Origin of the sequence: Lentzea sp. NPDC051838 (genome assembly GCF_040681245.1) — a bacterium.
Taxonomy (GTDB): Bacteria; Actinomycetota; Actinomycetes; order Mycobacteriales; family Pseudonocardiaceae; genus Lentzea.
Genome location: NZ_JBFAYI010000025.1, coordinates 55642 through 112702, shown reverse-complemented (window position 1 = coordinate 112702; position 57061 = coordinate 55642). Strand labels below are relative to the sequence as shown.

At 67.9% G+C, this 57061-nt stretch carries 50 protein-coding genes and 3 pseudogenes (2 of these 53 running past the window's edge); 26 read left to right on the top strand and 27 right to left on the bottom strand.

The genetic code is table 11. The features are described from left to right. A protein-coding gene (locus AB0M24_RS36405) for a hypothetical protein (protein WP_363778017.1) crosses the window boundary here: on the top strand, window positions 1-2684 show its 3' portion. It extends 19 nt beyond the left edge of the window; only the last 2684 of its 2703 coding nucleotides appear in the window; its start codon lies off the left edge, out of view; it ends in the stop codon at window positions 2682-2684. On the opposite strand, the gene AB0M24_RS36400 is transcribed toward AB0M24_RS36405, so the two are convergent. Next, on the bottom strand, window positions 2681-3568 hold the full coding sequence (locus AB0M24_RS36400) for a S41 family peptidase (RefSeq protein ID WP_363778016.1): 888 nt from the start codon (window positions 3566-3568) through the stop codon (window positions 2681-2683). The genes AB0M24_RS36405 and AB0M24_RS36400 overlap by 4 nt on opposite strands. Window positions 3569-3627: 59 nt before the next feature. Here AB0M24_RS36400 and AB0M24_RS36395 point away from each other — a divergent pair, with 59 nt between their 5' ends. Then, a complete protein-coding gene (locus AB0M24_RS36395) occupies window positions 3628-4767 on the top strand; it encodes a cytochrome P450 (RefSeq protein WP_363778015.1) in 1140 nt (379 codons plus the stop codon). Here the strand turns inward: AB0M24_RS36395 and AB0M24_RS36390 are convergent. From AB0M24_RS36390 to infC, 4 genes are all read right to left on the bottom strand, one after another. After that, entirely contained in the window at window positions 4755-5513 is a 759-nt protein-coding gene (locus AB0M24_RS36390; RefSeq protein ID WP_363778038.1) for an RNA methyltransferase, read from the bottom strand. The genes AB0M24_RS36395 and AB0M24_RS36390 overlap by 13 nt on opposite strands. A gap of 77 nt (window positions 5514-5590) precedes the next feature. Beyond that, window positions 5591-5980: a 50S ribosomal protein L20 gene (gene rplT / locus AB0M24_RS36385; RefSeq protein WP_045314707.1), complete on the bottom strand. Its 390-nt coding sequence runs from the start codon at window positions 5978-5980 to the stop codon at window positions 5591-5593. Between the two features lie 79 nt (window positions 5981-6059). Further along, the gene (gene rpmI, locus AB0M24_RS36380) at window positions 6060-6254 is read right to left on the bottom strand and encodes a 50S ribosomal protein L35 (RefSeq protein ID WP_086663968.1); all 195 of its coding nucleotides are present in this window, start codon (window positions 6252-6254) and stop codon (window positions 6060-6062) included. A 49-nt stretch (window positions 6255-6303) separates the two neighbouring features. After that, the gene (infC, locus tag AB0M24_RS36375) at window positions 6304-6915 is read right to left on the bottom strand and encodes a translation initiation factor IF-3 (RefSeq protein ID WP_285639322.1); all 612 of its coding nucleotides are present in this window, start codon (window positions 6913-6915) and stop codon (window positions 6304-6306) included. Between the two features lie 281 nt (window positions 6916-7196). On the opposite strand from infC, the gene AB0M24_RS36370 reads away from it, so the two are divergent. Further along, the gene (locus AB0M24_RS36370; RefSeq protein ID WP_363778014.1) at window positions 7197-7547 is read left to right on the top strand and encodes a DUF1844 domain-containing protein; all 351 of its coding nucleotides are present in this window, start codon (window positions 7197-7199) and stop codon (window positions 7545-7547) included. Here AB0M24_RS36370 and AB0M24_RS36365 read toward each other — a convergent pair. The 5 genes from AB0M24_RS36365 to AB0M24_RS36345 are packed head-to-tail and all read right to left on the bottom strand — an operon-like array spanning window position 7541 to window position 19293. After that, the gene (locus AB0M24_RS36365; RefSeq protein WP_363778013.1) at window positions 7541-7930 is read right to left on the bottom strand and encodes a hypothetical protein; all 390 of its coding nucleotides are present in this window, start codon (window positions 7928-7930) and stop codon (window positions 7541-7543) included. The two genes, AB0M24_RS36370 and AB0M24_RS36365, sit on opposite strands and share 7 nt — an antisense overlap. After that, window positions 7930-8565, bottom strand: a complete 636-nt coding sequence (locus AB0M24_RS36360) for a hypothetical protein (protein WP_363778012.1) — start codon at window positions 8563-8565, stop codon at window positions 7930-7932. Before AB0M24_RS36360 ends, AB0M24_RS36365 begins: the two co-directional genes overlap by 1 nt. Then, complete coding sequence (locus tag AB0M24_RS36355) at window positions 8562-9152, bottom strand: hypothetical protein (RefSeq protein ID WP_363778011.1); 591 nt, start codon at window positions 9150-9152, stop codon at window positions 8562-8564. The genes AB0M24_RS36360 and AB0M24_RS36355 overlap by 4 nt, the downstream gene beginning before the upstream one ends. 59 nt (window positions 9153-9211) lie before the next feature. Further along, window positions 9212-9523 carry a hypothetical protein gene (locus AB0M24_RS36350; protein WP_363778010.1) on the bottom strand — a complete coding sequence of 104 codons (312 nt, stop codon included), beginning with the start codon at window positions 9521-9523 and terminating at the stop codon, window positions 9212-9214. Continuing rightward, window positions 9520-19293, bottom strand: coding sequence for an RHS repeat-associated core domain-containing protein (locus AB0M24_RS36345; protein ID WP_363778009.1), 9774 nt, complete (start codon window positions 19291-19293; stop codon window positions 9520-9522). Before AB0M24_RS36345 ends, AB0M24_RS36350 begins: the two co-directional genes overlap by 4 nt. A 330-nt stretch (window positions 19294-19623) precedes the next feature. Between AB0M24_RS36345 and AB0M24_RS36340 the strand changes: the two genes are divergently transcribed. Further along, a complete protein-coding gene (locus tag AB0M24_RS36340; protein WP_363778008.1) occupies window positions 19624-21522 on the top strand; it encodes a tachylectin-related carbohydrate-binding protein in 1899 nt (632 codons plus the stop codon). 26 nt (window positions 21523-21548) lie between these two features. Further along, window positions 21549-23459, top strand: a complete 1911-nt coding sequence (locus AB0M24_RS36335) for a tachylectin-related carbohydrate-binding protein (protein ID WP_363778007.1) — start codon at window positions 21549-21551, stop codon at window positions 23457-23459. Here the strand turns inward: AB0M24_RS36335 and AB0M24_RS36330 are convergent, their stop codons facing one another. Then, the gene (locus tag AB0M24_RS36330; RefSeq protein WP_363778006.1) at window positions 23460-24011 is read right to left on the bottom strand and encodes a hypothetical protein; all 552 of its coding nucleotides are present in this window, start codon (window positions 24009-24011) and stop codon (window positions 23460-23462) included. A gap of 114 nt (window positions 24012-24125) precedes the next feature. Then, window positions 24126-24491, bottom strand: coding sequence for a Rid family detoxifying hydrolase (locus AB0M24_RS36325; RefSeq protein WP_363778037.1), 366 nt, complete (start codon window positions 24489-24491; stop codon window positions 24126-24128). A gap of 914 nt (window positions 24492-25405) precedes the next feature. On the opposite strand from AB0M24_RS36325, the gene AB0M24_RS36320 reads away from it, so the two are divergent. The 4 genes from AB0M24_RS36320 to AB0M24_RS36305 all read left to right on the top strand — a co-directional run bounded on the left by AB0M24_RS36320 (window position 25406) and on the right by AB0M24_RS36305 (window position 27630). Then, entirely contained in the window at window positions 25406-26275 is an 870-nt protein-coding gene (locus tag AB0M24_RS36320; RefSeq protein ID WP_363778005.1) for a helix-turn-helix transcriptional regulator, read from the top strand. Next, window positions 26272-26451, top strand: coding sequence for a DUF397 domain-containing protein (locus AB0M24_RS36315; RefSeq protein ID WP_363778004.1), 180 nt, complete (start codon window positions 26272-26274; stop codon window positions 26449-26451). The genes AB0M24_RS36320 and AB0M24_RS36315 overlap by 4 nt, the downstream gene beginning before the upstream one ends. Window positions 26452-26557: 106 nt before the next feature. Next, window positions 26558-27229, top strand: a complete 672-nt coding sequence (locus AB0M24_RS36310) for a DddA-like double-stranded DNA deaminase toxin (RefSeq protein WP_363778003.1) — start codon at window positions 26558-26560, stop codon at window positions 27227-27229. After that, the gene (locus AB0M24_RS36305) at window positions 27217-27630 is read left to right on the top strand and encodes an Imm1 family immunity protein (RefSeq protein ID WP_363778002.1); all 414 of its coding nucleotides are present in this window, start codon (window positions 27217-27219) and stop codon (window positions 27628-27630) included. Before AB0M24_RS36310 ends, AB0M24_RS36305 begins: the two co-directional genes overlap by 13 nt. A gap of 47 nt (window positions 27631-27677) precedes the next feature. Here the strand turns inward: AB0M24_RS36305 and AB0M24_RS36300 are convergent, their stop codons facing one another. Genes AB0M24_RS36300 through AB0M24_RS36290 form a run of 3 tightly spaced genes read right to left on the bottom strand, consistent with a single transcriptional unit; the run spans window position 27678 to window position 29782 of the window. After that, the gene (locus AB0M24_RS36300) at window positions 27678-28058 is read right to left on the bottom strand and encodes a Rid family detoxifying hydrolase (protein WP_355570094.1); all 381 of its coding nucleotides are present in this window, start codon (window positions 28056-28058) and stop codon (window positions 27678-27680) included. Between the two features lie 12 nt (window positions 28059-28070). After that, the gene (locus AB0M24_RS36295) at window positions 28071-28817 is read right to left on the bottom strand and encodes an IclR family transcriptional regulator (protein ID WP_363778001.1); all 747 of its coding nucleotides are present in this window, start codon (window positions 28815-28817) and stop codon (window positions 28071-28073) included. Next, window positions 28817-29782 (bottom strand): sugar kinase, encoded by a 966-nt coding sequence (locus AB0M24_RS36290; protein WP_363778000.1) that lies wholly within the window; start codon window positions 29780-29782, stop codon window positions 28817-28819. The genes AB0M24_RS36295 and AB0M24_RS36290 overlap by 1 nt, the downstream gene beginning before the upstream one ends. Window positions 29783-29879: 97 nt before the next feature. On the opposite strand from AB0M24_RS36290, the gene AB0M24_RS36285 reads away from it, so the two are divergent. The 4 genes from AB0M24_RS36285 (at window position 29880) to AB0M24_RS36270 (ending at window position 36340) form a co-directional block, all read left to right on the top strand. Further along, complete coding sequence (locus AB0M24_RS36285; RefSeq protein WP_363777999.1) at window positions 29880-31160, top strand: amino acid deaminase; 1281 nt, start codon at window positions 29880-29882, stop codon at window positions 31158-31160. 13 nt (window positions 31161-31173) lie between these two features. Then, window positions 31174-32757, top strand: a complete 1584-nt coding sequence (locus tag AB0M24_RS36280) for a D-aminoacylase (protein WP_363777998.1) — start codon at window positions 31174-31176, stop codon at window positions 32755-32757. After that, entirely contained in the window at window positions 32754-34151 is a 1398-nt protein-coding gene (locus AB0M24_RS36275) for a gluconate:H+ symporter (RefSeq protein WP_363777997.1), read from the top strand. The genes AB0M24_RS36280 and AB0M24_RS36275 overlap by 4 nt, the downstream gene beginning before the upstream one ends. A gap of 98 nt (window positions 34152-34249) precedes the next feature. Beyond that, the gene (locus AB0M24_RS36270) at window positions 34250-36340 is read left to right on the top strand and encodes an alpha-galactosidase (RefSeq protein WP_363777996.1); all 2091 of its coding nucleotides are present in this window, start codon (window positions 34250-34252) and stop codon (window positions 36338-36340) included. 48 nt (window positions 36341-36388) lie between these two features. Here AB0M24_RS36270 and AB0M24_RS36265 read toward each other — a convergent pair whose 3' ends face one another. Together AB0M24_RS36265 and AB0M24_RS36260 are read right to left on the bottom strand one after the other, a co-directional pair. Continuing rightward, on the bottom strand, window positions 36389-37540 hold the full coding sequence (locus AB0M24_RS36265; protein ID WP_363777995.1) for a hypothetical protein: 1152 nt from the start codon (window positions 37538-37540) through the stop codon (window positions 36389-36391). A gap of 72 nt (window positions 37541-37612) precedes the next feature. Next, a complete protein-coding gene (locus AB0M24_RS36260; RefSeq protein ID WP_363777994.1) occupies window positions 37613-38770 on the bottom strand; it encodes an NAD(P)/FAD-dependent oxidoreductase in 1158 nt (385 codons plus the stop codon). Between the two features lie 75 nt (window positions 38771-38845). Here AB0M24_RS36260 and AB0M24_RS36255 point away from each other — a divergent pair, with 75 nt between their 5' ends. Genes AB0M24_RS36255 through AB0M24_RS36245 form a run of 3 tightly spaced genes read left to right on the top strand, consistent with a single transcriptional unit; the run spans window position 38846 to window position 41807 of the window. Then, a complete protein-coding gene (locus tag AB0M24_RS36255) occupies window positions 38846-39442 on the top strand; it encodes a TetR family transcriptional regulator (protein ID WP_363777993.1) in 597 nt (198 codons plus the stop codon). 35 nt (window positions 39443-39477) lie between these two features. After that, entirely contained in the window at window positions 39478-40614 is a 1137-nt protein-coding gene (locus AB0M24_RS36250) for a VWA domain-containing protein (protein WP_363777992.1), read from the top strand. Further along, window positions 40611-41807, top strand: coding sequence for a hypothetical protein (locus tag AB0M24_RS36245; RefSeq protein ID WP_363777991.1), 1197 nt, complete (start codon window positions 40611-40613; stop codon window positions 41805-41807). Before AB0M24_RS36250 ends, AB0M24_RS36245 begins: the two co-directional genes overlap by 4 nt. Here AB0M24_RS36245 and AB0M24_RS36240 read toward each other — a convergent pair. Continuing rightward, window positions 41804-42265 (bottom strand): SRPBCC family protein, encoded by a 462-nt coding sequence (locus AB0M24_RS36240; protein ID WP_363777990.1) that lies wholly within the window; start codon window positions 42263-42265, stop codon window positions 41804-41806. The genes AB0M24_RS36245 and AB0M24_RS36240 overlap by 4 nt on opposite strands. A gap of 323 nt (window positions 42266-42588) precedes the next feature. After that, window positions 42589-45468 carry an excinuclease ABC subunit UvrA gene (gene uvrA, locus AB0M24_RS36235; RefSeq protein WP_363777989.1) on the bottom strand — a complete coding sequence of 960 codons (2880 nt, stop codon included), beginning with the start codon at window positions 45466-45468 and terminating at the stop codon, window positions 42589-42591. A gap of 225 nt (window positions 45469-45693) precedes the next feature. Here uvrA and AB0M24_RS36230 point away from each other — a divergent pair, with 225 nt between their 5' ends. Then, window positions 45694-46446: a maleylpyruvate isomerase family mycothiol-dependent enzyme gene (locus AB0M24_RS36230; protein WP_363777988.1), complete on the top strand. Its 753-nt coding sequence runs from the start codon at window positions 45694-45696 to the stop codon at window positions 46444-46446. 47 nt (window positions 46447-46493) lie between these two features. Here AB0M24_RS36230 and AB0M24_RS36225 read toward each other — a convergent pair. Next, window positions 46494-47513: pseudogene (locus AB0M24_RS36225) on the bottom strand (acyltransferase); the annotation flags it as partial. Window positions 47514-47591: 78 nt separating this feature from the next. Between AB0M24_RS36225 and AB0M24_RS36220 the strand changes: the two are divergent. Next, window positions 47592-48269, top strand: coding sequence for an MBL fold metallo-hydrolase (locus AB0M24_RS36220; protein WP_363777987.1), 678 nt, complete (start codon window positions 47592-47594; stop codon window positions 48267-48269). 4 nt (window positions 48270-48273) lie between these two features. Here the strand turns inward: AB0M24_RS36220 and AB0M24_RS36215 are convergent, their stop codons facing one another. After that, window positions 48274-48849: a hypothetical protein gene (locus tag AB0M24_RS36215; protein ID WP_363777986.1), complete on the bottom strand. Its 576-nt coding sequence runs from the start codon at window positions 48847-48849 to the stop codon at window positions 48274-48276. 7 nt (window positions 48850-48856) lie between these two features. Next, on the bottom strand, window positions 48857-49261 hold the full coding sequence (locus AB0M24_RS36210) for a DUF4375 domain-containing protein (RefSeq protein WP_363777985.1): 405 nt from the start codon (window positions 49259-49261) through the stop codon (window positions 48857-48859). A gap of 197 nt (window positions 49262-49458) precedes the next feature. Between AB0M24_RS36210 and AB0M24_RS36205 the strand changes: the two are divergent. From AB0M24_RS36205 to AB0M24_RS36195, 3 genes and pseudogenes are all read left to right on the top strand, one after another. Next, window positions 49459-49740 (top strand): annotated as a pseudogene (locus AB0M24_RS36205) (amidase family protein); the annotation flags it as partial. A gap of 96 nt (window positions 49741-49836) precedes the next feature. After that, a complete protein-coding gene (locus AB0M24_RS36200; protein ID WP_363778036.1) occupies window positions 49837-50226 on the top strand; it encodes an amidase family protein in 390 nt (129 codons plus the stop codon). Between the two features lie 46 nt (window positions 50227-50272). Beyond that, a complete protein-coding gene (locus AB0M24_RS36195; RefSeq protein ID WP_363777984.1) occupies window positions 50273-50926 on the top strand; it encodes a hypothetical protein in 654 nt (217 codons plus the stop codon). Here AB0M24_RS36195 and AB0M24_RS36190 read toward each other — a convergent pair. Continuing rightward, window positions 50923-51465 (bottom strand): NADPH-dependent FMN reductase, encoded by a 543-nt coding sequence (locus tag AB0M24_RS36190; protein WP_363777983.1) that lies wholly within the window; start codon window positions 51463-51465, stop codon window positions 50923-50925. The two genes, AB0M24_RS36195 and AB0M24_RS36190, sit on opposite strands and share 4 nt — an antisense overlap. Before the next feature lie 61 nt (window positions 51466-51526). Between AB0M24_RS36190 and AB0M24_RS36185 the strand changes: the two genes are divergently transcribed. The 3 genes and pseudogenes from AB0M24_RS36185 to rnhA all read left to right on the top strand — a co-directional run. Further along, window positions 51527-52117: a TetR/AcrR family transcriptional regulator gene (locus AB0M24_RS36185; protein WP_363777982.1), complete on the top strand. Its 591-nt coding sequence runs from the start codon at window positions 51527-51529 to the stop codon at window positions 52115-52117. A gap of 4 nt (window positions 52118-52121) precedes the next feature. After that, entirely contained in the window at window positions 52122-52499 is a 378-nt protein-coding gene (locus AB0M24_RS36180; protein ID WP_363777981.1) for a DUF1801 domain-containing protein, read from the top strand. 11 nt (window positions 52500-52510) lie between these two features. After that, a pseudogene (rnhA, locus tag AB0M24_RS36175) lies at window positions 52511-52936 on the top strand (ribonuclease HI); the annotation flags it as partial. A gap of 262 nt (window positions 52937-53198) precedes the next feature. Here the strand turns inward: rnhA and AB0M24_RS36170 are convergent. Further along, window positions 53199-53990 (bottom strand): helix-turn-helix transcriptional regulator, encoded by a 792-nt coding sequence (locus AB0M24_RS36170; protein ID WP_363778035.1) that lies wholly within the window; start codon window positions 53988-53990, stop codon window positions 53199-53201. Beyond that, window positions 53990-54682, bottom strand: a complete 693-nt coding sequence (locus tag AB0M24_RS36165) for an SDR family oxidoreductase (RefSeq protein ID WP_363777980.1) — start codon at window positions 54680-54682, stop codon at window positions 53990-53992. The genes AB0M24_RS36170 and AB0M24_RS36165 overlap by 1 nt, the downstream gene beginning before the upstream one ends. 102 nt (window positions 54683-54784) lie before the next feature. On the opposite strand from AB0M24_RS36165, the gene AB0M24_RS36160 reads away from it, so the two are divergent. Continuing rightward, a complete protein-coding gene (locus AB0M24_RS36160; protein WP_363777979.1) occupies window positions 54785-55198 on the top strand; it encodes a PPOX class F420-dependent oxidoreductase in 414 nt (137 codons plus the stop codon). Here AB0M24_RS36160 and AB0M24_RS36155 read toward each other — a convergent pair. Both AB0M24_RS36155 and AB0M24_RS36150 read right to left on the bottom strand, forming a co-directional pair. Next, complete coding sequence (locus AB0M24_RS36155; protein WP_363777978.1) at window positions 55195-55815, bottom strand: class I SAM-dependent methyltransferase; 621 nt, start codon at window positions 55813-55815, stop codon at window positions 55195-55197. The two genes, AB0M24_RS36160 and AB0M24_RS36155, sit on opposite strands and share 4 nt — an antisense overlap. After that, window positions 55812-56948, bottom strand: coding sequence for a PLP-dependent aminotransferase family protein (locus AB0M24_RS36150; RefSeq protein ID WP_363777977.1), 1137 nt, complete (start codon window positions 56946-56948; stop codon window positions 55812-55814). Before AB0M24_RS36150 ends, AB0M24_RS36155 begins: the two co-directional genes overlap by 4 nt. A 75-nt stretch (window positions 56949-57023) precedes the next feature. On the opposite strand from AB0M24_RS36150, the gene AB0M24_RS36145 reads away from it, so the two are divergent. Next, window positions 57024-57061, top strand: partial view of a GyrI-like domain-containing protein gene (locus AB0M24_RS36145; RefSeq protein ID WP_363777976.1) — the beginning only. The gene runs 418 nt beyond the window's last position; the window shows 38 of its 456 coding nt (coding positions 1-38); the start codon lies at window positions 57024-57026; its stop codon lies beyond the right edge, outside the window.

The following is a 57061-nucleotide window of genomic DNA, read 5'->3' as shown; positions in this document are numbered from 1 at the left end:
AGGACGCCGAAAGAGCGTTCATCGAGGCCTACAACATGCCCACGGGCATGCCGAAGCACGAGGCGCTGGAACGGGCCGGGCGCATGGCGGACGCGCTGGGGCACCTGCCGCTCGGCGTGTCGTGCCGGATCGCGTTGCTCGACTCGGCGTACTACCTGTCGCGCTACGACCTGATGCTGGCGCCGTTCGCCTGGGCGCTGACCGCGCAGCAGAAGGACCCGGAGTCGTTCGACGACAGGGAAAGGCACTCGCTCGACTGGTCCCACAAGTGGATCGCGAGCGGGCTGCGCCGCGATCCCAGGTTCTCGCTCGACCAGCTGCAGTCGGTGATCACGCAGCTCGCCGAGCGGTACGGGCAGCGCGGGTACTCGGTGCAGCCGGTGCACGGTGCTCGCGCCGAGCACGCGTACCACGTCGGTGACATGACCGGTGTCGCCGAGCACCTCGGGAAGTACCTGGCCACCGAACGCGGGCCGATGGCGGACTGCGCCGCGTGCGTGGTCGAGGAGCAGGTCTGGCTGCTGGCGCGGCTGGGACGGTTCCAGGAAGCCGCCGCGCACGGCTGGGAAGGACTGTCGGGGGAGACCGGCTGTTCCACGCAGCCGCAGGGGATTCTGACGGCGCTGCTGTGGCCGTTGCTGGAGATCGGCGACGTCGAGCGGGCCGCGCACGCGCACACGACGGCGTACCGGTTGATCAAGGAAGACGACATCACGTCGTACGTGCACGAGCACATCCGGTTCTGCGCGTTGACGGGCAACGTGGAGCGCGGCGAGGAGATCCTGCGCCGGTCACTGCACAAGGTGACCGCGGTCCAGCTGCCCGCGGACGAGATGTCGTTCGCGCAGTCGGCTTCCGTGCTGCTGCGCCGGATTCCCGCCGACACCGTGTTCGAGGTGCCTTCGCTGGGCTCGTTGACGGCTGCCGAGCTGCTCGATCGTCTGTCGTCGCGGGCCCTGGAGCTGGCGCGGGCGTTCGACGCGCGCAACGGGTCCTCGGCGTGGGTCACGCGGGTCACCGAGGCGCTGGAGCACGCCGACCACTCCCCCGTGCCGCTGGCGGTTCCGACGGCTCCTCCCGTTGCCGTCGCGGAGGAGTCGGTGGTGTTCGGCGATCCCGTGGAGATCGCCGAGGCCATGGTGACGCTGTACGACCAGGGCGACTTCGTGAAGGCGCGGCGGATGCTCGACTCGCTGCCCGCGGACATGGACTCGTTGCTGCCGCCCGATCTCGCGGCGCACGCGGGCATCCGGCGGATGACGTCGGGACTCGTTCCGTTCGAGCCGGAGGCGTTCGAGACGCTGCTCGCCGGGCTGCCGAACGACCTCGCGCTGCGGTTCCGGGCACGGATCGCCTCCCGGCAGGAGGGTGGCCTGGAGATCGCCGAGCGGTGCCTCGCGGAAGCCGAGTCCGACTTCACCCGGTCGGTGGCGGCGCTGACGCTGGCGGAGCTGCTGGACGACGCGCACGCGCACGACCGGGCGTCCGAGATGCTCGCACTGGCGTCCTCTTTGGACGTTCCGGAGCTGCGCGGCCGGGTGCTCGTCGAGTCGGCGGAACACCGTGCCCGGCAACAGGATCTCGAAGGCGCGTACGCGGACGTCCTGACGGCCATGGCGGGCTCGTTGCCACCGAGCGCGCGATTCGAGGGCTTCCGGGTGCAGCTGCGGCTCGAGACCCTGCTGCGCCGGGTCGACGACGCGATGGCGACCGCTCGCACGTACGCGACGGCGTTCCCGCTGCCAGAAGGCGCCGAGGCGCGCTGGTACCAGGTCGCGGCGATCCAGGAGCTGGACCAGGAAGGGGCCTGTCTCGCCGACCTGCGCGAGGCCGTGGCGATCTCGCGCGTGCACCTCACCCCCGGCCACACCGCGCACTTCTGCTTCGCGCTGAGCGGCGGGTACGTGCAGACGGACCGGTTCGTCGAGGCCGCCGAGGTGCTGGAGGAGTCGCTGCGGCTGCTGCAGGAGGGACAGGAGGACCTGCGGCTGCAGGTGGTGTTCCGGCTCGGGCAGGTGTGCCGCAAGCTGGGCGAGCTCCCTGCCGCGGAACGGAACCTGCGCGAGGCCCTGGAGTTGCTGCCGCCAGAGGAAGCCGGCCGCCGGGCGTTCCTGCTGGACGCGCTCGCCTCGGTGCAGTCCGGTGCGCACAAGCACGAGGAGGCCATCGCGTCGTGGCGCGCGGCCGCCCTGTTGTGGACGCAGGTCGCCGACTTCTCGGAGGCGGTCGGCTCGCTGATCGAGCTGGCGTCGGCGTTGCCGGACGACAACGTTCTCGAAACGCGGGCGGCCGTGGACGAGGCAGAGGCGCTGCTGCCGTCGCTGGACGACCCGGCCGAGGTGACGCGGCGGCAGGCGGAGATCACCGCGATCCGCGCGTGGGTGCACGGGCAGGCCGGCGAGTTCGCCCTGGCGATGAAGAGCTACCGCGACGCCGAGTCGCTGGTGGCGTCGCTGGGCGACGAGGGCTGGCGGGTGTTCATCGTGCTGCGGGCGGCACACGTGCTGCTCGGGGCCGACGACGCCGAGGGGGCGGAGGCCGAGGCGCGCCGGGCAGCGTCGTTGCTGCCCGACGACAACCAGGTCGGGAACGTGCTCTCGGTGCTGTCGGAAGCGTTGCGGCGCCAGAACAAGCCGTCCGGCACCGATCCGCTGGTGCGCGAGCTGACCGCTCGCCTCGACTAGTCGCTCTTCGAGGTCGCCTTCTTGTAGGCGACCTCGAAGGCCTCGTCGGCCGGAACCGCGATGTGCGGGACGACGCCGACGGCTTCCCAGTTCGTGCCGGAGATCGGGTTGATCGAGCGGCCGTTCGGGATCGACGACTTGAGGTGCGGGCCGACGCGGTAGCGGTCGCCGGGGTGGGCGCCGCCCTTCGTGGTCTCGCCGATCAGGGTGGCGCGCTCGGTCTGCTGCAGGTTGTAGCTCAGCTCTTCCGCGGCGGAGAACGTGCGGCTGCTGGTGAGGACGTAGACCGGCTTCGTGCCGCCGAACTTCGGGCCCTGCACGAACGGCAACGTCCAGTACTGCTGGGTGGAGTCGTCCGGGCGGTTGTAGATGTCGTTGAGGTGCACCTGCTCGTCGAAGAGGTAGCTGCAGACCAGCGCGACCGTGTTGGGGTCACCGCCGCCGTTCTTGCGCAGGTCGATGATCAACGCTTCGGTGTGCGCGATCAGGTTCATCGCGGCGACGATCGCGGGAGTCGCGACCTCGGCGTCGTGCAGGAGGCTGAACTCCAGCAGGCCGATGTTGCCTTCCAGGCGCTCGATCCTGCGGAGGCCGAACGCGTCGAGCTCGGCTTCCTTCTTGTACGCCACCGGGTCCCAGGCCGACTCCTGCCCGGTCTCGGGAACCTCGGTTTCGCTGTGGAGCAGGCGGAGGTGCTTGTCGCCGTTGACCGACTGCAGGTCCTTGGTGACCCGTGCCGCGAAGTCCTCGTCGTCGGTGGCGTCCGCGTAGGCGCCTTCCTCGAGACGGGTGCGCAGGACGGTGGCGATCTCGTTGGCCGTGTCCGGGAAGACGTAGTAGGAGGCTAGCTGGGAGCACAGGAGCTCGATCTCTGGTTCGCGCACCGGCACACGATACGAGACGCGCTGCGAACCGCGAGCCGATTTTCGGCGTGGTTGCTGGTGTGTACCCCGACTGGCAGTTCGACCACATCGACCCGAAGCTCGCCAACCCGCTGAACGAGGTGCTGGCGAGCCTGCGTTCCCGATGCCCTGTCATCGACTCCACCGCGCACGGCGGGTTCACGGCCGCGCTCACCTACGACACGATCAAGCAGATCCTCGGCGACCACTCCACGTACAGCTCGGTGGACGGCATCGCGATTCCGCGGCTGACGATGACCGGGAAGCCGCCCGTCGACTTCGACCCGCCGCTGCACACGATGTACCGCAAGATCCTGCAGCGGCACTTCACGCGTACCGCTGTGGCGCAGTACGACGACACGTTGCGGACGTTGACACGGCATCGGATCAAGGAGCTCGTCGCGCAGGGCTCCTTCGATCTGGTTCCTTCCTTGGCGCACTACCTGCCGCCGGCCGCGATCGCGTTGATCCTCGGCATGCCACCGGAGGACGGGACGCTCTTCCTCGGGTGGCTGGACAGGCTGTTCCTGGCCGCGCGCACGGGTGATCGTGCGGCCGGTGACGTGGCTTTGGGCGAGTTCAAGGGTTACATCGCCGATCAGCTGTCCCGGCAGCGCGCGGCCGGAGCGGACACCGTCGCGCTGGCGATCGCGGACGGGACCGTGGACGGGCGGCCGTTGACGTCCGAGGAGCAGATCGGGATGTTCGTGTTCCTGATCATCGCCGGGCACGAGACGACGGTGCACGGCCTCAGCGCGATGCTGTGGTTCCTGGCGTCCGTGGACGGGTTGCGTGCTCGGGTGCTGGCCGATGCGTCGCTGATCGGGCGGATGGTCGACGAGTGCCTGCGGATCGAGGCACCGGTGGTCGGGATCGCGCGGACCAGGGTGCCGGACGGGCGGCGGGTGCTGGCGGTGTTGAACGCGGCGAACCACGACCCCGCGGTGTTCTCGGAGCCGACCGAGTTCAGCTGTGAGCGTGACCGGAACCCGCACCTCGCGTTCGGGTACGGCGTGCATCGGTGCGTGGGCGAGCATCTCGCGTTGCTGGAGATGCGGATCGTCGCCGAAGAGGTGCTGACGTTGATGCCGGACTACGCGTTCGAGACCGGCTTCCGTCCACAGTGGAGCGGCGGGAAGATGACCCGCGGGATCGAGTCACTTCCCGTTCAGCTGCGCTGATCCCGCGCCGAGGCGTAGAGGCAGACAGCGGCGGCCGTCGCGAGGTTCAGGCTCTCGGCGGCCCCGTACAGCGGCACCTTCAGCGAGGTGTCGAGCTCCGCGACGACCTCGTCGGGCAGGCCGTGCGCCTCGCTGCCGAACACCCATGCGGTGGGCTGCTTCAGGTCGCCGTCGACACTCGCTTCGACGAGGTCGCGTTCGGCGTACCCGTCGGCGGCGACGAGCTTGAGACCTGCTAGGCGGCAGGCGGCGAAAACCTCGGCGGCGTCACGGGAACGCGCGATCGGCAGGTGGAAGAGCGAGCCGGTGGAGGCGCGCACGCATTTGCCGTTGTGCGGGTCGACCGTGTCGCCGGCGAAGATCACCGCGTCGGCTCCCGCCGCGTCCGCCACGCGCGTGACGGTGCCCGCGTTGCCGGGGTCCGAGACGCCGTAGAGCACGGCGACGAGCTTCGGGGTGCCCTGCAGCGCCTGGTCGAGCGGCTGCGGCACGGCGTCGACGACCGCGATGATGCCTTGGGGCGTCACGGTTTCCGACAGCGAGGCAGCGGCCTTGTCGTCGACCTCGCTGATCCGGATGCCTTCGCTCGCGGCGGTCTGGAGCAGCTCGGGGTTGCGTTCCGCGGCCATCGCCGTGACGAAGAGCTCGTGGATTCGGCCGCCTTTCCAGGCGAGCGCTTCCCGTACGGCCTGGGCTCCCTCGACGAGGAAACGCCCTGCTTTGTCACGGCCCTGGCGGCGCGTCAGGTGGCGAGCAGCAACGACCCGAGGCGTCCGTTCGGTGAACGGAGCTGCCTCGGGTCGGTTCGCTCGAGCGTGCTGGCTCAGGCCTGGTCCCCGGCCGGAGCGTTCACGTCAGCCGGGAGCGCCGCGCGGGCGATCTCGACGAGGGCCGTGAAGGCGGTGGCGTCGGTGACGGCGAGGTCCGCGAGGATCTTGCGGTCGACCTCGACGCCGCCCAGGCGCAGACCCTGGATGAGGCGGTTGTAGGTCATGCCGTTCGCGCGGGCAGCGGCGTTGATCCGCTGGATCCACAGCTTGCGGAAGTCGCCCTTGCGCGCACGCCGGTCGCGGTACGCGTAGTTGAGCGAGTGGAGCACCTGCTCCTTGGCCTTGCGGTACAGCCTCGAGCGCTGGCCGCGGTAACCGCTGGCGAGCTCGAGGGTGGTACGGCGCTTCTTCTGGGCGTTCACAGCCCGCTTGACGCGTGCCACGGGTCCATCCTGTCGATCTCATGGGGGGCTCGGGGTCGGGGCCCGAACCCCCGAATTAGCTAGGGGGTGTCGAAGCGGGTCAGAGACCGAGCAGCTTCTTGATGCGCGGGGCGTCGTTCTCCGACACGACCGCGGTGCCGCTCATGCGACGCGTCACCTTGCTGGACTTCTTCTCCAGGATGTGGCGCTTGCCGGCCTTCTCCCGGAGGATCTTGCCGCTGCCGGTGACCTTGAACCGCTTCGAGGTCCCGCTGTGCGTCTTGTTCTTCGGCATTTCCGTCCTCGTCTCGTGCTACCCACCGGGTCGGGGGCGGGGGTGCGTCCTACGCCTCTTCCGAAGCGGTGTCATCCGCCTCGGGCGCATCGTCGTCGTGCTTGACCACGCGCGGCTTGATGTTCTTGTGCGGCGCCAACACCATGATCATGTTGCGGCCGTCCTGCTTGGGGTTGGACTCGACGAAGCCGAGCTCCGCGACGTCCTCCGCCAGCTTCTGCAAAAGCCGGTAGCCGAGCTCGGGGCGCGACTGCTCGCGACCGCGGAACATGATGGTCACCTTGACCTTGTTCCCGTGCGAGAGGAAGCGGGCCACGTGGCCCTTCTTCGTCTGGTAGTCGTGCGGGTCGATCTTCGGCCGGAGCTTCTGCTCCTTGATCACAGTCAGCTGCTGGTTCCGACGAGACTCGCGAGCCTTCTGCGCCGTCTCGTACTTGAACTTGCCGTAGTCCATGAGCTTGCAGACCGGCGGTCGAGCCTGCGCGGCGACCTCGACGAGGTCCAGATCCGCTTCCTGCGCGAGTCGGAGCGCGTCCTCGATGCGAACGATCCCGACCTGCTCACCGTTCGGCCCGACCAGACGGACCTCAGGCACGCGGATGCGGTCGTTGATGCGCGGCTCGGTGCTCACAGGAGCACCTCGGTTCGAGGGACTTGTCATTCACGTCCTTTGAGACTCGTTTGCGCCAAAGACAAGAGCCCCGTCGTCGATGTCGACGACAGGGCCCGCTTCCGACCGATCACAAACCTGGCACGCTGGGCACCCGTGTGCCCTGACGTTCAGGAGGACCGGACCCGGCCACCTTGTTGAGGCGGTGAACGCGGGTGGGAGCGGGGCTCCACTTGCCGCTCTCGCACTAACGAGAGCTGGTCGCGTCCGAAATACTAGCAGACGCCGTTGTCAACCCCCGAATCGAGGCCGTGTGACGTCGGCTTGCTTGAATGTCAGGCGTGACAGAGCCGCTTGAAGACAGTGTCCGTGACCTGGGCGACGTCCCCAGCATCGAGGTGATCAGCCGGGCGGCCGTGATGCTGCTGTCCGCCTCCGCGGAACGCCTCGGCCTCGCCGACCCGGACCCGGACAACTCGCCGCGCCGCGACCTGGACGAGGCCCGCCGCCTGATCACGGCCCTGGCCGGCCTGATCACCGCGTCGGGCGAGTACCTCGGCCCGCACGCCGCGCCGCTGAAGGACGGCCTGCAGTCGGTGCAGCGCGCGTTCCGCGAGGCCTCCGTGGTGCCGGACGAGCCGGGCCAGGGTCCGGGCGAGAAGTACACCGGTCCCGTCTACTGATCGTCGCGGTCGAGGGCGGCGGGCACCCCGGCCCGCCGCACCAGCTCGGCCAGCAGCCGCACCTCCACCAGAGTGCCGGAGTACCCGGCTCGCGCGGCTCGCTGTGCCTCGGCGATCGAGAGCCCGAACGCGCTCCGGATCGCCTTCAGCACGACGGCACCTTCCGCCTGGAGCCGATACGTGCCGTGCCGCGCCAGGATCTCCTCGCGCACCGCCGCCTGAGCAGTTCCCCGGCCCCGGTCGCACGAGGCAGTCCCGCAGGTGCACTCCAGGTCCAAGGCCCAGCGCAGCCCGTCCTTCTCGACGAACTGCTCGGCCCAGCCCGTGCAGGCGGCGCCGCAGGTCCCGCACGTGCCCTCGAACCGTGCCGCCTGGCGCTCCACTACTGGTCCGCTCGCACCACGACCGGTTCCCACGGCTCGGCCCTGATCTGGAACACCGCGCTCGCCCGTTGCCCGGTAGCGGCCCGGAACGTGATCGCCGACCCGTTGTAGAGCGGACCGACCTCCAGGTGCTCGACGGGCGGCTCGTCGTGCTGGGAGAGCCCGAGCACCCTGCTGCCCGGCACCACGGACACCGTGAGCTGCTCGATGACCTCGGGCCCGCCGAAGTAGGTGAGCCAGAACTCGTCGGGCGCGCCGGGCGTGATGGCGAACGTCGGCATGCCCCGCCTCAGCCGCTCGGCGTTGAGGCTCTCGGTCAGGTCGCTGACCTGCTGCGCCGCCTGCTGCGCGGTGAGCTGGGCCTCGTCGGCGAGCATCCGGGACGCCTCGGCCGCCTCCTGAGCCTGCGCAGCCGCCTTCCTCGTCTCCTCCAACGCCTTCCGCGCGTCCTCCAGCGCGGTTTTGGCCTGCAACGCACTGGCAGCGGCCTGTTCCACGGCCTTGCGCGCGGCCTGGGCCTCGTCCTGGGCCTGGGAAGCGGCGTCCTGGGCGTTCCGAGCCTCCCGCGCCTGCCAAAGAGAGATGGCCACGGCGCACATGGCCACGACGGCGGCGATCACTGAGAGCGCGATCATGCCCGCACCCCCACCGACGCGAGCTGACGCCGGGCCAGTTCCTCGATCACGTCGACGTCGCCGGTCCGCCACCCCACCGCGGGGTCGCCGTCGAACTTCGAGAGCTCCCGCGGGGTGAGCGAGGTAAGCGCTCTCAAGGCGAGCAGATCGGGTTTCGTGCGGAGCCGGGCGGTGTTGGCGGCCTTGAACGCGTACCGCAGCCGCAGGGGAAGCCAGGTGATCAGCAGGAACGACAAGGGAACCGCGATGAGCGCGACCTGCAGCCAGAAAGCCGTGTCCTGCACCACGCCGATCTGCGTGTTGCCGACGCCGATCAACGTCTCGCCGGCCTTGGTGCCGTTGCCCAGCGCGCCGGACAGATCATCGCCTACCAATGGAACGTCACGGGCTTTGGCCGCCGCGTTGGTGAAGACGTCGCGGATGTCGCCGCCTGCGTTGACCAGGCCGTCGCCGGGTGCTCGCAGTTCGAGGACCCAGTCGTGGGCGGTGGTGGCCACCCAGATCCAGATGGCCACCCATGCCACGGCGAGAAGGTCGGCGATCAGCTGACGCGTGAGCCTGGCCGGTCTGTCCGCGTACCACTTCATGATGCGGATGCTGCCACGTGACCCATCAGCCGTCGATGATCACCTGCACCACCCGGTCGTCAGACCGTCCAGAACCCCGACGAGCGCGGTGGTGCGGGGTCCGGCACCCACGACGACCGGTCGGCGGTCCGCCACTCCCGAACCGGGGTGTCCTCGGCGAAGTAGATGTAAAACGCCCAGTACTCCGCGGCTTCATGACCCGCCATCCAGTTGTCGAGCAGCTGCTGACGGGTCGACCAGTACTCGTTGATCCTCGCGACCGCCTCGGCACGGGAGATTCCGAGCTCGGACACCATCACGGCGGCGGTGTCGGCCAGGAGTTCCATCATCTCGTCGTCACCGGTCGCGAGGAACACACGCACCTCCGTCATTGCAGCCCGTCGTCGAGCATGCGGGCGGCCCGATCACCGAAGAACGCTATCTGGTTGCCGTCCAGGCGAGGCGGAGCGCCGTTCCTGAAGGACTTCAGGTTGCGCAGCATGGGTCCCTCGATCATCTCCAGGTCGTGGTCGACGGGTTTCTTCGCACGGTTCATCCTCAGGAACGTGGTGAGCGTCGGATCTCCCTTGTCGAAGGTCAGGCTGCGCAGACTGTCGAGGTCGCTCTGGCGAACCCGGAAGTGCAGCACCTCGCCGCCCTTCTTGCCGGCTGCCCACTCCTGGGCCTGGGACAGACTCCTGGTCGTGTAGAAGGCGACGCCGAAGTCGAGATCGCGGAACTTGCCGAAGGTGGGATCCACGCCGTTGTTGCGGATGTTGGTGGCACCACCCTTGTCCGTGCCGTGGTAGAGATCGACGAGGTCGTCGTCACCACCAGTGCCACACGCGGTGGGGTCGTCGTTGTGGACGAGAACATCAGCGGCGGCAGCCTTTCCAGGACCACCAGCACCGACGTAGTAGGTGTGCAGACCGTCGACCGTGAGGTTGTAGACGAGCCTGCCGCCCGAGAACGTCCGTGTGCCGGTGACCGTCGCCGGCTTGTTGTCCGCGGTCAGGAACCGATAGCCGGGCTTGATGTCCTCGGCCCCGAGCCAGCGCCCGAGATCCGGCACCCAGAACGGGTGCTCGTCGGTCACCGAGATCTTGCCGGTGCCCGCACCCGACGTCACTTCCAGTTGGTGCACCGACGCATCCGTCAGGTACGAGCGGACGTCGGTGAGCTTGCGCCCCTCGGTCCTGCCGGTGAGCGGGTTGGTGGACAGGACGACGTCGCCCACCCGCAGGTCCCGGATGAACTTGCGCGAGCCGTCCGCCATCAGCACGGTCGTGTCGCCGGTGAAGCTGTTCTTGCTCCGGCGGATCGGGCACGCGGCACCGGCTTCGTTGCGGCCGTGCGCGCCCGAGTCCTTCGCCTTGTCGTTGCCGCGCTTGCGGTTCGGGCCGAACAGCGAGATCAGGTCGCCGAGGCCGGGCACCTGGCTGTTGGCGAAGTCCGAGACCATCTGCTCGCCCACGGCCTGGATCACCGAGACGCCGGGTTTGATGATCGTGGCCTTGATGGTGTCCCAGACCTTGTTGACGTCCTGGACGTTCTCGGCCACCGCCGCGACCATGCGGGCCGGGAGGTTCGCCGAGGAGGACACCAGGTCCTTCATGGCGATCCGAGGCTTCAGCACGGCCTGCATGATCGGCATCGGGTTGTTCTTGACGGCGTGGGAGATCGCGGCCTTCGCACGGGCCGTGACCGCCTTCATGCGCGCCAGGCGTTCGGCTGCCGCACGAGCCGCCGCGGCTGCCTTGCGTGCTGCCGCCTGAGCTGCCGAACGGGCGGCCGACTTGGCCATGTCCGCGGCGTTGCGGCGAGCCAGGCCCGCCACGTCGTCGCCGTACCTGCGCCCGGCACCCGCGACGTCATCGCCATATCGACGCGCGGCACCGCCCACGTCATCGCCATACCTGCGGGCAGCACCTGCAACGTCGTCGCCGTACCTGCGCGCGCCGCCGATCAGGTCGTCGCCGTACTTGGCGAGGTACTTGGCACCCTTGGCGAGCTTGCCGAACGGCACGAAGTTCGACGCGGCCCACAGGAAGTTGCCCCAGCTCGGCTCGCGGATGAAGTTCGCGATGTCGTTGTATCCGGAGACCTCCTTGACGACCTCGAAGCCGACCTTGGCGACGGTCTTCACGCCGTTCCAGATCGCGCCCCAGTTCGGCCAGTGACCGTCGGGGTCGATCATGTCCAACGGTCGACCTGCGCCGTAGGTGTAGCGGTTGAACAGAACCGAGGCACCCGAGGAAGCGGAAACCGTGTCACGGGAGGCGAAAGCACCCGTTCCAGGCTGGTACCAGCGGGCACCCATGTTGACCTGACCGGTCTCCGAGTCGGTCCAGTCGCCCTGGTAGCCAACGGAACGCTTGGAACCGGAGGAGGCCAGCTGCTTGCCGAACGGGTCGTACGCGGTCGAGTCCTGCATGCCGGACTGAGCCGGGTCGAAGCCGCCGACCAGGTCGCCGTGCTTGTCCGTGAGCGCGAGACGCTTCTCAGAACCCGAAGCAATCGACAACAGCTCACCGGAAGCTCCGCGCCCGTAAAGGGAATCGGAGTCGGACACCGGGTCGATGTCCGTACCGGCGTAGGCGAACTTCTTGGTGTTGCGGCTGACCACGCGGTCGAAGTCGTCGTAGCCGTAGGTGGTCTTGCCCACACCGATCATGCGGTCGAACGCGTCGAAGGAGAACTTCTCCTCGAACCCGGACGACGTGCGCGACAGCATCGCGCCGGCAGGCGAGTACCGGTACGTGTAGTCGCTGTCCGCCAACAACCTGTTGCGCTGGTCGTAGGTAGCGGTCTTGTCACCGGCACGCACACGGTTGCCGGAGGCATCCCACTCGTAAGCAGTGGTAACCCCGCCAACGGACCACGACTTCAAGCGGTTCGCGTAGTCGTAGCCGTAGGTGTTGTCGCCCGAGCCCGCCAGGCCGGTGGTCACCTTGCGGGTCAACCGGTCGTTGTTGTCGTACTCGTAGTTCAGCGACGAGACCACGGCCGAAGAAGCCGCGTCCTTCAGCACATCGGACTTCATCCGGCCGAGGCCGTCGTAGTCCAGGTCGCGGTTGCGGCTGCTGCCGTACTGGATCCGCGACAGCTGACCGGCCGCGTTGTAGCTGAACACCTGGCCGGTACCGGTGATGCTGTCGGCGACCGTGCGCAGACGGCCCTGGGCGTAGGTGAACCGCGCGGTGCCGGACACGTCGGTGCGCGTCTTCATCCGCCCGAGCTCGTCGTACTCGAAGGACGAGTCACCCGAAGGACCGGTGGCGGACAGCATGCCGCTGCGGTCGTTGTAGGTGAACACGTTCTTGCCGCCAGGAGCACCGGACTCCAGCAGCCTGCCGGTCTCGTCGTAGGCCAGGTTCCGCTCGGCCGACGCCACTCCGGTTCCTGCACCTGTCTCCCGCACGAGGCGGTTCAGGTTGTCGTACTGCCGTTCCCGCGTCACACCACCAGGAGCGACCATCTTCGCGACGCTGCCCGTCACGTCGTACGACGTCGTCCACGTCCGGTCGGCGGCGTTCGGATGCGCGTCGGTCGACGGCTCCACCACGCTTTCCGGCAACGACCACGAGTTGTACGTCGTCACGAACTTGTTGCCGCGACCGTCGGTGTAGCGAGTCCGGGCACCGGAAGCGTCATAACCGAACGAGGTCGTGATGTTCTCGGTGTCGGACACCGGTTCGACCTGCTGGGTCAACCGGCCCAAAGCGTCGTACGTGAACCGCGCGGTGTGGTTCAGCGCGTCGGTCGCGGTCTCGACGTTGCCCGCCGCGTCGTGCGTGTACTTGGTGCTGCGCAGGATCGCACCGGCACCGTCGAGGCTGAACTGGCCGTTCATCCGGCCAGCCGTGTCGTAGCGCACGAAGCTGGTGCGCCCCATGGCGTCCTGCTGCCACACCTGCCGCCCGGCACCGTCGTAGCCGAACTTCGTCGTCACGTTCGCCGGGTCGGTGGACGTGGTCCGCTGGCCCAGAGCGTCGTAACCGAACCGGCTGACGTCGTTGTTCGGCGCGGTGGCCTTCACCAGATCACCGGCGTCGCTGTACTCGAACGTCGTGGTGAACGCGGCCGCGACGGGCTTGCGCTCCAACACCGAAGACGTGACCTGACGGCCGAGGTCGTCGTAGGTCGACTCGACCCGCGCACCCGTCGGATCGGTGGCCGAGAGCTGCTCGCCCTTGTGCGTGTAGGTGTACTTCCACACGCCACCGACATCGGTCGGGTTGTCCGCCTTGGGATCCTGCCGTTCGACCATGCGGCCGAGCTGGTCGTAGCGGTACCGGGTCACAGCACCACGCGGGTTCGTCACCTCGATCACGTTGCCCGCGGCGTCGTACTTGGTCGACGTCGAGGCCTTGATCGGGGTGGTCGTACCCGGTGCCACGTAGTCCGGCAGCTCCACCCTCAGCGGGCGGCCGGTCTTGTCGTAGAACTTCTTGGCGACCTGGCCGTTCTCGTCCTTCGTCTCGACCTCGTCGCCGAAGGTGTTGAAGCCGACCACGTTCTCCGGCCTGGTGTTGACCGGTGCGCCGCCGTTGGTCTCGACGGCCACGGCGGGCTGCTTCACCCGGACCTGGCGCTCCTGCTCGTCGTAGGAGTACTCGGTCGTGAAGCCGCGCGGGTCGGTCTCCGCCACCATCAGGCCGCGCCGGTCGTACTGGCGTGACGTGGTGAGCGCCGTGGAGCCGACCTTGACGGCCTCGGTGAGCTGGTTGCCCGTGTCGTCGTAGGTGTAGTCGACGACCTCGCTCGTGGCCGCGTTCATCGTGCCGGTGTTGGAACCCTGACCGGAGTTGACGATCTGCTTGACGAGACCGTTCTGGTCGTAGGTGTAGAGGGTCGTGCGCGCCAGCTTGCCCGCGCCCGGATCGGCGACCACCTCCTCGATCTGGTTGTTGCGGTTGTACTTGTACGAAGTGATCCGATCGCCCGCGCCCTTGCGGGACAGCACGTTGCCCGCCGCGTCGAAGCTGTTCTCCTCCAGCAGCTTCGTCGACTTCGAGCCGTCGGCGGCCCGCACCTCGGCACGGGTCCTGAACAACAGACCGTTCTGGTAGTAGTCGTACATCGTCCTGCGGCCCATGGCATCGGTCTGCCAGATCAACCGGCCGCCGAGGTCGTAGGTGTACGACTCCAGCACGAGCAGCTGCCCGTCGTCCGGCGTCTCACCGGCTCCGGCGCCCCCGCTGATCGCCTTGCCGTGGAAGCCGCGCAGGCGGACCTCGGCGAGCTTGTTGCGGGCGGTGTAGGCGTACTCGACCTTGGTGCCCAACGGGTCCACAACGGACGTTCGGTTGCCGAAGACGTCGTAGGAGTACGAGGTCGTGGCGCCTTCGCCGTCGGTCACCGAGCTCTGCCGGCCGCGGTCGTCGTAGCCGTACGCGATCGTGCGCGTCTCGTCGCCACCGGTCAGGTCGGCGATGTCGACCCGTTCGGGCAGGCCGTCGGCGTTGAACGTCGTCCTGGTGTGCCTGGTGTGCTTGACGCCCGTCACCGCGTTCGTGACGGCCGCGTCGGTCACCTCGAGCGGCTTGTTCCGCGCGTCGTAGAGGTACTTCGTCTCCAGACCGGCCGGGAACGCGTCAGAGACCTGCTTCTCGCTGATCTTGCGGCCGAGCAGGTCGTACCGGTACTCGGTGACGATGCCCGCGGCACCTTCCGCACGCGGCGGTTCGGTCACGGAGAACAGGTCGCCGTTCGCGTAGTACCGGTAGGTGGTGACCTTGCCGCGACCATCCTTTGTGGACTTCAGCAGACCAGCCGGAACTCCACCGCCCTCACCAGGGTCGTTCAACGCGGTGTAGGTGTGCACGACGGTCGAGCCGTCGGGCAGCGTCTGCTTGGTGAGGTCGCCGCGCTCGTTGTACTCCGACGACGTCAGGTACGTGTTGTCGGCGTCGTTCGCCGATCGCGCGTCACGGGCGGTGAGCTGCTTGTCGATGCGCGGGTCGGTGTCGTTCACGTGGCCGGGAGCCGGCTTGTAGTACGTGAAGTACTCCGTGTCGCACTGCGTCGACGTGCGGCACGTCTTGCGCGACAACACGTTGCCGCGGTCGTCGTGCTTGAGCTCGACCTGGTGGCCGTTCTCGTCGGTGATGACGTGCTGGAAGCCGCTCTCGTCGTAGTCGTACGAGCGGACACCGACACCCTGGACGGGGCCACCGATCCAGTTCGGGCTGTTGCCGGTCTTGCCACCGCAGTAGGTCGGGCTGCCGTCCGGGTTCGGTGTCGGGTTGCCCGTGCACGGCGGTGCGGCGGTCGGAGTCGTCGGCACGACTGAGGGATCTGGTCTGTCCTCAGGACGAACGCCGACGCCGAGCGGCGCGACGAACCGGATGATCCTGCCCTTGACCGGGTCGTAGTCGAAGAAGTGCGACCGGTTGCCGGGATCGGTGACCTCGATCGAGCGGACCAGGTTCTTCACAGAACGGCCCGCGGAGTCCTTCTCCTCGGTGCCGGACACCTGGGGCACGCCGAGCTTCCACGTGCCGCCGTTGTCGTCCACGTACTGCGAGATGCGGTCGTTGACGGTGTCGTAGCTCAGCTCCGCGGCGACCCGGCCGGACGGCATGGTCACCTTGGTCAGCTGGTCGGAGTGGCCGCGCTCGGCGTAGTGCGCCCTGACCGCCGACTCGCCGAGCGGGTGCTGGTAGAGCGCGACCTCGTCGATCTGGCCGCTGAAGAACTTCTTGCCCTCACCCGGCCACCAGCCGTACGGCGCCCAGTCGGACGGAGCGACGGCGTGCGCGGCACCGATCTGGCCGAAGTTCAGCCTGCTGTCGTCGATCTCGGCGCCGGTGATCTCACCGACTTTGTTGCCGTCCAAGAACATCGTCGTGACCGCGAGCGAACCGGTGAGCACGACGTGGTGCCACTGGTCGTTGTTCACCGCGGTGGCGCTGGTGATCGGCGAGACCTTGCCGTGCCAGAACTGGCCGCGCAGCTTGCCGTCCTTGTCCACGTACAGAACGGGAACGGCGCCTTCGGGGTTCTGGTCGAACGGCTTGTGCTGGAAGCCCATCAACGGGCCACCGCTCGTGGTCTTGAACCACAGCTCGATCGACAGGTCGCGGCTCTTCTTGATCGCGCCGTCGGGCAGCTTGACCATCGAGCTCGTGCCGTTGAACCCGGCGGCGGTGTCGGTGCTGCCGTCGTGCGGTCCCGGCAGGCCGAGCTGGGTGTTGAGGTAGACGCCGTTGTCCTTGCCCAGGTTCGTCTGCACCTGACTGACGGCCTGCTCACCGCCGGCCTCGCCCAGGCGCCAGTAGGAGTCCGGCTTCGAGTCGAGCACGGCGGACCGGTAGTGCGAGCCGTTCGAGTACTCGTACTGCGTGCACGCGTTGGTGGGATCGCAGACCTTCTTCAGCTGGTCGCCGAAGTACTCGTAGGTCCACTTGATCGGCGTGCCACCGGAAGTCGGCGCGTCCGTGCGGACTTCCTTGACGTGCGCGCCGGACCAGGTGAAGTACAGCGTCCTGTTGCTGGTGCGGTTGATCGCGCGCTTGAGCTGCCCGTTGACGCCGTAGTCGAGCTCGACGAGCCGTCCGGCGTTGTCGTAGATCGTGATGATCTTGCCGTCGGACGGGCGGAACGTGTAGACGCTGTTGGACTTGTCGACCAGCACGTAGTTCTGCGATGCCGACGCGGTGTCCTGGTAGAACGTCGCGAACCGGCCGGGCGGCGGGTCGAAGCTGCCGTCCTCGGCGTTGCGGCCGAACCGCACCGACTGGCCGTCCGGGTAGGTCACGACGACGTTGCCCGTGCCGTCGTTGTCCGGTACGACCCGCATGTCGTAGCGCGTCGTCCAGCCCGCACCGAACGCGAGGTCCTTGCGCGGGTCGAGGCTGTTGTACGTGCGGGCGACCGTCAGCTCCGGCCCGGCCACGCCGATCGCCGAGTCGACGGCACCGGTGGTGTAGTTGCCGATCTGCGGGTCGAAGTCGAGATCACCCGCGCTGTACGGCGCGCCGCCGAGGTGCGAGGTGATGTCCGGCTGCGGCACCGCCGTCATCAGCGCGCTGAACTCGAGCTTCTCGCTGCGCGCACCGGACGGGTCGATCGCGAACGCGCGCCAGTAATAGGTTTCACTCCACTGCAACCATCCCTTGGGGACGGTCCAGGTGCGCGACTTCGACCGCGGCGAGAGGCGGCAGCCGACGTTGACCTCGCCCGTCTGCTCGTTCTTGCGGCAGACCTCGAACTCGTAGTCGATCGTCGTGTTCGGCGGCGCGTCCACGTCCACCGCGTCGGCCCACAGCTGCGGTGTGAGCACCGGAGCGGAGTGGCCGGCCGGCGGGTACTGCGCCTTCACGATCGGCGGCAGCTCGAACACCGTCAACGACAGGCGAGCGGGCGGGATCTGCTCGTCGGTGAAGAAGGTGTTGTTGTGCACCATGCTGAAGTCGAGCAGGTAATCGCCTGGCTCCATCTGGAACACCCTGGCGTCCAAGGTGATCGTCTCGTTGGGGCCGACGTTGCGGGGCAGTTCCCCCGCCACCCGCGCGTCCTTCGGCTGGCCGTTCGAGGAGAACGCGCGGTAGGAGAGCTTGTACGCGCCCGGAGTCCAGGTCTGGCCGCTCTTGTTCGTCACGGCGATGCGGACGGTCGGCTTGGGCGCGTTGGGGTCCGGCGGGTTGTCGCTGGTGCGGTGGACCGGCGGTTCCGGCACACCGCGCTCGATGCGGTAGCTCGCGTCGTACGGCGTGCTCGTCACGAACAGCTTCGGCGGGTTCGCCGTGGCCCTGCCCGCGAACTTCTTCCAGCCGGACGAGGCCTTGACCGCGAAACCGTTGTTCGCGGAACCCTTCACCCAGCTCTGCACCAGCGCGCGGCCGCTCTCGCCGAGGTCGATCGCCTCCGGGCGGGGCGGGCAGGCCGAGTGCGACTGGCCGAGACCGACGTAGCCGTACGCGAACGACGCGCCGCCGAGGGCACCACCGGTCGCCAGCACCGACTTCGTGTTCTCGTCCCAGCCCTGGTTCACGCCGTGCACGCTGATCGGCTGCGGACGGCACGACGGCGCGTCGAAGTTCGTCAGGTAGAGCGAGGCGTTGAACACCCGGTGGTTGGCGATCGCGCCGAGGTCGTACTTCAGGTAGGTGGTGTAACCGTTGCCGGACAACAGCTCGCTGCCCCGGATCGAGGACGAGCCGTTGGTGGAGACGGCGGCGCTCGCGTTCGGGCCGGACACGGTCGGGTCGACGGCGATCGGGAACTTTCGCGCCCCGTCCCGGATCCAGGCCGCGTCGGCAGTCACCTTCAGCGCCTGGCCACCGTTGTGCTGCACCAGCTCGTAGGTGATCGCGGACGACACCGAGCCGTCGGCGTCGATCATGTGCCCGGCCGGAATGCGGGCCTTGACGTCGGACCCGGCGGTGAGCACGACGTCCCCGTTGTCGACCTTCGCCTGCAAGCCCTTGAGCTGCAACGGGAAGACCCAGCTGGCTGCAGCGTCCTTGTTCGCCAGGAGCAGTGTTTCCTTGACACCACCCGAGGTCACGTCGAGCTGCAGGTCGGTGTGCGCGGCGACGCCGGGGTAGGTGATCCGGCTGCCCTCGACGCGGCCCTGCGACGCGGTCGTGCCCGCGAAACCGAACGCCATCTCGTGGTCACCGGACAGGCTCATGCGCACGAACGGCGTTTCCGAGGCGGTGCCGTTGAAACGGGTGTCGACCGAGTCGGCGGCGTTCCGGAAACCGTTGCCGTCCTTGACGATCGTCGGGTCGATCGGCGCCCACGAGCCGTCGGGGCGCTGGTAGTTGATCGGCGCCTGCGAGTACTCAGTGGTCTCGGTGCCGTCGGTGTTGGTGTACGTGCGCGAGTTCGAACCGCGCTTACCGGCGTCTTCCTTGCTGGTCTCGGCGTTGTAGCCCTTGAACCCGACCGGCGCGTCGACCTGCTGCGCCTTGTTCGGCGGCGGCGTGGGCGCGGCGGGGAAGTTCGGCTGGGTGTACTTGGCCAGCTCGGACTTCGGCATCGCGCGGTTCGCCGGCGTGCTGCCCTCGGACTCGTGCGGCTGCCCCTCGGCCGATCCCCAGGTCTGGTCCGGTGCCAGGTCGCTCGGGTTGATCGCGAGTCCGGGCCCCCATCCGGGAATCAGCTGGATCGCGGACTGCCCGACGGTTCCGGCGAGCAGGACGGAAATCATTCCGACGATGACGGCGACTCTGCCTTTTCGTGATTTCGGAAACGGCAAGCGCGCACGCCAAATACGGCCCCTGGCCATGGTGAGAACCCCCAGAAATCGCCGTCAGTCCCAGCGCTGACAGCTGAGCATCGTCAGGTCTTCGAGGCACTGTCAAGGCTGGTCGCGATGCCCGGACAGGTCCGGACGAACCCGGACACTTTCCCGTCCGACCAGCTCTGGCAATTCTCGCGAATGCTGCGTTACGGTCCGCTCGACACACCGGACTGGGGGCTTCGAATGTCTTCTACACGCGTGCACAGAATCGGCCTCAGCGCAGTTCTGGGCCTTTCCGTGATCGTCACACCAAGCGCCAACGCCGCGTCGTCGCTCGTCTGCAACACGGCTGCCAACGTGATCGGCGTGACGCCGTCGGGCTCGCTGTTCACCTACCCGCACGAGGAACCGGAGAACGGCAACTTCGTCTGGGGCGCGAAGCAGAGCGTCCCGAGCAGCGGGTGGCAGACCGGACGCACGCTCGCCGGTCCGAGCGGCGTGATCTACAGCCTGCACGGCGCCACCGGTGAGCTCCGCCGGTTCCGGCTGAACGGCTCGCAGTGGGTGACGCAGCCCGGCGGCGGGGAGTACCGCGTGGTGGGCAGCGGCTGGGGCCGGTACTCCCAGGCCGAGCACCGCAACAAGGTCACGATCGACGAGAAGGGCCGGCTGTTCGAGATCAACCCGGACGGCCTGCTCAAGATGTTCGTCTGGGAGGGCGGCGACGACGGCTGGTGGAGCGCCGAGAGCGGCGGCGGCAAGATCCTCGACACCGGCTGGAACCAGTACAACCTGATCGTCGCGGCCGGTGACGGCGTCCTCTACGCCCGCAAGCCCGACGGCACCCTGTTCCGCTTCCGCTACGACGCGGCAGCCGACCAGTTCATCCAGTACGGCAAGCACGTCGGCAACGGCTGGCAGATGTTCAACCGGGTGTTCTCCCCCGGCGGCGACACCCTCTACGGCACCTGGCCCGGCCAGAACGGTCAGGGGCAACTGCTCTGGTACCGCTACCTCGAAGACACGAACACGTGGGCGCCCGGCGATCCGAACACGGGCCTCGGCAAGGTCGTCGGCACCGGCTGGTACGGCGAGCTCGACGTCGTCGCCGACACCAACTCGTGCCGTCTCACCGGCTACCCGGCCACGCCACGTCCGGTGGTGCGGGCCAACTTCACCGCGCCGGTGACGCTGGTCGAGGGCTCGGACAAGCTCGCGAACTACTTCTTCGTCAACGACCGCGGCACGCTCTACCACGGTCACCAGCGCCGGTCCGACGACCTGCTGCTCGTGGACCACACTCCGTTGACGGGCTACGAGAAGTTCACCGGCACACCCGCAGCGGGTCTGCAGGTGAGCAACAAGCTCGAAGTCCAGGCGCACAGCTACGACGACGCCGACGCGCGCGGCAAGACGCAAACTTCAGTCAACGGCACGTGGGGCGCCGGTCTCGCCGCGCACCGCGGTCACCTGGCCGGAGATTCCGTGCTGGTGAAGGGAAGCGACGGCCTGCTGTCGTCGTTCGGTGTCGCCGGAGGAAAGCTCTGGTACCGCAAGCAGATCGCGGCGGACGGCGTCTTCCCGGCGTGGCGTTCGCTCGGTGGCGCCGACCTGACCTCCGATTTCACCGTGGTCCGCAACGGAGACTCGTTCGAGGTGGTCGCACGGCACACCGACGGCTCGGTCCGGGCTGCCCGTCTCACCAACGGCGTGCTCGGCGAGTGGAAGAACCTCGGCGGCACCGACGCGGCGGGCAAGCCCGCGGTCGTCCTGCACCCCGGCGACGGCACGCTGCAAGTGCTGGTGCGCAAGGCGGACAACAAGGTCTACACGCAGAAGCAGAACTCGGCGGGCTGGCCGGGCGCGTGGACGATCATCGACGGCCTCACCGCCGCCGGTGCTCCCGCCGCCGTCATGACGCAGCGCGGCACGATCGAGGCCGTGGTGCGCGGCACCGACAACCTCGTCTACACCACCGGCCAGAACCAGCAGTACGGCAGCTTCCGCACGTGGACCGTCCGCGACACCCACGAGGCCGCGACCGACGTGTCGACGACGGCGTGGAGCGACGGCTCGTGGCTGATCACGTGGCGCGACCCGCTGGGCGAGCTCTACACGTACCTCGGCACTTACGGCTCTGTCTCAGCACGTTCAGCCGACACGCCGGTCTACCGCGGCGGCAGGACCCAGTCTTGAAAACGACACACCTAATGGGGATATCGGTGAGAAGAAGACACATCGCGGCCGTGGCTGTCACCGCCGCCGTCGCAAGCATGATCACACCGCTGCTCGCCACGCCGGCTTCGGCCGATCCGGCGCTGTGGTGCCAGTCCGCCGCGACGATCTTCGTGCGGCAGCCCAACACGAACCTGGAACTGCGGGCGAACGAGGAACCCGAGATCGGCAACCCGGTCTGGGCCACCAACCGCGGCATCGGCTTCGCGTGGAACGGCCAGATGCGCACCGGCCCCGGTGGTCGCACGTACGCGTTCACGCCGGAAGGCAAGATCTACCAGTACGTCTGGACCTCGTCCGGGTGGCGCAACGGCGGTGTGGGCGACCAGATCGCCACCGGCTGGAACGGCTGGGGCGACCCGGCTTCCAAGAACCGGATGACGATCGACGCCAGGGGTGACTTCTACGGCTTCCCGTCGGACAACGCCCTGCACTGGTGGCGGTTCGACGAGACCAGTCGCAAGTGGACAGAGCGGATCATCGACACCGGCTGGGGCACGAAGTACGACATGATCTTCGCCAACGGCCCCGGCGGGATCTTCGCCCGCACGACCGACGGCAAGCTGTACCACTACGAGTACGACGCGGAAAGCCAGCGCTTCACCGAGTACGCGCGCCTGGTCGGCGGGTCCGGCTGGGGCCAGTTCTCCGACGTCGCCTCCGTCGGCGGCGGCATCTTCTACGCGCTGAAGGCGGACACCGGCCAGCTGCGGTGGTACCGCTACCTCGGCGAGGGCAACTGGGCCACGGACTCAGGCAAGTTCATCGCCAGCGGCTGGTCGTCCGACTGGCAGATCGAGGGCTCGACGGACGCGTGCACGATCCTGAACTACACGCCCACGCCCGCGACACCGCAGCTCTCGCCCAACGCGACCGCTCCCGTCGCGGCGTACCAGGGTGACGACAACCTGCTGAACTACTTCTTCGTCAACTCGTCCGGCAGGCTGACCCAGGGCCGTCAGCGGCACACCGGCGACCTGCTCCTGGTCGACCACCAGGACCTCACCGGCTACGAGAAGTTCACCGGAGAGGTGGGCGTCGGCGTCTACGGCGACGGCAAGCTGGAAGTCCAGGCCAACGGCTACGAGGACGCTTCCGTGCGCAGCCGCAGCCAGACCACGAAGAACACGTCGTCCTGGTCTGCCGCTTTCGACGACCTGGGCGGCCGCGTCGTGAGCGCCCCGGTGATCGTCAAGGATCGCGACAACCTGCTGACGTCGTTCGCCGTCGACGCGTCCGGTGGTCTCTGGTACCGCAAGCAGCTCGTGCTGTGGGGTGCTCCGGCACAGGGCAAGTTCGGGGCGTGGCGTTCGCTTGGCGGCTCTGGGCTGAGTGCGGACTTCACCGCTGTGCGCAACGGTGACGCGATCGAGGTCGTCGGCCGGTACACCGACGGTTCGGTGCGCGCGAGCAAGTTCAACGGCACCACGCTGGAGGCTTCGCGGAGCACCGGCGGGACAGACGTCGTGGGCAAGCCCGCCGCCGTCGTCCACGCGGACGGCAAGGTGCAGGTGGTGGTTCGCCGCGCGGACAACAAGATCTACACGCAACGCGAGCCGTTCGCCGGCTGGCAGCCCGTGGGCGATCTCGTCGCCACCGGAGCACCCGCGGCCGTGTTCACCGCCTCGGGCAGCCTGGAGCTGAGCGTCCGCGGTGCCAACGGCCTGGTGCACACGACCGGCCAGCCGAACCCCGCGCTGCCGTTCCGCGCGTGGCAGGTGCAGGACTTCACCGAGGCCGGCACCGACACCACGATGATCAACCTGCGCGGCGGTGACATCCTGCTGGCGTGGCGCGACCCGATGGGTGAGATCTACGCCTACCGCGGTTCGTTCGGTGCGATGTCGGCTCGCTCGGCTTCCACCGACATCGTCTACACCGGAGGCAAGACGTCGTAGCTACCGGGTCAGCAGACGGGCCCAGTGCTCGCCCGTCTGCTGACCGATCCAGTCGCCGTACAGCAACGCGAACCGGCGACCCGGTTCCGCCCAGAACTCGTTGACCAGGGCCACAGCGTCTACTTCGCTGTGGCCCTGACGTTTCAGCGCCTCGGTGGTGTCGGCCATGACCTTCGCCTGCTCGTCGTTGGACGCGTACAGGAAGTCGGTGGGTTCGGTGCTCAGCAGCATCAACGGCAGTTCGTCGTCCTCGAACCCGACCAGGTCCGGCACCTCCGCCGAGAAAGTCACGCTGGTGCTCACCGGAATGACGTCGTCGTACGGCTCGGAGATGGCGAACAGCGCGGTGAGTGGACGGTCGGCGGCCTGCAAACACGCTCGCGCATAAGCCATCGAGATGGCGAGCAGGTCGGCCAGCTCGTCCTGGCGCGGAATCTCCAGGCTGGTGGTCCTCGCGGCCATCTCGGCCAGGGAGACCGGCAGCGTCACGTCGCCCGGCCTGATCGCGTGCAATGCCGCCCGCATCCGGACGTTGGCCTTCTCCGAGATCAACCGTGCCCTCCTGAACAGGCGAAGGGGCACGCCCCCGGACGGAGGCGTGCCCCAGCAAAGCACCTGTCGATCTCGGTGCGCGACTCGAACCGCCGAGACGGTCCGGCAGGCGGATCAGTCGACGACGGCCAGCGCGTCGATCTCCACCAACAACCCGGCAGGCAGTCCCACGTAGACAGTCGTGCGCGCCGGCGCCGGCTCCGTCACGAACTCGCCGTACACCTCGTTCAGCTCGGCGAAGTGCGCGGTGTCGGTGAGGTAGACGCGGATCATCACCACGTCGTCGATGGACGCGCCACCGGCGGCGAGCACCGCGTGCAGGTTCGCGAACGTCTGCCGCGTCTGCTCGGCGACGGTCGTGCCGACGATCTCGCCGGTCTTCGGGTCGAACGCGACCTGGCCGGCCACCTGCAGGATGTTGCCCTTGCGCACACCCTGCGAGAACTTCGCCACCGGCTGCGGCGCGTCGGTGGTCTTGATCTCAACCTGAGAGTGGTGATGCCGTTGTCCAAGGTTGAGATCAAGACCGCCGACGCGCCCTCCGAGGTCGTCAACTCGCTCCACTTTGGACACGTTCACAGCGCGCGGTGACTTCATCAAGGGGAACGACGACACAACTTCGCAGTTCGCGAATGAGAGCAGAGGCCACCACACGACGAATGCCAGGATCGTCGTACGACAGATTCACCGCCTCCACAGCTCGCGGCGCGAACAAGCCTTCTCGGTACCGCACTCCCCGTACGCCCGCGATCGGGAACTCGCGAACGCGGACAACGACAGCGCCACGCCGCAACGCCGGGCACAGTTTCGATGACGTGGAAACGCAAGGACCGCAGATAGGCGGTTCGACAGACGCCATGCCTTCGGGCCAGCGCGGCCAGTCGCCGCGATAGTCCCGGAGCAGCCACAGAACCCCGTCATCCGACCGGTCCGCCGGTCCCCCACAAACCTGACAGAGCAACAGACTCATCGCCCGCCGTTGCCGCAGCGGGTGAACCCTGCCGAACTCAGGTCGCCCCACGCCCTCACGCATCGCAGCCCGAACCCACAGGACACCGTTGGCATCTCGGTCACCCAGAAGCTCATCGGCGTGGCCAATGCCGCCGGACCGCTCCACCAGCTTGGACGGCAGATCCTGTTCCGCACTCCAGGCGGTGACATAGGGAACTGCAGGCTTGGCTTGCGACAACCGGATCACCCCGACCTTCCCGATCTGGGCCGATGAGGCAGCAGTGGCGTAGTGCGCGCGCTCCTGGACAGGTCGGACGGGAGGCACACGCACTTTGCTACCCCACCAGCCTGAACAACGTATCATTTGTACAGTCCAAACTGCTGTGCTCGAACGGGTGACGTGTGCATCTCGATACATGACCGAACGCAGATAGGGTGATCGCATGGCGATTGGCAGTACGAGGGGCAAGCGCAGGCTGGGCCGGTACGTCCGCTCGATCACTGAACGGGAAGGCCTGACTCAGACTGATGTCGCAAAGCGGGTCGACCCCTCTCGCCAAACCGTCATGCGGCTCATGTCCGGAGACAGCCTGCCCAAGTGGGCGAGTGTGCTGGAGATCTTGTTCGCGGTCGGTGCCAGCCGCGACGAGATCCTCAAAGCTCAGGAGCTGCACGCGATCGCCGACGTTGACACCAACAAGATCCCGTTCGCGCCGTATCTCTCCGCCGACTACCTACGTTTCAGGATGGACGAAGCCGAGGCGTCGGAAGAGCTGACGCTGAACCAGATCCTGATTCCGGGCATGCTGCAGGTCTCCGCGTATGCCGAGGCCAGCGCACTCAAGTCAGCCCCTCGACTCACGAGACCCGATTGGGCTGAACACGCTGCTGCGGAACGCGCCAGCAGGCAGTCGTTGCTGCAACGTGAGTCTGATCCGCTGGTGCTTCACGCGTTGATCGACGAAGCCGCGCTCCGCAAGCTCGTGGGTGGCCCTTCAGTCATGACCGAGCAGCTCAGCCACCTCATCGAGGCATCCAGCTGGCCGAACGTGACGATCCAGGTGATCACCGACGACCTGGGCAGCTACCACGGCGCTCATGCAGGTCCGCTGACGCTGCTCCGCTTTCCCGAGTCCGATGAGCCAGACTGCGCCTATCTCGACGGCATTCTAGGCATGACGATCTTTGAAGAGGACTCGCAAACCACAGACGTGCTGTCCGCCGTGTGGCGCGACGTGGCAGCCGACACGCTGAGTCCAGATGACTCGGTCGCGTTCATCTCGAAGATATTGGACAGGGTAAGGGGAAGATGACCGATCTCTCGTGGCGAAAAAGCACACGGTCAGCTCCTGAGCAATCGTGCGTAGAAGTCGCCTTCTCGCCCCGCCGGGCGCACATCAGAGACTCCAAGAGTCCTGATACCGACATGCTGATCGTCCCCACCGACGCGCTCACCGCGTTTCTCGACAGCATCAAAGCAGCTGGCTGACGGAGGTCAGGCGTGGCGGGCAGCGATCTGGCTCGCCACACTTGGCAACACAAGGGGGCAACGTGTGGCGACGCTGGGAGAGGTAGCCGCTTCGATCCGACGAGCGGTGGACAAGTCCGAGCAGGCCCGCCACGCACTCGTCCTGGCCGCGGAACTGCTCGACGACGCGATCCAGATCTTTGCCACGGCGGTGGCCGGTTCGCAGGACGAAGACGCCGACCACGTGCTGAGTTTCCTGGCACAGGCAAGAACCGGCATGGATGAGATCCGCCGGACTCTGACGGTGGCGGAAACCAGAGCACAGGATTATCTGAGCAGCATCGACGCCAACAGCCGCGAGGCCGGCCTTTCAGCATCGCCGCAGACGCGTGTCGAACAGTTGCGCGCCGAACTACCCCCTCCAGTTGTGCGAGGCAGCGGCCAGAAGACGCACGGACGTTGGACCGCATCGGATGGGCCGTCCCAGGCGATGATCAGCGGACGGGATGATCTGTCAGCCAAAGTCAACGAAGCGTTGAAGAAGCAGGGCTGCCCTCAGCTGCCAGCGCGCGCCGCTGACGACGTTGAACTGAAGCTGGCTGCACTCATGCGGGAGAAAGGCGCTACTGACCCGCGAATGCGACACCTCACGCTGGTCATCAACAATCGCCCTTGCAAGGGCGACCTCAGTTGCGACGAGCTGTTGGCTGTCATACTGCCGGAAGGGTATTCACTGACGGTGTACGCCCCGAACTACCGCAAGAAGTTCACCGGAGGAGCAATACCGTGGTGGCGTTGAGAGCGTGGTACGACCCGGACGACGATGACGAGCCGATCATCGTCGCGGGCACCGACGACGCGGACGCGTTGCTGGAGCGGCTGGCCACCGATCGCGCCGCGATGCGAGTGCCCCCGCTGATGCAGCTTTCCCGGCGCGACCCTGACGGATGGGCCGTGCTCCACGTCGGCATCAACACCGATCGCGGTGTCCTCACCCATACCGCCTCAACCGGATCGTTCGTGACGGCGAACGTCTCCACAATCGGAGGCCCACCTCTGACCTATGACTACATGGGTCACTTGCGCGAGTTGCCGGCCAATTCCGAGATCCCACTGGCTGACCTGCGGAAGGCAGTCCACGACTTCGTCCTCAGCAACGGTGAGCGACCTGAAAGCGTTGGCTGGCAACCCGAAGAGTGATCAGGCCGGGCGCTGCGAACAGCGCCCGGCCCGTCTCATGAGCCTGCTCAGTCGACGACGGCCAGCGCGTCGATCTCCACCAGCAACCCGGCCGGGAGTCCCACGTAGACGGTCGTGCGAGCCGGCGCCGGCTCGGTCACGAACTCGCCGTACACCTCGTTCAGCTCGGCGAAGTGCGCGGTGTCGGTGAGGTAGACGCGGATCATCACCACGTCGTCGATGGACGCGCCACCGGCGGCGAGCACCGCGTGCAGGTTCGCGAACGTCTGCCGCGTCTGCTCGGCGACGGTCGTGCCGACGATCTCGCCGGTCTTCGGGTCGAACGCGACCTGGCCGGCCACCTGCAGGATGTTGCCCTTGCGCACACCCTGCGAGAACTTCGCCACCGGCTGCGGCGCGTCGGCGGTCTTGATCTCAACCTTGGACAACGGAGTTTCCCCTTATCTTGGAACGTAACCGCACTCGATGGACGCGGCTTCTGCGGTGGCGAGCAGGTCTGGGAGGTGCGAGAGCAGCCCGTCGAAGTCGAGCAGCACCTTGGGCACCGACATCGACACGGCGGCGAGCACCTCACCCCTCGCACCCTTGATCGGGGCGCCGATGCAGTGGATGAAGTCCTCGTGCTCGGCGTTGTCCACGGCGTACCCGTTGGCGCGCACCCGTTCGAGTTCGGCCATGTACGCGGTCGGGCCGATGATGGTGTTCGCGGTGAGCCGCGGGAACTCCATCGTCGCCAGCACCTTCTGCAACGCCGGCGCGGGAAGGTCGGCCAGCAGGATCTTCGCCACGGCCGTGCAGTGCAACGGCGCCCGGCGGCCGATGCGCGAGTACATCCGCATCTGGTGCCGTGACTCGTACTTGTCGATGTAGATCACCTCACCGTCCTCGTAGGACGCGAGGTGGACCGTGTGGCCCAGACGGGCGTTCAGGTCGCGCAACGCGGGTTCGGCGGCGCGCCGGACGTCGCGTTCCTCCAGGGCCCGGTTGGCGAGGTCGAACAACGCCGTGCCGAGGCGGTAGTGGTGGACGCCGTCGCGCTGCACGAACCGGTGCGACTCCAGGGTGCGCAACAACCTCAGCGTCGTCGACTTGTGCACGCCGATCACGCCGGACAGCTCGTCCAGCGTCTTCGGGCCCGTCGCGAGCTGGCTCACCAGCGTGAGCGCGCGGTCGAGGCTCTGGCTCATTACACCTCCAGGCGGGCGGACGCCCAGGTCTGCGGGTCGGCGTGCAGCAGCGGATCTGTCACGTCGTCCGGCAAAGGATCTCCGACGTCCTCGGCGGTGAGCAAAGCGGAGGCCGCCTGCAGGTGCCCGGCACGCAGCCGGACCGACGGCGTCTGTCCCGCCAAGGTAGCCGCGAGGAACCCGGCCGCGAACGCGTCACCCGCGCCGACCGGCTCCACGACCTCGACTTTCAGCGCCGGTTCGAAGTGCGACGAACCGCCTTCCAGCAGCGTCGCACCGTCCGCGGCCTGCTTCACGACCAGCGAGGACGGACCGGGCAGCAGCTTGCGCAGCCTCGCCGGATCGCCCGTCCCCCACACCAGTTCTGCCTCGTCGGAACCCGCGAGCACGATGTCGGCCATGTCCGCGAGCTCCCGCAGCACGCGCGGGTCGCGGTCCACCCACAGCGCCGGCCGCCAGTTCAGGTCGAACGAGATCTTGAACCCGTGCCTCGGCCTGCGCAGCAGCTCACGCATCATCGCGAGGCACGAATCGGACAACGCGGGCGTGATTCCGCTGAGGTGCACCAGCTTCACCTCGCCCAGACCCAGCCGGTCGATCATCTCCAGGCCCATGCCGGACGCCGCCGAGCCGCGCCGGTAGTAGCGCACCGGGCTGCCGCCGGGCGAGGCCTCCTTGACGTAGAGGCCGGTCGGGCGGGTCGGGTCGATCCGCACCCGCGAGACGTCCACGCCGTGACCGCCGACCGCGTCGAGCACAGCCAGCCCGAACGAGTCGTCGCCGACCGCGCTGACCCACGACGACCGGACGCCGAGGCGCGCCAGGTGGATGGCGAGGTTGGACTCGGCGCCACCGACGGCCCGGTGCCAGGTGCGCACCAGATGCACGGGACCGGGTTCAGCCGGAACCATCATCACCATGGTCTCGCCGAGACACACGACACCGCCGACGTGTTCGAACCGCATGCGTGCTCCAGAGGTGTTCGTTGACGGCGGCGCTACCGAATGCTACACACTCCAGCATCACATCGCGCAATGGGAGTTGCAAAATATGCAACATCTGATGGAGATGGACCTCTCGGCCGTCGAGGAGATTCGTTCCGAACGAGTCAGCTGGCGGTTCAAGGGCCTGCCGTCGAGCACGTTCGGTTCGACCATCGGCGAGGTCGCCGACCGGCGGCTGGACCTCTTCGCCGACGAGTTCGTCGGGCCGCTCGTCGTGCTGGACGCGGACGCGTTGACGCACAACCTGACGACGATGGCCAAGTGGTGTGACAACCACGGCGTCATGCTGGCGCCGCACGGGAAGACAACGATGGCGCCGCAGCTCTTCCAGCGGCAGATCGAGCACGGCGTCTGGGGGATCACCGCCGCCAACGCCTCGCAGCTGCGGGTCTACCGGGCGTTCGGGGTGTCCCGCATCCTGCTCGCGAACCAGCTGCTCGACCCGGCCGCACTGCGGTGGCTGGTCGCCGAGCTGGACCACGACCCGCGGTTCGAGTTCAGCTGCTGGGCCGACTCCGAGGCCGGGGTCGCGCTGATGAGCGAGACGGTGCAGGAGCTGCAGCCGTCCCGGCCGGTCGACGTGCTGGTCGAGCTCGGCGCTCCCGGTGGGCGAACGGGTGCGCGCGACCTGGAGACGGCGCTGGCCGTGGCGCGGGCAGTGGACCAGAGCCCCGTGCTGCGACTGGCCGGCGTCTCCGGTTACGAAGGCGCGCTGGCGCACGACGCTTCCGAGTCCTCGCAGTCCATTGTGGACCGGTACCTGGCCGACCTGCGGACGTTGGTGCTGCGCATGGCCGACGCGGGGATGCTCGACGAGCTGGACTCGGTGATCGTCACCGCTGGTGGCAGCGCGTACTTCGACCAGGTGGCGGCGACGTTGACGCAGCCGTGGCCGATTCCGGTGAACCCGGTGCTGCGCAGTGGCGCGTACATCACGCACGACGACGGCTTCTACCGCGGTATCTCGCCGTTCTCGCGCATCGACGGGGTGGAGCCGTTCCGTTCGGCACTGCGCGCGTGGGCCCAGGTGACGTCACGGCCGCAGCGCGACCTGGCGTTGCTGACGATCGGCAAGCGCGACGCGTCGTTCGACGAGGGTCTGCCGGAACCGCAGCTGGTGCGCCGCCGCGACGGTGCCGTGGCGCCGCTGACCCAGGCTCGGGTCTCGGCGATGAACGACCAGCACTCGTTCCTGCAGCTCGGCGCCGAGGCCACGGTCAGGGTCGGCGACTGGGTCGGGCTCGGGCTTTCCCACCCCTGCACGGTGTTCGACAAGTGGCAGCTCATCCCGGTCGTCGAAGGCACGACCGTGGTCGACCTCATCCGCACCTACTTCTGATCGGAGAGCACCGATGGACGACGTCGTCCTGCGCGGACCACTGATCGCCGACGGCACGGGCACACCCGCGTACCGCGCGGATGTGTCCATCAAGGACGGTGTGATCGCATCGATCGGCGAAGGGTTGAGCGGAACCCGGTCGATCGACGCGGACGGGCTGGTGCTCGCACCGGGGTTCATCGACATGCACTCGCACTCGGACCTGCGCATCCTCGCCGAACCGGACCACCTGGCGAAGGTCTCACAGGGCGTCACGACCGAGGTGCTCGGCCAGGACGGCCTGTCGTACGCGCCGGTCAACGACGAGGTGCTGGAGACTCTGCGCGGTCAGCTCGCCGGGTGGAACGACGACCCGCCGGGCTTCGACTGGAACTGGCGCTCGGTCGGCCAGTACCTCGACCGGCTGGACCAGGGCATCGCGGTCAACGCTGCTTACCTGGTGCCGCAGGGAACTCTGCGGATGCTGGTGGTCGGCTGGGACGACCGGGCGGCGACCGACACCGAGATCGCCGTCATGAAGGACCAGCTGGCGCAGGCACTCGTGCAAGGCGCGTTCGGCATGTCGTCCGGACTGACCTACACGCCCGGCATGTACGCGGACACGTCCGAACTGGTGCAGCTGTGCGAGGTCGTCGGCAGCTTCGGCGGCTTCTACAGCCCGCACCACCGCAGCTACGGCGCGGGCGCTCTGGAGGCGTACGCGGAGATGGTGGACGTGTCGAAGAGATCCGGCTGTCCGCTGCACCTCGCGCACGCCACGATGAACTTCCCCGTCAACAAGGGTCGCGCGCCCGAACTGCTGGCGTTGCTGGACAGCGCTATCTCCGAGGGTGCCGACGTCTCTCTGGACACCTACCCCTACCTGCCTGGGGCAACGTATTTGAGTGCGCTCCTGCCGTCGTGGGCGACGGAAGGCGGGCCGGACAGGGCGCTGGCAAGGTTGTCCGATGTGGACACCCGCGAACGCATCCGCGAGGAGATCGAGGAGATCGGCTCGGACGGGTGCCACGGCGTGCCGGTCGACTGGGACTCCATCGAGATCAACGGCGTCCGCAACGACCGCAACGCGCACCTGGTCGGCGCGAGCGTCCTCCAGTCCGCGGCACGGCTCGGGCGCAACCCCGCCGACCTGTACTTCGACACGCTGGTCGACGAACGCCTGGGCACCTCCTGCCTCATGCACGTGGGCCACGAGGAGAACGTGCAGGCGATCATGAAGCATCCGGCGCACACGGGCGGCAGCGACGGCCTGCTCGTCGGCGACCGGCCGCACCCGCGCGCGTGGGGCACGTTCCCCCGCTACTTCGCGCGCTATGTCCGTGAACTGGGCGTGCTGAGCCTGGAGGAGTGCGTCGAGCACCTCACCGGCCGCGCTGCCAAGCGTTTGCGGCTCACCGACCGGGGTCTGGTCCGCGAGGGCTACGCGGCCGACCTGGTGCTGTTCGACGCCTCGAAGATCGCCGACACGGCGACGTTCGACCAGCCTCGGCAGCAGGCCGCCGGCATCCCGTACGTGTTCTGCAACGGGGTGACGGTGATCGACGACGGAACCGCCACCGGCGCATTGCCAGGCCATTCACTCAGGAGCCGCCCGTGATCAACTGGTTGCAACATTCAACAGGAGGGCTGCTCACCCTCGCGGTAGTCAGCATCGCGGTGCTCCTGCTGCTCATCATCAAGTTCAAGGTCGAGCCGTTCATCGCCTTGATCGTCGTGGCACTGGGCGTGGCGCTGGCCGCGGGCGTGCCGACGGAGACGCTGGTCGGGTCGGCGCAGAAGGCCTCGGACTCGTTGCTGGAGAAGGGCTTCGGCGGCATCCTCGGCCACATCACCGCGATCATCGGGCTCGGCACGTTGCTGGGCGCGATTCTCGAGGCGTCCGGCGGCGCGCAGGTGCTGATGGACAAGCTGATGCAGGCGTTCGGCGAGAAGCGCGCGCCGGTCGCGATCGGTCTCGCCGGTCTGATCTTCGGTGTGCCGGTCTTCTTCGACATCGGCATCTTCGTGCTGGCACCGCTCGTCTACGTGGCGGCGAAGAGGTCCGGCAAGTCGATCGTGCTGTTCAGCATGCCTTTGCTGGCAGGCCTTTCGGTGATGCACGCGTTCATGCCACCTCACCCCGGACCGGTGGCGGCGGCCGGTCTGCTGAAGGTGTCGCTCGGCTGGATCATCATCATGGGTCTCGCGGTGGCGATCCCGTCGTGGTTCGTCGGCGGCGTCCTGTACTCGTACTGGATCGGCAAGCGCCTCAACGTGCCGGTGCCGGAGGAGATGCTGGTCGCGGCCGAGCAGGCGAAGTCGGAGAACGGCTCGAAGGGCGCTCCGCCGCTCGGGCTGGTGCTCTCGATCATCGGCCTGCCACTCGTGTTGATCCTCGCGGGCACGTTCGGCTCGATCCTGCTGACGAAGGGATCGCGGCTGTACTCGGTCGCCACGTTCTTCGGCACGCCCGCGGTGGCGCTGACGATCGCGGTGCTGCTCGCGTTCTGGCTGCTGGGTTTCCGGCGCGGCATGACGCGGGACAAGGTCGCGGAGATGGCCGGCGCCTCACTGCGGCCGGTCGCGATGATCCTGCTGGTGGTCGGTGCCGGCGGGTTCTTCGGCGCCGTGCTGGCCGCGACGGGCATCGGCAAGACGCTGGCGGGCGAACTTTCGGATCTCGGCCTGCCGGTGATCGCGCTGTCCTACGTGATCAGCTGTGTCATCAGGATCGCACAGGGTTCCGCGACGGTCGCGATCGTGACGACCGCGGGCATCGTGGCACCGGTGCTGGCGGACCTGAACTACTCGCAGCCGCAGCTCGCGCTGGTGGTCATGGCCATCGCGTCCGGTTCGATCATCGCCTCGCACGTCAACGACGGCGGGTTCTGGATCGTTTCGCGCTACTTCGGCCTCTCGGTGAAGGAAACACTGCAGTCCTGGACGGTGCTGGAAACCATCCTGTCGGTCGTCGGCTTCGTGGTCGCGGCACTGCTCAGCCTGGTTGTCTAATCAGACATAACTCAACAAGTTCAAACGCTTGACATCGCGAGCCTCGCGTCTCAGGATCGGCGCAATGTTCATTTGTGTTTGATGTGGACGGGGCCCGCATGAACAACACGGAGGTCGTGCACCTGCACGACCACACCTCCAGCGTGGTGATCGACGTCCGGGGCACCGGACTGCCGGTCGTGACCCACTGGGGGCGAACGCTCGGGGACGTCGACCAGGCAGCACTGCGCAGCCTGGTCGGCGTCGTCGCGTTCTCGAACCCGCACAACTCACCGGACGTCCCGGTCGCGCTCACCCTGCTGCCCGACGCGGGTGCCGGGCACTCCGGCCGCCCCGGCCTGCGCGGTCATCGAGGCGGTGAACACTTCGCGCCTTCGCTGACCGTGACGTCGTTCTCGGTCGACGAGGGTTCGATCTTCCGCTACACGGCTGTCGACGAGGCCGCTTCGCTGACCGTCACCGGCACCGTCGAACTGCTCGAGTCCGGCATGCTGCGGCTCCGCCACTCCGTGCGCAACGACGGCACGACGCCGTACGCGTTGGAGGGCCTGGAGACCGCTCTCCCGATCCCGTCCTCCGCCTCCGAGCTCCTCGACTTCACCGGGCGTTGGAGCCGCGAGCGGTCGCCTCAGCGGCAAGCGCTTTCCTACGGTTCGTGGGTGCGGGAGAACCGCCGTGGCCGCACCGGTCACGACGCCACCATCGGGCTCCTGGCGGGCACCCCTGGCTTCTCGTTCCGCGCGGGCGAGGTGTGGGCGCTGCACGTCGCGTGGAGCGGCAACCACGTCACGTACGCGGAGAACCTCACCGACTCGTCGCCCGTTCTGGGTGGCGGCGAGCTGTTGCTGCCGGGCGAGATCACGTTGGGTTCTGGGGAGTCCTACGAGTCGCCGTACGTGTATGCGGCTTACTCCTCCGAGGGCATCGACGGCATCAGCGCGGCTTTCCACCGCCAGCTCCGCGAACGCTCGCTGCGCCCCCGGCCGGTCGTGCTCAACACGTGGGAAGCGGTGTACTTCGACCACGACCTGGCGCGGCTGACGTCGCTGGCCGACACCGCCGCCGCCGTGGGCGTCGAGCGGTTCGTGCTGGACGACGGCTGGTTCCGGCACCGCCGCGACGACAGCGCCGGCCTGGGTGACTGGTACATCGACGAGACGGTGTGGCCGGACGGCCTGACGCCGTTGATCAAGCACGTCCGCGCGCTGGGCATGGAGTTCGGTCTCTGGTTCGAGCCGGAGATGATCAACACCGACTCGGATCTCTACCGCGCTCACCCGGACTGGGTGCTCGGGCCGCGTCCCGGGGTGCTGCCGCCGTCGTGGCGCAACCAGCAGGTGCTCAACATCGCCCACCCCGAGGCGTACGCGTACATCCTGGACCGCGTGTCGTCCGTCTTGGCGGAAAACGACATCGCGTTCGTGAAGTGGGACCACAACCGCGACCTGATCGGCTCGCGCGTCCACGCGCAGACCGAAGCCTTCTACCGGCTGCTGGACGAACTGCGGCTGCGGCACCCGCACGTGGAGATCGAGAGCTGCTCGTCGGGTGGCGCTCGCATCGACCTCGGCGTGCTGTCCCGCACCGACCGCGTGTGGACGTCGGACTGCAACGACGCGTTGGAACGTCAGCTGATCCAGCGCTGGACCGGCGTGTTCCTGCCGCCGGAGCTGATGGGCGCGCACGTGGGTCCGACGAAGTCCCACACCACCGGACGCGTGCACGACCTCTCGTTCCGCGTGGCCACGGCGCTGTTCGGTCACTTCGGCATCGAGTGGGACATCAACTCGGCGACCGACGAGGAACGGGCCGGGCTGCAGTCCGCGATCGAGTACTACAAGGACATCCGGGCGTTGGTGCACACCGGCACGGTCGTCCGCTCCGACCACCCGGACCCGGCCGCGTGGGTGCACGGAATCGTCGCGGCGGACCAGTCCGAGGCGCTGTTCTGCTACGCCCAGATCGCCACGTCGGTGCAGAGCAAGCCGCGCCGGGTGCGCCTGCCCGGCCTCGACCCGTCCCGCACCTACACGCTGTCGTTCGAGGCTCCTGCCGGACTTCCGAAGATCATCCAGCGTCAGGTGGACAGCTGGGACTCGGTGACACTGCCCGGTTCCGCGCTGTCGTCGGTCGGGATCCAGCTGCCGGTGCTGGAACCGGAACAGGCTCTGTTGCTGCGCCTGCGCTAGACAAGTGGAAGCCCCGGCGGACCCGAATCCGCCGGGGCCTCTCCCCTCTTACTGGCCGGCGCGACTTCCGTCGGCCTTGGTAGCCCACCACTTCCCGCCAACGCCCTGTCCGTTGGCATCACCGCAGACCTTGTCACCTGAGAAGAGGTACTGCGGCTGTCCGGCGATGGTGAGCTGTTTCTTCCCGTCCCGCTCGATCGTCCCCACGAGTGAGGAATCCACGCCCTGCACCTGGAATCCCTCGCTGACGTAAGCGGGAGGCCATTGCGTCGCGCACTCGCCGAAGCAGTTGCTCGTCGGCGGGTTCGCGGAGTCGTCGTCGAACCGGTAGAGGGTCATCCCGTCCTTGTCGGTGGCGACGACGCCAAGATCCTTCACGGTCGCGCTGGTCAACGCGATCGCCTTGTTCTGCTGTGCTTTCTTGCCGTCGGTGGCCGTGGCGAACCACTGCGGCACCGTCACACCCTTGGCCTCACCGGGCTTGGTGTCGTTCTTGAACGTGTACTGCGGCCACTTCGACACGGTGAGCTGCTTCTTGCCGTCCTTGCGCGTGATCGTCCCCAGCAGCTTCGGGTCGACGCCCTTCACCCGCGGCTCGCCGTCGACCGTGACCGGGGGCCAGCTTTCCGCGCACTTTCCGTCGCAAGTGGACTCGTTCGGCTTGTCACCGTCGAACCGGTAGAGCGTGAGGCCGGCGTCGTTCGTGAGCACCGCGCCGAGACCCGCGATCACGCCGGTGCGTGCGGCCAGCGTGGTGCGTTCGCCCGCCTTGCCGGAGACGAACCACTTGCCCTGCAAGCCCTGCCCCTTGGTCTGACCGGGCTTCTCGTCCTTGGCGAACCGGTACTGCGGCATGCCGCCGACGGTCAGCTGCCTGCTGCCGTCCTTGCGCACGATCGACCCGACGATCCCCTTGTCCAGTCCTTCGACGGTGAAGTTCTCGTCCGCGACCGTGGCGGGAGGCCAGGTCGCGGCGCACTCACCGTCGCAAGTGGACTGGTTCGGCTTGTCGTCGTCGAAACGGTAGAGCGTGAAACCCTTGACATCGGTGACCACCGGCCCCAGGTCGTCGATCTCCGCCACCTTCAGCGCCACAACGCTTTCCTGCTGTTGCGCGACCGGCTTGCTCTCCGGCGTGGTCGCACACGCGGCGAGCGAGATCAAACCCAGTACGACGACCGCAACGCCCTTGCGGATCATCTCGAACCTCCTGGCTAGTGCCCTCCAACGCACACCACACGTAGAGGCCGCCAGGTCGGTTCAAACTTTTTTCTAGAACATCGCGCGCTTCAACGCGGGCACCGCGCTCGCGGTCCTCAGCACGGTCTTGAAGATGGTCCGCGCGACCGGGCCACCGTCGGCGAACTGCTTCGCGGCTTTCAGCGAGTCGCGGACCGCGGCGAACCCGTAGTCGTACATCTCGCGCTCGTACCTGGCGATCGAGTCGCCGCCCTCTTTGATGCACTTCGTGAGCAGCTGGGCGTCCCTGAGCGCGATGTTCGCGCCGATGCCGCGCATCGGCGTCATCGCGTGGATCGCGTCGCCGAGCAACGTGACGTTGGTGGGCTGCCAGCGTTCGATCGGCCTGGACGACCGAACGCGCCACTCGCTGATCGTTTCCGCGGGTGAGTTCTCGACGATCCGGTTGAGCACCGGGCTCCACCTGGCAATCCGGGCGAGCACCTCCCGTTGCAGGTCCATGCCGTCGTGCACGCGCAGATCCGCCGCCGCGTACGCCCACATCAGGTACGGCCGCACGTTGTCGAACAGCAGGTCGTCGTTGTCGGTCACGCCGAGACCGTCGTGGGTGACCAGGAACATGCCCGCCCGGCTGGTCGGGATGATCGAGTTGGCCCGTTCGACGAGGTCCGACGGCACCCAGTCGTGCTCGTCCAGGAGCAGCTTGCCCGCGATCGCCGTGACGCCGACGTCCTCGGTGCCCGCGTGCGGCAGGTACTGCTGACGCACCCGCGACCGGATCCCGTCCGCGCCGACCAGCACGTCGCACTCCGCGGTCGTGCCGTCTTCGAAGTGCAGCTTGATGTTCTCGCCCTGCTCGTAGCGCTCGAACCTCTTGCCGAACTGGACGTCCAGGCCGTCCAGCAGCACCTGCCGGAGCGTGATCCGGCTCGCCGAGTAGTGCCGTTCGTCGTCCGGGTCGAGCACGAGCAGCGGCTTGAGCTGTTCCGACATGAAGCCAAATCCGTTGCCACCACTGCCGGCACTGCGCTCGAATCGTTGCCAGTTCGCCGCGGGCAGGCACTCCTTGAGCGCCGCCGCGCCGTGGGGGTTGATGTGCACCCGATAGCCCTGCAGGCGGTCCGTGCGCGAGAAATCTCGCTCGTACACCGCCACGTCCACGCCGGCCTTGCGCAACCCGTGCGCCAGGCACAGCCCGCCGATTCCTCCGCCAACCACTGCGATTCTCATGCCTCCGAGTTTCAACCGCACGGTTGATTAAGTCAACCCGTTGGATGAAAACCGTCCGTCGGCTACCGTGTCGAGGTGGATCAACGCCGCTCTCCGACCGCTTCCGAACGCAAGCGCGACCCGGAACGCACGCGGGCCCTGCTGTTGGAGGCGGCCGCGGCGGAGTTCGGGGCGAAGGGTTATGCGGCGACGCGCACGACGGACATCGCGGCGCGCGCGGGCGTGAACAAGCAGCTGATCTCGTACTACTTCGGCGGCAAAGAGGGCCTGTACAAGGAGCTCGCGACGAGCTGGCACAGCTCGGCGGCCGAGATGGCGCACGAGGACCAGCCGTTGGACGTCGTGCTGTCGAGCTTCGTGGCGACCACGCTCACCGACCACGGGCGCCTGTGGGCGTGGTCGAACCTGGCCGGGGACAGCCCGCCCACCGACGAGGCGTTCCTGCGTGGCCAGGTCGACCAGATGCGCGAGCGGCAGGCCAAGGGCGAGCTGCCCGCGGACCTCGACCCCGGTCTCCTGCTGCTCGCGTTGATGGCCGCGGCCGCCGCGCCGTTGACCCTGCGGCAGACCGCGAGCCAGATCACCGGCGAGGATCCCGCGACGCCGGAGTTCGCCGAGAAGTACGCGGCACAGCTGGCCTTGCTGGTGCGTCACCTGTCCGGCCGTTCCTGACTTCTTTTGCGCCCGAACTCGTTACCCTGCGGGTGATGGACCGGTTCAGGCTCAAGGCGTCCACGGCGGGAGCGGGGCTGACGCCGTCGGTCGACGCCGCGATCGACAAGACCCGCAGGAAGCTGGTGCGCCGCGCACGCTGGCCGGTGATCGTCCTGCTCGTCGTCGGACTGGTCGCGGGCGGGATCTGGGGCGCCGCCCAGTGGCTCACACCGGCCTACAAGACGACGTTCCTGATCGACGCGGCCTCCGGTGACCTGGCGAGCGTGACCGACGCGTTGACCACCGTCGTCGGCAACTCCGGCTCGCGGGATTCCCAGTCACTGCGCAGTTTCGGCGGCGAGTGCGGCAGCGACGACAACACGACGCAACTCGTCGGGTTCGGCACCGGCAACCGGCAGGAGATCGCGTCCGCTGCCCGATCGGTGCGGCAGGGCGCCAAAGCCACGTTGCAGCGCGGAATCGTCGAGGCGGTCAACGACTTCGACTCCCGCTTCTCGCTGAAAGCCAAGCAGGTCAACAGGATCATCGTGGTCACCCGCCACGGCGAGGACGCGTGCGACTCGGACACCGGGTTCGTGCAGCGGCAGATCCGGGACCGGGTGGCGGCCGCCGGGCTGACGATCGAGTTCCGGTTCATCGGCTACCAGGTCCCCGAACGCGCGCCGCTGAAAGAACTGACCACGCAGCTGGGGACGCAGGAGCCGGCGTTCGCGGACTCGCCGGACGAGCTTCGGCGCACGCTCGACTGGTTCACCACCGTCGAACCGGTGCTGCGGTCGGCGCAGTCCGTCGTGAACGTGCTGAACCCGACCGTCGACAAGCTCAACGCCGCGACCGAGGCGATGAAGAGCGGCCGTTTCGACCTCGCCGACAGCGCGCTCGCCGAGGCTCGTCAGGCGGTCGTCGACATCGAGATCAAGGACCTCGACGGTCGCACCGCCTCCGCTGAAGCCGTAGGGGTGCGGGACCGGGCGGTCAGGCTGCGATCGCTGCAGTCGGAGGTGATCGGAGCAGCGGACGCGTTGGCGCGGGAAGCTCGTTCGGGACGGAACCTGACGGAGCCGCTCGCCGTCTACACCAAGGCCGCCGAGTCCTACAACGACGAGGCGGCGCGGATGACGGCAGAACTGACGAGGCTGCGCGGGCTGGGCCCTGGGGGAACGCGATGAAACGCTGGTTGCTGGTGGCAGGCGCGGTGTTCGTGGTGCTGGGGCTCGTGGCCGGTGGCCTGTGGGTGTTCCTGCCGCCCGATCACCGCACGACGTTCCTCGTCGACGCCTCCTCGTCCGCCGACTTCGGCGAGGTGGCCGACGCCGTGTCCGCCGCCGCCTCGAACACGTCCGCCGACGAGTCGCTGGCACTGCGCCGGTTCGGCGGTGAGTGCTCCGGCGCGAACACCTCCGAGCTGGTCTCCCCCGGCACCGGGCAGGCCGCCCGGATCGGCGAGGCTGCCCGGTCGATCACCCCGAGCGGCAAGGCGACGCTGCTCAGCGGCGTTGTCGCGGCGATCGACGACTTCGCGCGGGGGTACCCGTTCCGCGGCTCCAAGACGAACCACGTGGTGGTGATCGCGCGTGGTGACGTCGACGCGTGCGGCAACGACACCGACATGGTCCGCGCTCTCATCCGCGACCACACCGCACGGGCCGGTGTGAAGATCGACTTCCGGTTCGTCGGCCACCGGTTGTCGCCCGAGCAGGCCAAGGCGCTCAAGGAGATCGCCGCCGCGGCCGACGCGCAGCAACCGCGCCTCACCAAAACCTCCGACGAGCTCGTCACCACGATGAAGGAGGTCTCCGTCCCGACCGACCTGGTGGCGAAGGAGATCAAGACCTCGCCGTGCGACACGGTGTCTCCTGAGTCGCTCGCGACCGTGTACCTGCCGGAGCCCGGCCTCAAGTACTTCGACATCCAGTGTCGGCAGGACCGCTACACGCTCGGGATCCTGAACGGACCTACCCGCGAAGCACAGGACATGCCCGTTGTCTTCGAGTTCAAGAACAACGCGTGGGTGAAGGTGCTGGCGCAGACGGACATGCCCTGCGGCGACGTGCCGAAGGAAGTCTGGAAGGCGTGGAACTACCCCTGCCTCAAGGAGCCTGCCGTCTGCCGTGACACCTCGAACAGCAAGATCATCGATGTGAGCGGGGACCTCGGCTGCCCGGCGGCGCTCGACATCGCGGACCGCTACAAGGCGGCAATCGACGGTGGGCAGGCACAGGGCCAGGGTCTGTTCTGGGAGTCGGGCGACTGGTCCTGCTCGTGGCCGTACGAGGACGGTTACGCGCACTACCAGGTGCCGACGAAATGCGTGCGGAAGAGCGACAAGCTCGTCGTGCAGATGGGCGACTACCAGCGCTAGGACTCGCTGGCGGCTTTGTCGGCGAGGACCTGCTTCAGTCCTTTGAGGCCGCCGCGCATCATCATGTCGTGGTTGCCGCGGAAGAACGGCTTGGCGATCAGCACGAGCCGTCGCAGCAACGCCTTGTTGACCACGACCTCCTGGTCGAACACGAGGTCGGTCCCCCCGTCGCGCCCGATGATCTCCCAGCCGGCGAAGCCTTCGAGATCACCGCTCAACTGCGCGCGCAACAGCCCGGCCTGCTGGTTCGCGATGCTGTGCCGCACCTGCACGACGAGGTCGAACGGCAGGAACGCCCGGCACCTCAGCACGCCGGACTCGTCGTCGATCTTCTCCGCCGACCGCACCTCCGGCCACCACTTCGGGTAGTTCGCGATGTCGGACAGCACGTCGTACACGGCTGCCGGAGACGCGCAGACGTGCCACGTGCTGCGGAACCGGTAGCGGTTGAGTGACACGGGCGACATCATCCCGGATAGCTCGTTCAGGTGACAGGTCCTCGACAAAAGTCACAGCGGACCGGGAATTCCTCACGGCGTGTCATGCCGCTTTGGCCGCCTGAGCGTCTCATTAGGCCGATCGAGCGGCGCCGTCTCGGCGCTGCCCCAACCTCGCTTCCCCACGAGCGACGGCCACGCTGCGGGCAGCCGAGACAGACGCGAACCCGACGCGACCGACCCGGGACGTCACGTCCCGCGGTCAAGTCACCGCGCACCCGCCACCGCGGGCAGCCGAGCACGGCGTCCTTCGACCCCGCGCACCGCCGCCCGCGAGCAGCCCGTCACCCCGCCGCGGACACCTCTTCGTTCTCCAGCACCTGCAGCAGGAACTGACCCGTGTAGCTCTTCTCGACCTCGGCGACCTGCTCCGGCGTGCCCTCGGCGACCACCATGCCGCCGCCCGAGCCACCCTCCGGACCCATGTCGACGATCCAGTCCGAGGTCTTGATGACGTCGAGGTTGTGCTCGATGACGATGACCGTGTTCCCCTTGTCCACCAGGCCGTTGATCACGCCCAGCAGCTTGCGGATGTCCTCGAAGTGCAGGCCCGTGGTGGGCTCGTCGAGGATGTACACGGTCTTGCCGGTCGAACGCTTCTGCAGCTCCGACGCGAGCTTCACGCGCTGAGCCTCGCCACCGGACAGCGTCGGCGCCGGCTGGCCCAGCCGCACGTAGCCCAGGCCGACCTCGACCAGCGTCTTCAGGTGGCGGTGGATGGCGTTGATCGGTTCGAAGAACGTCGCCGCTTCCTCGATCGGCATGTCGAGGATCTCGGAGATCGTCTTGCCCTTGTAGTGCACTTCCAGCGTTTCGCGGTTGTACCGCGCGCCCTTGCACACCTCGCAAGGCACATAGACGTCCGGGAGGAAGTTCATCTCGATCTTGATCGTGCCGTCGCCCGCGCACGCCTCGCAGCGGCCGCCCTTGACGTTGAACGAGAAGCGACCCGGTTGGTAGCCGCGGACCTTCGCCTCGGTCGTCGCCGCGAACAGCTTGCGGACGTGGTCGAACACGCCGGTGTAGGTGGCCGGGTTCGACCGCGGGGTGCGGCCGATCGGCGACTGGTCGACCCGCACCAGCTTGTCGACCTCGTTCAGGCCGTTGATGCGGGTGTGCCGGCCGGGCACCTGGCGAGCGCCGTTGAGCTTGTTCGCGAGCACGGTCGCGAGGATGTCGTTGACCAGCGTCGACTTGCCGGAGCCGGACACACCCGTGACGGAGGTGAGCGTGCCGAGCGGGAACGACACGTCGATGCCGCGCAGGTTGTGCTCGCGGGCGCCGACGACGGTGAGCTGGCGCTTCTTGTCGACCTTGCGGCGCTTCGCCGGCATCGGGATCGACTTGCGACCCGACAGGTAGGCGCCGGTGACCGACTCCTTGTTCGTCAGCAGCTTCTTGTACGGGCCGCTGTGCACGACCTTGCCGCCGTGCTCGCCGGCGCCGGGGCCGATGTCGACGACCCAGTCAGACGTGCGGATCGTGTCCTCGTCGTGCTCGACGACGATCAGCGTGTTGCCGAGGTCGCGCAGCCTCGTCAACGTCTCGATCAGCCGGTGGTTGTCGCGCTGGTGCAGGCCGATCGACGGCTCGTCCAGCACGTACAGCACGCCCACCAGGCCACTGCCGATCTGCGTGGCGAGCCTGATGCGCTGCGCCTCACCACCGGACAGCGTGCCGGACGCGCGGTCGAGCGACAGGTAGTCGAGGCCGACGTCGAGCAGGAAGTGCAGGCGGGCCTGGATCTCCTTGAGCACCGCGCCCGCGATCATCGACTCGCGCTTGCCGAGCTTCAGCCCGTCGAGGAAGTCCGAGCACTCCGCGACGCTCATCGCGCAGACCTCGGCGATGGACTTGTCGCCCTTCTTGCCGTGGTGCAGCGTGACCGCGAGGATCTCGGGCTTCAGCCGCGTGCCGGCACACGCGGGGCACGGGACCTCGCGCATGTAGCCCTCGTACTTCTCCCGCATGTACTCGGACTCGGTCTGCTCCTGACGCCGTTCGAGGAACGGGATCACGCCCTCGTAGTTGGCGTAGTAGGAGCGCTCGCGGCCGTAGCGGTTCTTGTACCGGACGTGCACCTGCTCGTCGATGCCGTGCAGGATCGCCTTCTGCGCCTTGGCGGGCAGCAGCCGCCACTGCTGGTCCATGCGGAAGCCGATGGTCTCGCCGAGCGACTGCAGCAGGCGCGTGAAGTACTCCGCGGTCTGCCCACCGGCCCACGGCGCGATGGCGCCCTCTTCGAGCGTCATCTCGTCGTCCGGCACCACGAGCTCCGGGTCGACCTCCTTGCGCACGCCGATACCGGTGCAGACGGTGCACGCGCCGTACGGCGAGTTGAAGGAGAACGACCGCGGCTCCAGGTCCTCGATCGCGAGCGGGTGGCCGTTCGGACACGCCAGGTTCTCGGAGAAACCCCTGATCCGCTTCGGATCCGTCTCCGCGACGTCGACGAACTCGAGCTCCACCAGGCCGTCCGCGAGCCGCAGCGCCGTCTCCACCGAGTCGGTGAGGCGCTGCTTGGACGAGGCCTTGACGGACAGCCGGTCGATGACGACCGCGATGTGGTGCTTCTCCTGCTTCTTGAGCTTCGGCACCTCGCCCAGCGCGTACACGACGCCGTCGACCTTCGCGCGGGAGTAGCCCTGCGACTGGAGGTTCTGGAACAGGTCGAGGTACTCGCCCTTGCGCCCGCGGATGACCGGCGCGAGCACCTGGAACTTGGTGCCCTGCTCCATCGCGAGCACCTGGTCGACGATCTCCTGCGGCGTCTGCTTGCCGATCGCCTCACCGCACTGAGGGCAGTGCGGCTTGCCGGCGCGCGCGTAGAGCAGGCGCAGGTAGTCGTAGACCTCGGTGATGGTGCCGACGGTCGACCGCGGGTTGCGGCTGGTCGACTTCTGGTCGATCGACACGGCGGGCGACAGGCCCTCGATGAAGTCGACGTCGGGTTTGTCCATCTGACCGAGGAACTGGCGCGCGTACGCCGAGAGCGACTCGACGTAGCGGCGCTGCCCCTCGGCGAAGATCGTGTCGAACGCGAGGCTCGACTTGCCGGAGCCGGACAGCCCCGTGAAGACGATGAGGCTGTCCCGCGGCAGGTCCAGATCCACGCTGCGCAGGTTGTGCTCGCGGGCGCCGCGAACGACAAGACGGTCTGCCACTGGGGTCCCTTCGGCTGCGGACGGCGGGTCACTCACGCCACACTCTTCCGAACAAGCGTTCGAAGCGTACTAGCATCGTTTTGGAGGCTGCGACCGACCCGCGGACCATGCTAGGGGCGACCCCTGACAAAAACGGATCCGACCACGGTTGCATTCCCCTGAGCTGCATTTACTCATAGGCTGGTCACTTCGATCAGAAGCCTCAACGTCGGGGAGAGGCAGCACATGACCTACACGCCGTCCACGCAGCACACCTCCGTACCCGCACCGCGCGGAGTGCCCGACCGGCACATCAACGCGGTGCGTCAGGCGACGGAAGTGCTGTACGAGGTCGTCGAGGAGCTGGACCAGGCCGCGATGCGCGGTCAGAGCCTGCTGCCCGGCTGGACCCGCGGACACGTCATCACCCACCTCGCGCGCAACGCGGACGCGCTGGTGAACCTGCTCACCTGGGCGCGCACCGGGGTCGAGCACGAGGCCTACGCGTCGCGAGCCGATCGCGACGCCGACATCGAGGAGGGCTCGCGCCGCATCCTCCAGGTGATCAAGGCCGACCTGGACTCCGCGTGCGTCCGTTTCGAGAACGCGTGCCGGGAGATGCCGGCGCACTCGTGGCGTTCGGAGGTCACGGCACCCAAGGGCGCCACGATCACGGCGTCCAAGGTGCCGTTGTTCCGGCTGCGCGAGGTGTGGATCCACCTCATCGACCTGAACGCCGGTGTCGGCTTCGAGGACCTGCCCGCGGACTTCGTGGAGGAGTTCCTCGACGACGCCGTGAAGCAGTTCGAGGGCCGCGTCGACCCGTTCAGCATCGAGGTCGCGTTGCCTGACGGCACTCAGCGCATCTGGACGGTCAACGGCCCGGCGAGCCGCAGCTCGGTGAGCGGGTCCGCGAGCGCCGTCCTCGGCTGGCTGACCGGCAGGACCGGTGGCGAGGGCCTGCGCGGTGAGCTGCCGGAGCTGCCCGACTGGATCTGAGTCAGCAGCCGGTACGCGGGCCGCTCGACGAACTTCGTCAGCAGCCAGCCCAGCAGCACCGCCGAGGTGACGAACCCGCCCAGCAGTGCCCAGGACCGCAGCCCAACGGCGTGCATGCGGTCCATCACCACGGTGCCGATCGCCTGGTGCACCAGGTAGATGCCGTAGGAGATACCGGCGAGCCACGTGATCGGCCGGCGGATCGGCTTGAAGAACACCCAGTCGGGTCCGCCGGCCGCCGCGCACACCAGGAGCAGGAAAACGCCGAAGCCGGCCGTGGCTCCGTATTCCTCCGTGTGAATCGCCTGCGCCACCAGGGTGGCGGCGAGCACCGCGACGAGATGCGGCGTGCCCAGGCGATGTTTCGACCACAGCCAGATGGCAATTCCTGCGGCGAAGAGCTGCGCGCGGTGGATCGACGTCGCGTTGTAGAACAGGTCGAGCGCCGGGGAGTAGGCGATCAGCTCGCGCAGCACCAACGGCGTCACGATGAGCACCCACGGAAACACCAGCAACGCCCGGCCGCGCACGTACCGCACCAGCACCGCGCCCGCGACGAACGCGCTGACCTGCACCGGGATCGTCCAGTACGCGAAGTCGACGATGTGCACGTCCGGGAACCACGGCCTGATCAGCAGCAGGTTGTAGACCAGGTCCCTGGCCTCGAGCTGGCTCCACCCGGCCGGCGCGACCCACCGCTGCACCGCGAACGACAGCAGCACGGCCACGAAGTAGACCGGCAGCAGCCGCGCGAGTCTTCTCCACAGGAACTGCCCCGGCTTGCCGTGGGCCAGGGTGGCGCAGGCGAAGAACGCCGACAGCACCATCAACGTGCTGGCACCCATGGACATGTCGAACGTGAACGGCATCGGCCGCAGGTACGGGTGGTCGACGAGGCTGGTGACCGTGCCGTGGTGGAACAACACGCACCCGATGGCCACGACGCGCAGCACGTCCCAACTGACCTTGCGGGCCGTTCGGGGCTTCTGTCGTTGCTCTGGAATCACGAGAGGCGGGGACCTGTTCGTTGGTGCTTTCGGAGTACTCAGGGCTCGAAGATCTTTCATTACTTACCCTATGAGTGAGACCTGTATGCAACCTGAAGGTGTGCGTCTCGCCGCATCGAGCGACTACCGTCTGCCACCGTGGACGTACTCGAGAACTACACCGGTCACGTCGATCCAGGCGGCCCAGCCAGCACCAGGACGCTCGACGCGCTGACCATCACGAAGATCTCCGTCGGACCGATGGACAACAACGCCTACCTGCTCGTTTGCCGGTCCACGAACGAGGCGTTGCTCATCGACGCGGCCAACGACTACGAGCGCCTGTCCGACCTGTTCGGCCACATCCCGAACCGCCCACGCCTGCGCACGATCGTGACAACGCACCAGCACGCCGATCACTGGCAGGCACTCGGAGCACTGGCCGGGGCCCACGGCGCGAACACCGTCGCGCACGAGCTGGACGCCGCCGTCCTCCCCGTCCCGCCGGACGTCCTCGTAGACCACGGCGACACCATCAACGTGGGCGAAGTCCCCTTGTCGATCATCCACCTGCGCGGCCACACACCGGGCTCGATCGCGGTCGTCTACGACGACCCGAACGGCCACCCGCACCTCTTCACCGGAGATTCACTCTTTCCGGGGGGTGTGGGAAAGACCACGTCGGCGGACAACTTCGCCTCGCTGATCAACGACGTGGAGGACCGCCTGTTCGCCGTCCTGCCCGACGACACCTGGTTCTACCCGGGTCACGGCGACGACTCGACCCTGGGCAAGGAGCGCCCCTCGCTCGCGGAGTGGCGCGCCCGCGGCTGGTGACGTTCTACGCGTCCAGCAGGTCGAGGTAGCCGGTGGTCGTGCGCCACAGGGCGTCCGAGTACGGGGTGAGCTTGCCGGGACTCCACCGTCGGTCGGTGTAGTCCTGGTTGGCCTTGTGGAGCGCTGCCAAGCTCACCTCGCGCTCGTCCTCGATCCGCTTCCTGAGCTCGTCCGGCGACGGCGCGGGCAGTCTGACCAGCTCCCCCGTGCCGTCGCTGACCGCCACCAGCGCTTCCTCGTTGATCCCGTCCAGCGCGCTCCAGATCAACGCGGGCCGCTCGATCCGGTGGTTCCAGACCGGCGCGTCCTTGGACCGCCACCGCGCGTCGAACGGGTTGCGCGACAACCGCGTCGAGTTGGCCCAGTGCTCGGCGCCGACCGGCTCGGTGCGCCACGGCACCTCGTCCACCGGCAGGTCCGTGACCAGCGCGACCTCGATGACGTCGAGGTCACGAGGCACGTCCAGCAGCTCGCCGAACACCCACAGCTCGACCACCTGGAAGCGGAAGAAGGTCGCCGGGAGCTCGCCGCACTTCTCGGCGAGCTCGGCCAGGTGGTGCACAGCGCGGGTCCATTTCACGGACGGATCATGCCTGAGGGCCGAAGAAGGACGCCTTGTGCGTCCAGACGAACCGGTCGAGCACCTCGTCCGCGGGGTGCGCCTCCTCCAGGTCGTACAGCTGCTCGTCGAGTTGGCCGAGAAACTCCTCGCTCGCCTCGCGCAGCTCGAACGCCTCGGTGACGAGTGCGTGCCACTCCGGACCGAGCAGTTGTGCGGCCTCGATCGCGATCAGATCCGCGTACTCGTTGTGGAAGTACGAGTCGAAGCCGTCGGCGTTGACTTCGGTCCGCAGCACGTTGATCGCCAGCACCAGCCTCTGCTCGCGGTTCATCCGCTCTTTCGCACGCGGGTCCTTGATGTCCTCGTCGGCGAGATGTTCGTACACCGCCCAGGCAACGCCATGCGACGTGGTTGGCTCAGGGATCCGCATGGCCCCGATGATGGCTCACCTGGGAGAACTCCGTGTCGCAGTTGGCCGAGGCGCTGGCCAGGTTGGAGCACGTCGAACCGGTGCTCTGCGCCTTCCACGAGGTCTACAACTCGTTCGCTCCCGTCGACCCGTCGCTGCCCCTGTCCGGCATGCCCATCGCGGTGAAGCGAGGCGAACGCCGAAGTCATCGGGAAGCGTTGATGGCCCTCGGCTGCGTTCCGATCGGCCTCACCACCACGCCCGACGGCAGCACTCCGCACCAGACGTGGGGCCGCAACTCTCGTGGCGTCACACGCAACCCGTGGAACCTCGACCGCACGCCCGGTGGCTCCTCAGCCGGGTCGGCGGTGGCTGTGGCCGCGGGGATCGTCCCGCTCGCCACGGGTGTCGACGGCGCGGGCTCGATTCGCATCCCGGCCGCGTGGTGCGGCGTGCTGGGACTGAAGACCACGTCGTCGGAGCGGGCCGCGGTCGGCGTCTTCGCCCGCGACCCCGACCTGCTCGCGATCTACACGGGCACGGCGGAGGTCAGCTCCCCCACCGCTGTCTGGTCCACCGACCTGGGTTTCGCCACCGTGGACGACGAACAGGCCGAGATCGCCTGGCGAGCCGCGCAAGCGTTGCGGCCACGGCGAGTCGATCTGGTCCTCGAGGATCCCGCCGAGGACTGGTTCGCGAACCGCTGCGGCCCCAACCCAGTTCTGGACGAGCTGTTCGAGTCCACCGACCTGCTGCTCACCCCGACGACGCCCGGCCCGCCGCACGGCCACGACGGGCCGGGCGAGCGCGTCAACACGTCGCTGACCTGGGCGTTCAACCTCAGCGGGCACCCGGCGATCAGCATCCCGGCAGGCTTCGACTCAGCAGGCCTGCCGGTCGGCCTCCAAGCCGTGGCGAGGCACGGCCGGGAAGCGGACCTGATCGCCGCCGCCCGAGCCGTGCTGGCCGCCAATCGGGTGGTTTGAGCCCAATCCACCTCGCCCGCCGCGCCGGGTGAGGTCTCCTCCCGAGATGGCGCGACGAATCGGCGGTCCAGGCGGCGGGTCGGACCGCGGCGGAGGCAAGGCAGGCGCGGTGGTCGCCGCCGGAGTGCTCGCGGTGTCAGCCGCCGCGGGTGGCGGAGGCCTGTCGCTGGGCGGTGGCGGTGCGCCGACGGTCGACTCCATCAGCCCGAACCTCACGAAAGCGAAGTCCGAGGGCAGGAAGTCCGCCAGGAAAGGCGACGCGGACGGCGCCTGGCGTCAGCTGAACATGCGCACGTTGAAGCGCACGGCCAAACCCGCGCTGGAATGTCTGTCGCACTCGTTCGGCCAGGTGCGGGACCACTTCGCGCGCCACCCGTGCCGCTCGCTCGACCGCACGCTGTTCGCGATCGGCGACGAGCGGGGCAACGTCGCGGTGGTGTCCGTGGCGTGGGTCGGCTTCCGGAACCGCACTGACGCCGGCGAGTTCAAGAAGCTGATCGACGTGCACGGCACCGGCGACATCACGCCGCTCGCCACACCGCTGCTCGACCTGGCGGACATCCGCTTCACCGGCACGCACTACCAGTCCAGGCCGGACGGCAGCACGGTCGTGATCGCCGAGGCCGAGACCGCGGCAGGCCACGTCGACGCCGAAGTCCTCGACGTGGCGGCCGACCTGGCGAGCTGGCTGCCGCGTTAGGCCGCGACCGCTCGCACCGAACGCAACGCCGACGCCCACGACACCAGCTCGTCGAGCATCGCGTTGAGCTCCTCTTCCTGCTGCAGCCCCGATTGCAGCTCGCCGCGCCCCAACGCCACCTGAGTGCGCACGGTCGCCACCTTCAGCTCCGCCAGCACCAACCTCAACTGCTCGACCGCCCGCAGGCCGCCGTGTCCGCCGAGGCCCACGAACCCGGCCGCCTTGTCGTTCCACTCCGCGTACAGGTAGTCCAACGCGTTCTTCAGCGCGGCCGAGAACGAGTGGTTGTACTCGGGCGTCACGAACACGAAGCCGTCGTACGACGCGATGGTCGACGCCCACGAGCGTGTGTGTACGTGGGCGTACTCGCCGAAGATCGCCGGCACTGGCTCGTCCAGCAACGGCAGATCCACCTCTGCCAGGTCGATGAGCTCGAACGATGCGTCCGAGCGCGAGTTGGCGACGTTCACGACCCACTGCGCCACGGCCTCGGAACGACGGCCCGGACGCGTGCTCCCCAAGATCACTGCGATTCGCATGCCAGCCAAAGTACAACGCTCGTGGTACTTAGTGCAACGAGCGTTGTACTAAGATCCCGGTATGCGACCGGACAAGCGGCAGGCGATCCTGCGCGGGGCGTTGAGCGTGTTCGCCAGGGACGGCTACTCGCGGGCGAGCATCGACGGCATCGCGAAGGAGGCCGAGGTCTCGACGCGCACGCTGTACAACCACTTCGCGGACAAGGCGGAGCTGTTCCGCGCCGTCATCCAGGCCAGCGCGGACGAGGTGGCGCAGGATCAGATTCAGCTGATCGAGCGACACTTCCACAAGATCACGGACCTGCAGCAGGACCTCGTCGAGTTCGGCAGGGCCATGGGCGCGCAGCAGGGGCACGCGGAGCACTTCGCGCTGGTCAGGCAGATCAACGCCGAGCTGACCCACATCCCCGCCGAAGCCGTCGAGGCGTGGCTGGACAGGGGGCCGCGCAAGGTCAGGAAGGCCCTCGCGGACGAGCTCGGCGAACTCGGCTTCAAAGACCCGGCTCGGGCCGCGATTCACCTGCTGCTGCTCACGCTCACGGGCGACCCGGCGGTCAGGGGCTCGCGCCCTTCGGACGACGACATCGCCGCGGGCGTGCAAGTCTTTCTTCACGGACACGATGTCGAGAACCCCGCAACGGCTGCGACATGAGGTCATGGACACGCGCATCGACGACTACATCGCCGGACTGCCCGAGTGGCAGCAGGAGATCTGCAACGAGGTCCGCAGGCTCGTCCACGAGGCCGACCCGGACGTCGAGGAGACGATCAAGCGGACGAACCGACCGTACTTCGTGCTGGACGGCAACATCTGCGCGTTGCTCGGCACCAAGGACCACGTGAACGTCATGCTCTACGACAAGGCGATCGTGCCGGACCCGCACAACATCATCACGAGCGGCCACGAGAACAAGACCGCCCGCATGATCTCCGTGTACCGCGACCAGCCGATCAACGCGCCCGCGCTCGTCGAGATGTTCCGTCACATCATCGCCAACAACCGCCGGCGGAAGAGTGTCGGACCCCGTCGGTAGCCTCATGACGCATGGAGGTCGAGATCTACACCGACGGCGCCTGCAGCCCCAATCCCGGTCCTGGAGGCTGGGGTGCGGTGCTGCGCTACGGCGAGCATGAGAAGGACATGTACGGCGGTGACATCGGCCCGACGACGAACAACCGCATGGAACTGATGGCGCCCATCGTGGCGTTGGAGAGCCTCACGCGTCCGTCCACCGTGAATCTCTACACGGACAGCACGTACGTCCGAAACGGCATCACCTCGTGGGTCCACGGGTGGAAGGCGAACGGCTGGCTCACGAAGGCACGTGAGCCCGTCAAGAACGCCGACCTGTGGCGCCGCCTGGAAGAGGCCGCCAACAGGCACCAGGTCGAGTGGCACTGGGTCAAGGGCCATGCGGGCCACCCGGAGAACGAGCGCGCGGACAGGCTGGCCGTGCGCGGTGTGGAGGAGGTGACGGGGCGAGAAGTCACGCAGCCCCAAGCAAAACCGAAGAAGCCCGCGAAGGCGAAACCACCGCGCGAGCTCAGCGGCGAACCGTGCGGCGCGCCCACGAAGAAGGGCACGCCGTGTCCGATCACCGCTGGTGCCAACGGACTGTGTCACGTGCACGACCCGGCGTTGCAGTGCGGTGCCCTCACGAAGAAGGGCACGCCCTGCACCATCGCGACCGGCGGCGGCCGGTGCGACTACCACCAGGACTCGCTCGAGCTGTTCACGTAGCAGCGAGAGAAGCCAGCAACCGCAACGCGTCCTCGGACGGACTGCCTGGCGCGGCCACATAGGTCACCAGGACCTGCCCCGCGTCTGAGGTCAACGGTTCCGCCGCGAGTTCCAGCGGTCCGAGCTGCGGGTGGTTCATGCGCTTGAACATGGCTGCCCGCTCGCGCACCGGGTGTTCCGCCCACAACGTGCGGAACAGCGCCGACGCCGATGACATCTCGTCCACCAGCGCGAGCAGCGCCGGGTCTTCGGGATGGACGCCGTAGTCCGCGCGCAGGTAGCCCACGTTCTCCCGCGCGCAGTCCATCCAGCCGACGAAGAGCTCCTGCGCGGCCGGGTCGGTGAACATGTAGCGCACCATGTTGGGCTGCTCGCGGAAGTCCGTGACGAGCGCCGCGGCGAGCGGGTTCCACGGCAGCACGTCGAGCCGCCGCCCGAGAACCATCGCGGGCACGCCGTGCAGCGCGTCGAGCAACCACCTCAACGCGGGCCGCACCTCCTCCGACGGCGCCTCCATCCGCGTGGGCCGCGCCAGCCGGTACAGGTGCGCGCGCTCAGCGGTGTCCAGGCCGAGCGCCGCGGCCAACGCGTCCAGGATCGAGTCGGACGCGTTGGAAGCACGCCCCTGCTCCATGCGCGTGTAGTAGTCGACGCTGATCCCGGCCAGCTGCGCCAGCTCCTCGCGGCGCAGCCCCGGAACGCGCCGCCGCGTCGCCCGCTCAGGCGGGTCCAGTGCCGCCCGCCGTGCCCTCAGGAACTCCCCCAACTCGCTCACGGACCCCATCATGCCGGGATCGCTCCGACCAGGCCGCCGTCCACCACGAAGTCCTGCCCAGTCACGTACGCCGCACGCTCGGACAGCAGGAACGCCACGACGTGCGCCACGTCCTCCGGCTCGCCCAACCTTCCCATCGCGACCTGCCGGCGGAACGGCTCGTCGTCGTCGACGTTCTCGCGGAACATGTCCGTCGCGATGTAGCCGGGGCTCACCGTGTTGACCCGGACGTGCGGCATCTCGGCCGTGAGCGTCCGCGCCAGGCTGTGCACCGCCGCCTTGCTCGCCGTGTACAGCGATGCGCCGGGGAATCCCCGATGCACCGTCCACGACGCGTTGAGCACCACCGACGCGCCCGGCTTCAACCGCGCCCGCTGCACCGTGAAGTAGACGCCCTTGAAGTTCGTGGCCAGCACGCGGTCCACGTCCTCCTCGGTGACCTTCCCGAACTCGGTGAACACCCCGACCCCGGCGTTCGCGAAGACCCCGTCGACCTCCCCGACCGCCTCCATCAACGCCTCGACGTCGGCCACCTTCGACACGTCCGCGACGACCGTCTCGACGCCGATCTCCTTGCGTGCCAACGCCAACCGTTCCGCATTCCGCCCGGCCACGACGACCCGCGCGCCCTCCTCTACCAGCACCCGCGCCGTCGCCAGGCCGATGCCACTACCGCCACCCGTGATCAGAAACGTCTTCATGGCTCCCAGCCTGCGAGCCTGGCCATCGGACAACCAGACCCGCTGTTTCCTGGGTCTGCCAAGACCAGGCTGAGCCCCGCGAACCGGCGTAGCGTCCTCGCCATGCTCCCCGAATCCGCCAGGCCGGTGCTGGAGTCCAACGCGCTGGGCCACCTCGTGACGCTAGGCAGCGACGGCGCACCTCAGGTGACCATCGTGTGGGTGGGCCTGGACGGCGACGAGATCGTCTCCGGCCACCTCTCCCAGCACCAGAAGGTCCGCAACATCCGCAACGACGGCCGCGTGGTGCTGTCGGTCGAGACCCCGAACATCAACGAGTACGGCCTGCAGGAGTACCTCGTCGTCTACGGCACCGCGCGCATCACCGAGGGCGGGGCGCCGGAGCTGCTCCAGCGCCTCGCGCACACCTACCTCGGCCCGGACGTGAAGTTCCCGCCGATGGACAACCCGCCTCCCGGCTTCGTCACGCGGATCAAGGTCGACCGGGTGGCGGGCGTCGGCCCCTGGGCGTCCTAGAGCTCATAGCAGGAGTGGACTGCGGGCTGGCCCGTGTAGTTGGGGCCGGCCTTGTCGTCAGCGCCCAGATAGGTGAACGGCAGCTGCGGCTGTCCCTCGCCGGTGAAGCTGATGCGACGGTTGCGGTTGTCGTAGACGAACCCGTTGTCCCGCAAGGCTTTGGTCAGTGCGCGACCGAACGGGGTGCCGTCGGCACGACGCACGCCGGCAACGTCGAAGTTCGCCACCAACCGGCCGCCCGGTGCGAGCCAGGAAGCGGCGCGCTCCAGCAGCCCCAGTTTGTCGCCCACGTAGTGCAGACCGTGCACACACGTCACGAGATCAACGAGTGCATCCGGCTCCCACTCGTCGACCGGCGCGACGACGAAGCTCAGCCCCGGACGAGCCGCGACGTGATGATCGACGAGATCGACCCCGATGATCGTCACGTCCTCCCGCGCCGCCTCGGCCAGGGCCTTCCCGGTGCCGCAGCAGAGGTCCACCCAGCGCATGCCGGACTTCAGGGCGAGCTCGATTCCAAGCTCGCGTGAATAGCTCGCCAGGCCGCGCTCGCGGTTCATCGCGCAGTTGGCGACGACCGAAGAACGCCACAACGCCTCATCGTCGAGCAGGCTCACCAGAACACCTTGGCCAGGCGCGCCATGCCCTCGGCGATCTCCGCGGGTGTGTTGGTGGTGAAGGACATCCGGAACGTCGCGTGGTCCGGCGTGGTCGCGAAGAACGGCGCACCCGGCACGAAACCGACGTCGTGCGTGAGCGCTTCCTTCAGCAGCTCAGCGCTGTTCACCTCACCGGGCAGGCGCAGCCACATGAACATGCCGCCGTCCGGATCGGTCCACGTGGTGCCGTCGGGCACCGTCGCGGGCAGCGCGGCGATCATCGCGTCGCGGCGTTCCCCATAGGCCACGCAAAGCCGGGCCACGTGCGCGTCGAGGTCGTTGTGCGTCAGGTAGGCCGCGCAGGCAGCTTGGTCCACAGTGGACGTGTGCAGGTCGGCCGCCTGCTTCACGATCGTCAGGGTGCGGAGCATCGAAGCGGGCGCGCGCAGCCAGCCGAGGCGCATGCCGGGCGCGCCGATCTTCGAGAAGCTGCCCAGGTAGATGGTTCGATCACTGATGGATGCGAGTGGTGCGACGGGATCTCCCCGGTAGCGCAGTTCGCTGTACGGGTCGTCCTCGACGACCCAGAAGTCGTGTTCCGAAGCGAGCGCGGCGATCTCCGCGCGGCGCGAGGCGGACAGCGTGCGGCCGGTCGGGTTCGCGAACGTCGGCACCAGGTAGAGCACGGACGGCCGGGAAGAGGCCACAACGGACCGCAGCGACTCGACGTCCAGGCCGTCTTCGTCGGAAGCAACCGGGACGATGCGGGCTCCCGCCATCTGGAAACACTGCAGCGCGGCCAGATACGTCGGTTCCTCCACGGCGACGACGGCGCCCGGTTCGAGCAGGGCGGTCGCGACCAGGGCCAGCGCCTGCTGCGAGCCCGTGGTGACCAGCACGTCCGAAGTGGGCAGTCCGCGGGCGGTCAGGCGTTCGGCGACGAGCGCGCGCAGGGCCGGATTTCCTTCTGTGGGGGCATATTGCAGCACTGAGCGGTCTCGCAGGGTGAGGTCGTAGGCGGCGCGCAGACCGTCCTGGTCGAACAGTTCGGGCGCGGGTAGTCCACCTGCGAAGGAAATCACCTCGGGACGCGAGGTGAGCGCGAGCAGATCGCGCACCGGGGAGCTGGCCACGGGGAGGGTGCGGTGCATGAACTTCACGTTAACCGGCACCGGTTCCAGTCGGATGCGGATTTTCTGTCAGTGCTCATGACTAGCGTGAAGGGCATGGACATCGAGACACGCGCAGAGCAGCCGTACGCCGC

Bases quoted from the DNA above. Each gene is read 5' to 3' on its own strand.
- rpmI (WP_086663968.1), bottom strand. From the start codon at position 6,254: ATGCCGAAGAACAAGACGCACAGCGGGACCTCGAAGCGGTTCAAGGTC.
- infC (WP_285639322.1), bottom strand. From the start codon at position 6,915: ATGACAAGTCCCTCGAACCGAGGTGCTCCTGTGAGCACCGAGCCGCGC.
- AB0M24_RS36370 (WP_363778014.1), top strand. From the start codon at position 7,197: ATGTCAGGCGTGACAGAGCCGCTTGAAGACAGTGTCCGTGACCTGGGC.
- AB0M24_RS36360 (WP_363778012.1), bottom strand. From the start codon at position 8,565: ATGATCGCGCTCTCAGTGATCGCCGCCGTCGTGGCCATGTGCGCCGTG.
- AB0M24_RS36355 (WP_363778011.1), bottom strand. From the start codon at position 9,152: ATGAAGTGGTACGCGGACAGACCGGCCAGGCTCACGCGTCAGCTGATC.
- AB0M24_RS36350 (WP_363778010.1), bottom strand. From the start codon at position 9,523: ATGACGGAGGTGCGTGTGTTCCTCGCGACCGGTGACGACGAGATGATG.
- AB0M24_RS36345 (WP_363778009.1), bottom strand. From the start codon at position 19,293: ATGATTTCCGTCCTGCTCGCCGGAACCGTCGGGCAGTCCGCGATCCAG.
- AB0M24_RS36320 (WP_363778005.1), top strand. From the start codon at position 25,406: ATGGCGATTGGCAGTACGAGGGGCAAGCGCAGGCTGGGCCGGTACGTC.
- AB0M24_RS36315 (WP_363778004.1), top strand. From the start codon at position 26,272: ATGACCGATCTCTCGTGGCGAAAAAGCACACGGTCAGCTCCTGAGCAA.
- AB0M24_RS36295 (WP_363778001.1), bottom strand. From the start codon at position 28,817: ATGAGCCAGAGCCTCGACCGCGCGCTCACGCTGGTGAGCCAGCTCGCG.
- AB0M24_RS36290 (WP_363778000.1), bottom strand. From the start codon at position 29,782: ATGCGGTTCGAACACGTCGGCGGTGTCGTGTGTCTCGGCGAGACCATG.
- AB0M24_RS36285 (WP_363777999.1), top strand. From the start codon at position 29,880: ATGGAGATGGACCTCTCGGCCGTCGAGGAGATTCGTTCCGAACGAGTC.
- AB0M24_RS36280 (WP_363777998.1), top strand. From the start codon at position 31,174: ATGGACGACGTCGTCCTGCGCGGACCACTGATCGCCGACGGCACGGGC.
- AB0M24_RS36270 (WP_363777996.1), top strand. From the start codon at position 34,250: ATGAACAACACGGAGGTCGTGCACCTGCACGACCACACCTCCAGCGTG.
- AB0M24_RS36265 (WP_363777995.1), bottom strand. From the start codon at position 37,540: ATGATCCGCAAGGGCGTTGCGGTCGTCGTACTGGGTTTGATCTCGCTC.
- AB0M24_RS36260 (WP_363777994.1), bottom strand. From the start codon at position 38,770: ATGAGAATCGCAGTGGTTGGCGGAGGAATCGGCGGGCTGTGCCTGGCG.
- AB0M24_RS36250 (WP_363777992.1), top strand. From the start codon at position 39,478: ATGGACCGGTTCAGGCTCAAGGCGTCCACGGCGGGAGCGGGGCTGACG.
- AB0M24_RS36245 (WP_363777991.1), top strand. From the start codon at position 40,611: ATGAAACGCTGGTTGCTGGTGGCAGGCGCGGTGTTCGTGGTGCTGGGG.
- AB0M24_RS36230 (WP_363777988.1), top strand. From the start codon at position 45,694: ATGACCTACACGCCGTCCACGCAGCACACCTCCGTACCCGCACCGCGC.
- AB0M24_RS36210 (WP_363777985.1), bottom strand. From the start codon at position 49,261: ATGCGGATCCCTGAGCCAACCACGTCGCATGGCGTTGCCTGGGCGGTG.
- AB0M24_RS36195 (WP_363777984.1), top strand. From the start codon at position 50,273: ATGGCGCGACGAATCGGCGGTCCAGGCGGCGGGTCGGACCGCGGCGGA.
- AB0M24_RS36190 (WP_363777983.1), bottom strand. From the start codon at position 51,465: ATGCGAATCGCAGTGATCTTGGGGAGCACGCGTCCGGGCCGTCGTTCC.
- AB0M24_RS36185 (WP_363777982.1), top strand. From the start codon at position 51,527: ATGCGACCGGACAAGCGGCAGGCGATCCTGCGCGGGGCGTTGAGCGTG.
- AB0M24_RS36180 (WP_363777981.1), top strand. From the start codon at position 52,122: ATGGACACGCGCATCGACGACTACATCGCCGGACTGCCCGAGTGGCAG.
- AB0M24_RS36170 (WP_363778035.1), bottom strand. From the start codon at position 53,990: ATGGGGTCCGTGAGCGAGTTGGGGGAGTTCCTGAGGGCACGGCGGGCG.
- AB0M24_RS36165 (WP_363777980.1), bottom strand. From the start codon at position 54,682: ATGAAGACGTTTCTGATCACGGGTGGCGGTAGTGGCATCGGCCTGGCG.
- AB0M24_RS36160 (WP_363777979.1), top strand. From the start codon at position 54,785: ATGCTCCCCGAATCCGCCAGGCCGGTGCTGGAGTCCAACGCGCTGGGC.
- AB0M24_RS36150 (WP_363777977.1), bottom strand. From the start codon at position 56,948: ATGCACCGCACCCTCCCCGTGGCCAGCTCCCCGGTGCGCGATCTGCTC.